The following is a 47,282-nucleotide window of genomic DNA, read 5'->3' on the forward strand; positions in this document are numbered from 1 at the left end:
ACGCCGGCCGGTCCTTCACACCCGATGCCGGCAAAACGCATGCTCATCAACCCGAAGGCGACAATGAACCTATGAGCCAGACACCGGGTGCTCAGGATCCAACCAGCCGCTGATCGCGGCGAGCCTCACCCTGACACTGAGGTGGAACCTAGCGGGCCGGCCCCACCCCGGCGCCGCGTGCCGGCTTCAGCGGCCAGCCGATGGAATGTCCTCGTGCGGCCGCCCCGCAGCCCGCGTGACGTGGCGACGTGGGTCAGTCGACGAGCGCCTCGGCGTAGGCACGGGTACGCCGGGCGGCGGCCCCCTCCTCGCGCTCCAGCGCCTCGGTGAGCAACGAGACCAGGGCCTCGAGCTGCACGTCGGAGCTGGCGCCGATCTCCTCGTCGGAGCCATCGAGCGCCCGCGCCGCGAGCCCGGCCTTGGAGTCGATCAGCTCGGCGATGCGGGTGTCGATGGTGTGCGCGGCGATGACGCGCCACGCGGTGACCGGGAGCTCCTGGCCGATGCGGTGGATGCGGTCGATCGCCTGGGTCTGCTCGGCGTCGGTCCACGACAGCTCGGCCAGCACCAGGTTGGAGGCCACCTGGAGGTTGAGACCCACGCCGGCGGCCATGAGCGAGCAGACGACGATCGAGACCTCCGGGTCGTTGACGAAGGCGTCGATCGCGGCCTCTCGGGCCTTGGGCGTCTGGTCGCCGCGGATGGAGGTGTACTTCAGGCCGCGCTCGGCGAAGAGGGCTTCGGCGGTGTCCATGACATCGACGTGCTTGGCGAAGAAGACGACCTTGCCGACGTTGCGCGCCAGCTGGGCGGCGTAGTCCGCGGCGAGCCCGGCCTTGGCCTGGCCGATGCGGCGGACCATGGAGAAGACGTTCTCCCCGTCCTTCTTGTTGGAGGAGTCCTCCAGCTCCCAGCCCGCGACCCGGCGGACCAGCTCGTGGTCGATGCCGTCGACGACGCGTCCGGAGACCCGGGTCTCCAGGGCCGTGTGGTACCTCGCGACCATCCGGCGGGCCAGCTCGGTCTCGGCGGCGCGGATGGAGCGGCCGACCGCGTCGTCGAGCTCGACCGGCAGGTCGGCCACGCGACGCGCCGGGATGTCGGCGGCGACGTCGACCTTGCGGCGCCGCACGATGCCCTGCTGGACGACGGCGTTGCGGGCGGCGGCGTAGAAGGAGGGGCCGTCGGCCGGGGTCAGCCCGGTCTCCTCCAGAGCCTCCATCAGCGGGCCGAGCGGCATGGTGTCGTCGATCCAGCCCAGGAACTGCCAGATCGCGCGGAAGTCCTCGATGTCGTTGATCAGCGGCGTGCCGGTCAGCGCCATCATCAGCGGTCGGGCGTAGCGGGCGCGGATGCGGTCGGCGAGGTGCAGGACGTGCTGGGAGCGCTGGGAGGTCTTGTTCTTGATGAAGTGCGCCTCGTCGACGACCATCCCCTTGAACCCGAAGTCGCCCAGCCAGCCCACGTGCCGGTCGAGGATCTCGTAGTTCACGACGACGATGTCGGCCCAGCCGTCGACGTCCCAGCCGTCGCCGTGGATGACCGTCGCGGTGCGCTGCGGCGTCCAGGTGCCGACCTCGCGAGCCCAGCTGGTCTTCACGACGTTGGGCACGACGACGAGCAGGGGGTAGGCGTCGGCGGCCTGCGCGGCCAGCAGCGCCTGGGCGGTCTTGCCGAGGCCGGGCTCGTCGGCCAGGAGGAAGGTGCGGTGGCCCTGGGCGGCGGCCTCGACCACCTGCGACTGGTGCTTCATCAGCTCGCGCCCGCCCGGGGCGACCAGCGAGCCGGGCTCGGGCAGCGGCATGCACGCAGCGTTGCCGCCGTACTCGAAGGAGCGGAAGAGCGGGCCGAGCAGCTCCCAGCCGGCGAGCCGGCGGGGGCGGGCCTTGAGGGCGGCGCCGGAGAAGTCGGGGGTGAGGAAGGGGTTGGCGAGGCGGCGGGAGACCACGCTCTGCGGGACGATCCGCTTCTCGACCGTGCCCTCGCCGTCGACCTCCTCCTCGGGCTCGGGCTCCTCGACCTCGAGGCCGGCCCGGCGCTGCATGTCGCGGCGCAGGTCCTCAGCGGCCTCGCCGATCTCGGCGTCCTCGGCCAGCAGGTGCAGCAGGGTCGTGTCGCGGGTGGCGGTCTTGGCGAGGATGGTGGCGATGCCGTCGAGGCGCTTGAGCTGCTCGGCGCGCTGGGAGTCCGAGACCTCGGTGTCGGCCTTGATCCGGGCCCGCTCCTCGCGGACGAGCAGGGCCACGACCTGGAACTTCGTGCGCGCGCTCGGCGGCACGGCGCCCCGCTGGGCCGAGCCCTCGACCTCGCGCACGGCGCGGGCCAGCACGGGGATGATCCCCTCGTTGTCGAGGTCGCGCACCCGTCGCTGGGGTCGCTGACCGTTGGTACGACGCTGGGCTCGTCGAGCCACTCGCTCCTCCTCCGTGGGCCCGGATGGCGAGGTGCGGCCGGGCTGGGTTCGGCTGTCCGGGACCGATCGCAGGTCCTCGGCGGGGCCGGTGTCCGCACCGGGTGTCCTCTCGCTGCCTCTGGTGCGCTGCTGGGCGCTGCCGGGAGCGGGGTGCCACGGTGGGGCGGACTCCTCGATCGTCTCACACGACCCGCGGCGCCGCGGCATCCCCCACGACTCGCGTCACAGGCACCCGCGTCCGCTGCCACGTGAGCGGGAACACCTCGCGCGGTCCCCGGTCCCCGGTCCCCTGTCGCTCCACCCTGCTGGGTGTGATTGGGCACCGCGTCGGCGACGCAGGCTTGTCGATGTCGCCGATCGCCGAATCACCACATCCGGGTGGTGCTTCCACCCGTAGGGGTGATGGCCGGATGACAGCCGCGGCCGGGGGCCGGAATCCTCCCCGGTCGCGGCCCCTGGGAGCAGGGGTCCGAGACCGCCGCGCCCGGACGGGACGAGCGTGCGCCGGGGGGCTCCCACGCCCGGCCCGTGGGCGCGTCCGGGATCCCGGCGCCGTCGGGGCGCGACCGGGCCGATGACGACACAGGGGCGCCGGACCTCGTGGCCCGACGCCCCTGCGGAGGAGCTGGTGCGGCTCAGGAGCCGGTGCTGCCCGCCCCGTGCGCGACCGCCTCGAGCAGCGCGTTGTTGAACGACGGGATGTCGTCGGGGTTGCGGCTGGTGATCAGGTTGCCGTCGGTGACGACCGGCTCGTCGACCCAGGTGCCGCCGGCGTTGCGGATGTCGGTCTGCAGGCTGGGCCAGGAGGTGAGGGTGCGGCCGTCGAGCACGCCGGCCTCGACGAGGGTCCAGGGCGCGTGGCAGATCGCCGCGACGGGCTTGCCCGAGGCGACGAAGTCGCGGATGAAGGCCACCGCGGCCTCGTCCATCCGCAGCGCGTCGGGGTTGGCGACCCCGCCGGGCAGCACGAGGGCGGCGTAGTCGTCGATCGAGGCGCTGCCGACCTCCTTGTCCACGGGTCGGGTCTCGGCCTTGTCGAGGTGCTCGAAGAGCTGGACCTCACCGGACTCCGGGGAGAGCAGCACCGCCTCGTGGCCGGCGTCGGTCACCGCCTGCCAGGGCTCCACCAGCTCGGCCTTCTCGATGCCTTCGGACGCAGTCAGGAATGCGATCGTGGTCATCCCTCGACGGTAAAGGGGCACCCGGATCCCACCACCGCCCTCAGGGGTGGCCACCCGTCCGGGTACGCACGCGTCGGCTGGGCAGCGGGTACGTGGCGCGCATGGCACACGACGCGCTGCTGCTCATCGACCTGCAGTCCGACTGGTTCTCCGACGCCGAGCTCGACCGCTGTCGCGAGGACCTCGTCGCGACGTGCAACCGGCTGGTCGTGGCCGCGCACCGCAGCGGCGTACCGGTGCTGGAGGTGCGCACCGTCCACGAGCCCGACCGGAGCACCTGGACGCTGACGATGCTCGAGGACGACCAGGGTGTCACCGTCCGGGGCACGCCCGGGGCCGAGCGGGTCGCTGGCCTCGAGCCCGGACCGGCGACCGTGGTCGAGAAGACCCGCGACAGCGTCTTCTTCGGCACCACGCTCGAGCAGGTCCTGCGCGCCCAGGACGTACGCCGGGTCGTGCTGTGCGGGGTGAGCACCGAGTCCTGCATCGCCGCCTCGGCGCGCGACGCCTTCGCCCGGGACCTCGCGGTCGTGCTCGTCTCGGACGCGACGGCGTCGGTCAGCTGGGAGGAGCACGACCACACGCTGGTCATGCTGCACGACCAGCACCGCCAGGAGGTGCTGACCGCCGACGAGGTGGTGGCCCGGTGGGCGGGCGCGACGCAGGGACCGGGACGGTGACGGTCTACCTCGCCTGGTCGCCGGAGCCCTTCGACCCCGGTCTGTCGGGCGTGGTCGACGGGCCGTGGCGCGAGGTCCTGCGGGCCGAGGACCACCTGCTGCTGGTCGACAGCGACGACACGCTCTCGCGCGTCTACCACCACCTGAAGTGGTCCTTCGAGGGCTCGCCGCCGCTGTTGGTGACCGCCTGCGACGGCGCTCCGAAGCTCAAGGGGCTGCCCGCCGGCACGACCACCTGGGTGCGGGCGAGGGCCGGGGCAGCGGGCGACCGGGCCTGAACAGCTCGGTCCGCGGACGGGGAGGACCGGGCCGCGCTGCTGGACCCGGCCCTCGTCCGTGGGGGTCAGGGGCTGGAGATGCCCGCGACCAGCTCGCCGACCTGCTGGGCCGGGAGCGCCCGCGCCACGTCGGCCTGGCTGAGGATGCCCACCAGGTCGTGGCCGTCGATGACCGGCAGCCGGCGTACGTCGTGCTCGAGCATGGTGCGCAGCGCCTCCGCGACGTCGTCGTCGGCGCCGATCGTGACCGGCTTGCCGTCGGCGTAGTCCGCCACGGTCATCTGCGTGGTGTCGTGGCCCTGCGCGACGCAGCGCAGCACGATGTCGCGGTCGGTGATCATCCCGGCGAGCCGGTCGTCCTCGCCGCAGATCGGCAGGGCTCCGACGCCGAGGTCGCGCATCTTCTGCGCCGCCTGCGACACCGTCTCGTCGGTGCGCGCGCACTCGGCGCCCGCGGTCATGAGGTCTCGTGCGGTCGTCATGTCTCTCCTCCTCGTGGATGGGTGACGGGCCCACGACTGGTAACCGCTGCTCCGACGCTCATGCCGCTCCATCGGGTGACCTGCCGGAGCGACCCGGTCAGCCGCGGCGGCGACGCAGGAGGGGTCGGGTCGCCGGCCCCTCCAGCACCTCGCCGTCCGGGCCGAACCGGGACCCGTGGAGGGGGCAGTCGTAGCTGCCCTCCAGGTCGTTCCAGCGCAGCGGCCCGCCGAGGTGGGTGCACACGGGCGCCACGGCGCACTCCCCCGAGACGGCACGCTGCGGCGTGCGCGTGCGGGGGTCGACAGCGCGGACGAGCGCCTCCGCCCCGCCGCGGACCACACCGGCCTGGACCGCCGCCAGGGCCGGTGCGTCGCGCCACCGCCAGGGTCGGTCGTAGAGCGGGTCGGCCCAACCGACGGGCTCGCCGGTGAGGGTGCCGCGCAGGGCCAGCGCGGCCGCGATGCCGCTGCTGATGCCCCACTTGTTGAAGCCGGTGGCGAGGTGGACGTCCGGGGACGCCCCGCCGAGGCTGCCGACGAGCGGGAGGTGGTCGGTGGTGCTGTAGTCCTGCGCCGACCAGCGACCCAGCTCACGGGCGCCACTCCAGTGCTCGTCGACCCAGGCACGGACCGCGTCGGCCTGTCCCGGCTCCCGGCCGTCGCGGGCCGTGGGGTGGCCCGAGCCGCCGGCCAGCAGCACCGGGCGTCCACCGATCCTCGCGCCGCGAAAGCTGCGGGAGGGGCCGCTGGCGGCCAGCGCCATCTCGACCGGCTCCTCCCCCACCTCGAAGGCCAGGAGGTAGCTGCGCTGGGCGGTCACCCGCGCGAAGTGCAGGCGCCGGTCGACGGTCGGTGCGCCCGTCGCGAGCACCACGTGCCGGGCGCTCACCTCGGTCGCTGCTCCCCCGTCGGTCGGGTGCAGCTGGACGCGCACCCGGTCCTTGCGCTGGCGCACGCGTCGCATCCGCCAGCCAGCGACCAGGTGCCCGCCGGCGGCGGTGTACGCCGCTGCCAGGCCGGTCACGAGGTCGACCGGGTCCAGCTGCAGCTGGTCGCGCAGCACGACGGCCCGGTCCGCTGGGACCGGCAGGTCCGGGTCCTCGACCAGCTCCACGGGCAGGCCCAGGTCGAGGGCGACCCGGTGCTCCCGCTCGACCGCCTCCACCCCGTCGGGGCCCTCGCCCCAGGTGAGCGCGGGCCGCTCCTGGAGCGCGAGCCCGAGGTCACCGGCCCGCCGGCGCAGCCACTCCTGTGCGGCGAGCGTGCTGCCGACGTACGCCTGGACCGACTCCCAGCGCGCGGAGCGGGCCGCGCTGGAGAGCAGCGTGCCCTGGAGCGCGGAGACCTTGCCCGTGGTGCGACCCGACGTGACCGCGCCCGTGTGCCGGGCCTCGACGACCAGCACCGAGAGCCCGGCTTCGGCCAGCAGCAGCGCGGTCGTCAGGCCGGTGAGTCCGGCCCCGACCACGACGACGTCGTGGTGCGCCGCGGTGAGGAGGTCCGCGCCGTGGCCCGGGCCGGAACCCGCCCCGGCACCACCACGCTGCTTCCACCAGATGCTCTCCGCCATGTCTTCTTCCCGTCCGCTGCGTGCGTGCTCGTGAGGTTCCTGGGCGCGTGTGCGCGGCTGGGTGGTGCCCCGCGCGGAGCCCGGCAGCCCCACCCCCTCGGCCGGTCCAGGGTCGGCGAGGTCACCCGAGCGAGTGCGCTTGACCGCCGTGGGGCGGGGAACCCCGTGGAGCATGAGCACCAACCGACGCGTCATCGACACCACGCCCGAACGGGTCTGGGACGTCCTCACCGACGGCTGGCTCTACCCGCTGTGGGTGGTCGGCGCCTCCCGGATGCGCGAGGTCGACCCCGGCTGGCCCGCCAGCGGGACCCGGCTGCACCACTCGGTCGGCACCTGGCCGCTGCTGCTCGACGACACCACGGAGTCCGTGGAGTGCCGGAGCGGGTCGCTGCTGCGCCTGCACGCCCGTGCCTGGCCCGCGGGCGAGGCGGAGGTCGAGATCACACTGGAGCCCGAGGGCGCCGGTACCCTGGTCACGATCCGCGAGGACGCGCGCACCGGTCCGGGCAAGCTCGTGCCCTCCCCGCTGCGCCAGCCGCCGCTGACCTGGCGCAACACCGAGACGTTGCGCCGGTTGGCCTTCGTGGCCGAGCGCCGCGCGGGCTGAGGCCCGTCCCGCGAGCACCCCTGTCGGGGGTCAGGGGGGTCGCGGCCGCCGCGCAGGGGGTGTTGCGGCGGCCGCGACCGTTCGTGGGGGCCGGAGTCAGTCCGGCCGGCGCGCGGCCTCCTCGGCGTCCTTGACCACCTGGGCCGCGACGTCGGCCAGCCGCTCGTTGCGCGTGCTGGAGTAGCGCTGCAGCACCGCGAACGCCCCGGCGGTCGTGAGCCGGTGCCGCTCCATCAGCACCCCCTGGGCGACACCGATCTGGTGCCGGGTCCCGAGCGCGCTCTCCAGGCCGGTGATCACCTTGGCGGCGTCCAGGGCGGCGGCCGCATGCGTGGCGTAGAGCAGCGCGACGTCGTAAGCCGGTCCCGACCAGGCTCCCGCCTCGGCGCCGAGCAGCGTGATCACCGCCTGGGTGCGGTCGCCGGAGACCATGGGCAGGGCGAGCACCGAGGCGACCCCCTGCTGCACGGCCAGGTCGCGCCACTGCGTCCACCGCCGCTCCTCGCCGAGGTCGAGACCGACCACCGGCTCGGCCGAGGCGAAGGCGTCGATCGTGGGGCCGTCGCCACCGCTGAGCTGGTGCTCCTCGAGCCGCTCGGCCACGGGGGAGGTGGCGCCCGCGGGGACCAGGCGGCCGCGCCGACCGCGGACGGTGAGGGTGGCGTGCTCGCACCCGTCGACGACCTCGACCGCGAGCGCGCAGATGCGGCTGGCGGTCTGGGACTCGTCGCGCTCGGCGGCGAGGTCGTGGGAGACCTGGGCGAGCAGGGACGCGAGATCCTCGCGCGACATTCGGGACCACCTAGGAGAAAGGCTCTGCAGCTGCGCCCGTCTTCTCCAGGCAGGGCGCATCATGCCCTGCCGCACCGAACGTGCGCACATCACGACACGCCTCGGACCGTGTCGGGACGGAACCCGTCGCCCCACCCGGTCGTCCGGCCCGATCGCCGGGCCGATCGTCGGGCCGATCGTCGGGGCGGGGCGTGCCGGTGTCGACGGCACCTCGCTCCGCCTGCAGGTGCTGCGGTGGGCCGGTAGGAGTGGATCCGTAGGAGTGGATCCGTGCGACGTGGGTACCAGCAGTCCACCCCCACCAGAGGAGGCCAGCACCATGCCCCGCAGCACCACCCCCCCTGCCCCGGCGACCCGGGTCGCCGCCACCCCTGCCGGCACCGTCGGCGCCGGCCCCACCGAGCCCCCGACCGCAGGACCAGGCACCGTCCTGGTCTCGCTGCCCGAGTGGCAGAGCCCTCTTTCCGTGGGGCTCGTCGCCCTGCTCTCCGACCAGCCCGGCGTGCACCTGGTGCCGAGCGCCACCATCGGCAGCGCCCCGCAGCGCGGCGTGCTGCTGCACGACGCGGGCGCCCCGCCTGCGTCGTACGCCGCCGCGGTGACCGCCGCCCGCGCCGCCGGCTGGACCTGCCTGGCGCTCGCGTGGCCCGAGGAGCAGCGTCGCCTGCTCAAGACCCCCGCCGCCGGTCCCGACCCCGACGGCTGGCTGCCCAAGAGCGCCGACGGGCCGATGCTGGCCGCGGCCATCCGGCACGCGTTCCGCAAGCCCGCGCCCGAGGTGAGCGGCCCCGGCACGGGCGCCCGCGGGTCCGCGGCCCAGAGCCTGAGCCAGCGCGAGCGGCAGATGCTCGTGCTCATCGCCGCCGGGCTGAGCAACGACGAGATCGCGGCGCGCTGCTACCTCAGCATCAACTCGGTCAAGACCTTCGTGCGTGCGGCCTACCGCAAGATCGGCGTCGAGCGTCGCGTCGACGCCGCCATGTGGGTGGCCGAGCACCTGGAGACCAGCGAAGTCCCCGCGCTGCCGGACGACGAGGTCGCGATCGATCCCGGCAGCCGGCTGGCCGCGGTCTGACCGCTCGCCCACCCGACCTCCCACCACCGGGTCGCGGCCCGGCTGACCGACCGCCCCCCCTCGGCAGCCGGGCCGTCCCGTGCCCGGACCAGGTGACGGCTCCTAGCGGGCCATCTCCTCGGGGATGCCGACCACCTCGACGATGCGGGCAGCCACCTGCCGCAGCGGCAGGTTGTGGTCGTTGGAGAGCCGGCGCAGCACCTCGAAGGCCTGGTCGGTGCGCAGAGCGTAGCGGGCCATGAGGATGCCCTGCGCGACCCCGATCTGGTGCCGGGAGTCCACGGCGGTCCGCAGGCCCTCGACCAGCTTGGCCTGGCTCAGCGCCGAGGCCGCGAGGCTCGCGTAGACCTCGGCGACGTTGACGGCGTCGTCGTCGAAGGCGTGCGGGTCCGCGGCGTACAGGTTGATCGCCCCGATCTCCTCCCGCTCGGTGTGCAGGCGGATGGAGAGCACGGACCGGAAGCCGATCTCGACGGCCCGCGGCGACCAGCGCGACCAGCGGCTGTCCGCCGCGAGGTCGTGGCTGCGGAAGCTGCCCGCTCCCTCGGCCGACTCCAGGCAGGGTCCTTCGTCGAGGTCGTACTGCGCGTGGTCGGCCTGCGACACCTGCTCCGAGGTCGAGGCCGCCGTGCCGAGGACCCCCCGTCGCCCACGCAGCGTCAGTCCGCACCCGTCGGCCTTGGGGATGACCTCGAGCGCCCGCTGGACGACCAGGTCGGTGGTCAGCCCGGCGTTGCCGTCGGGCAGCAGGTGCTGGGAGACCTCCGCCAGCCAGGCGGCGAGACCGGTGTCGGCGGCTGGGGCCTCCAGGTGCGCGGCGGCGTCGTCAGGGGTGGCGAGGGAGTCGGTGGTCATCGTGCGGCACCTCCGGCCGAGTCGGGGGATGGCGTGCGCCGGGACCCTCGGAGCTCGTCGGCGGCCGCGGACGGCTCCCCGTCGCGGGCGAGCCGCGACGGGGCCAAGCGTTCGATGATCCGGGCTGGGACAGCCTCCACCAGACATATCACCCTTTCGGTCACCCTCTCACCTAGCCGGGAGCCACGTCGACGCCTACGGTGGAGGGATCTAGGGAGCTGCAGAACAGCCGGTTCCCTGCGCAGCCACCTTTTCAGCGTGGCACCACCCAGGAGCCGCCCCATGGCGATCCATCTCCCGCCCTCTCCGGTTCTGCCCGTCGCGGCAGACGACGAGCACACCCCCGACCCCACCCGCCCGTTCCTGCCCGTGCCCGGCGACGCCGAGCCCGCGACGCGCCCCGCGCGGGCCGGCCACCCGGGCGACGACGCCCGACGACGTACGACGACCGCGCTCGTCGCGTTCGCCCACGGGCTCCCGGCCGACCGGCCGGCCCGTCAGCTGGTGCTCACCAGCGTCGTGCGGCTCAACACCGGCGTGGCCGAGGCCGTCGCCGCGCGCTACCGCCGTCGTGGTGTCGACGGCGACGACCTGACCCAGGCCGCCTACGAGGGCCTGGTCAAGGCCGTGAGGCGCTTCGACCCGACCAAGGCCGAGGACCTGCTGAGCTTCGCCGTGCCCACGATCCGCGGGGAGGTGCAGCGGCACTTCCGCGACCGCTCGTGGTCGGTGCGTCCGCCCCGGGCACTGCAGGAGCTCGAGGCCCGCGCCCGCAAGGAGTCCGACCGGCTCCTGCAGCTGCTCGGGCGCGAGCCCACCCTCGAGGAGCTCGCCGAGGCCCTGGCCGTCACGGTGGCCGAGTGCGCCCAGGCGCTCAACGTGCACCACGCGTGGAGCGCCCTCTCCCTCGACAAGCCGCTCGACGGCGGCGACGGCAAGACCGGCCCGACCCTGGTCGGCCGGTTGAGCGAGGACGCCGGGTTCGACCGGATCGACGACCTGCTCTCCCTGCGCCCGGCGCTGGCCAGCCTCGGCGAGCGGGACCGGCTCGTGGTGCAGCTGCGCTTCGTCGAGGAGCTCACCCAGGGCCAGATCGCCGAGCGGCTCGGGGTCACGCAGACCCACGTGTCACGGCTGCTGCACCGGATCCTGCGGCGCCTGCGCGACCAGCTGGACGGACCCGCACTGCGGGGACGGACCGGCCCCGGACACGCCGCCTGAGACGCCGAGCGGGCAGGACTGTCGCGAAGACCTGCCCGCTCGTCACCAGGGCAGTCGGGTCGGGCGGGCAGGACCGTGCGAGGACCTGCCCGCTCGACCGTCCGGCAGGAGCGCCGGCGCGGCATCACCCTCCGAGGTGGGTGCCGCGACCGGCCCAGCGGGAACCCTCCCGGCATGCCTGAGCACCCGCACGATGACGTACCCGCTCCCGAGCACACGCGCCCCGACGGCGTCAGCGACGCCACCGTCGAGGCGATCGGGCGGCTGAGCAAGGCCCTGGACCTCTGCGAGGAGTCCCGGGGTCACCTCTACGCCTTCCACCGCCGCACCGGCGACACCGAGCGCTGCTTGCGCGAGGCCGTGGACCTCTTCCGCGAGGCCGGCCACAACGAGCTGGCGCAGCGCCTGGACGACGAGCTGGTCGGCCGCAACGTCATCGCCGGCCGGTGGACCTTCCAGATCGTCGAGGACTACGACGACCACTACTACTCGGCCTTCACCGGGCTCGAGCGCGAGGTGCGCGAGCAGCTCGTGCAGGGTCGCCGCCACGTGCACGAGGCGGAGATGAAGGAGTCCCACCGCACCCAGGGCCGCCGCCACCACGAGGCCCGCCCCGACCTGGCCCCCAGCCCGGAAGGAGCGTCGTCGTGAACGACCGCACCAAGGCGATCGTCGCCATCGTCGTCGGGTTCTTCGTGATCGGCCTGGCGATCATGCTCGTCGTCGGGCTCGTCTCCGGCGACGACGTGGACCGCGAGGAGAATCCCGTCATCGGTGGCCTCGCTGCCGGTTCCGCGCCTGCCGCCCTGCTCTGACCTTCCCCGCCGCAACCGTCATCTCCTCGGGCCGACGCATCGTTCCGGGCAGCTCGTACGGGACGATGCGCCGGTCCGGCGTCCGGCGGTTGCTCAGCGCAGGAGCACCAGGACCCCGCCGAGGCAGGGGCGGACCTCGTCGACGGTGAGCCCGTGGGCTGCGGCAGCGTCGGCGACGGCGCCGGTCGCCTGCTCGCCGGTGCCGAGCTGGAGCACCAGCGCCCCGCCGGGCAGCAGCACCCGGGCAGCGGTGCGCACGCAGGCCACCGCGAGGTCGGTGCCGTCGGGGCCGCCGTCGATGGCGCCCGGCGGGTCCTCGGGGAAGCGGTCGACCCCGGCCGACGGCACCCACGGCGGGTCGGCGATCACCAGCGCGTAGCGGGTCGGCTCCTCGGCCACCTGCTCGATCGTGGCCGTCCGGGCGTGCACCTGCTGGCCGATGCCGTTGCGTGCGGCGTTGTCGGCGGCGTACGCCGTCGCGACGGGCTCGCGGTCGACGCAGACGAGCTCGCGGCGGGTGCCGGCGACGGCCAGCAGGCCGATGTGCCCGGCCCCGCTGCACAGCTCCAGCACCGGTCCCGGGGGCAGGGTCGTCAGCAGACGGGCCGCCCAGCGGGACTGCTCGGCGGTCCAGGGCCGCGGCTCGAGGATGCGCGGGTCCCACGCGATCTCGAGCCGGCCGACGAAGGCGGTGCGCCGGTCACCGGGATCGACGTCGAGGAGGTCGTGGCTGCCCCCTGCCGGATTCGGGACGGAGGGGAGGACGGTCTGGTCAGCGGTCGCGGTGGGGGCCGAGGTCTGCATCTGCCCAGTCCATCCCGGGTGCCGTCGCCGCGACTTCGATCATGCGGGTGAGTCCGATGTCGAGCAGACGTGAGCCGCGCCCCACCGGGGGTCTGGACCAGGCTGCGCCCGCGCCGCGATCCGCCCCTCCCGGGCTCGCGCCGCCCTAGCCTGCCGACATGACCCGTGCGCGTGCACGGCGGCTCGGCGCCGGCTCCCTCCTCCGCTCCACACACCGCTCCACGACCCGCACCACGACTCGCACCGCGCGACTGTCCTCCGCACGCCCACTGGCAGCACTCGCCCTGCTCGCGCTCCTCGCCACCCCGGCCCTGGCCGGCTGCGGGTCCGGCGGCGACAGCGGCGGGGGCGGGGCGCAGGCCCCGGCCGCCGACGTGGAGCAGCCCGGCGAGACCTGGACGGTGCTCATCTACTCGATGGCCGACACCGACCTCGAGCCCTTCATGGTCACCGACATCAACGAGGCCGGCGAGGTCGGCTCGACCGACGAGCTGAAGGTGCGCGCCTTCGTCGACCGCAACGTCGGGTACGGCGAGGAGCCGCTGCTCGACCAGGGCGACTGGGTGGGCGGGCGGGTGCTGGACCTCACCGAGCCGGGCCGCACCGAGCTGGTGGTCGACCTGGGTGACGTGAACTCCGCCGACCCCGCGACGCTGGCCGACTTCATCGCCCAGGGCATCGCGGACCACCCCGCCGACAAGTACGCCCTGATCATCTCCGACCACGGTGCCGGGTGGCCGGGCATCGGACCCGACGAGGGCTCCGACTACGACGTGCTGGACCTCATCGACATCGGCGACGGGATCAGCGCCGGCCTCGAGGAGGCCGGCGTGGACAAGCTGGACCTGCTCGGCTTCGACGCCTGCCTCATGGCCAGCTACGAGGTCGCCAGCGCGATGGCGCCCGTGGCCCGGCGGATGGTCGCCTCCCAGGAGCTCGAGCCCGGCCACGGCTGGGACTACCGCAGCCTCTCGGTGCTGGCCGAGGACCCGACCACCGACACCGAGACCTTCGGTTCGGCCATCCTCGACGGCTTCGAGCAGCAGGCGATCGAGTCCGGCACGGAGGCCGACATCACCCTCTCGATGATCGACCTGACCCGGATGCCGGCGCTCGACGAGGCGGTCGAGGCCTTCAGCGACGAGCTCGGCCAGACCCCGGAGGTCGCGCCGGCCGTGGGCCGTGCGGAGAGCACGGTGCTGGCCTTCGGCAAGAGCCCCGACCCGATGCAGGACAGCAACCACTCCGACCTCGGCCTGCTGGTCGAGGCCATCGGCGCGGACGCCGAGGAGGTCTCGGCCCCGGCCGAGGCGATCACCACCGCCCTCGACGACGTGGTCGTCGACGCGGTGAACGGACCCGCGACCGCGGCCGCGACCGGGTTGTCGGTCTACCTCCCGCCCTCGGCGGACCTCGCCGACCCGGCGTACCAGGAGGTGGCCGAGGCGGACCCCTGGGAGGAGCTGCTCCTGGAGTACTACGAGGCCGGGGACGCGATCCCCGAGGACGAGCTGCCGGAGTTCGACGTCGCCGGCAGCGGACCCACGCTGAACTTCGCCGAGGACGGCACGCTGGAGCTGAAGGCGAGCTTCGCCGACGCCGCGCTCGGCAACCTCACCGACGCCACCATCTCCTACGGGCTGGTCAACGGCGACGGGTCGATCACCTACCTCGGCGAGGAGATCGCCGACGTCGACCCCGACACCGCCGAGGTCTACGGCACCTACGACCTGACGGTGCTGGTCCTCGACGACCAGGTCGACACCGCCTACGGCTACCTCGCCCTGGACCTCAGCGACGACCTGGCCTACGGCTACCTCGACATCCCGCTGACCTACTACCCCTCCTACGACCCGGAGACGCCGCAGGAGGCCCTGCTCTCCGCGGTGCTCGACGTGGAGGGCGGCGGCTTCGTCAGCGAGACGCTCTACGGCTACGACCCCGACAGCCAGGGGTACGGCGAGCTCCCGCCCGACCCCGAGGGCATCATCGTGCCCGACGTGCTGACCTACACCGCCGACGGCGAGGGGATCTGGGAGCCGACGACCGACGTCGGGCTCTACGCCGACATCCCGAACCTGCTCTACGACTTCGAGCCGCTGGAGTCCGGCACCGAGATCTGGGTCGAGCTGACCGCCACCGACTACGGCGGGAACTCCGCGACCACCGGCACGCAGGTCACCGTGCCTTAGCCGGGCTCGCTCCCGGAGGGCGGAGCCACCGGAAAGGTCGGTGCGGCGAGCGTGCCGGGTCCGTGAGGATCACGCGCATGGCCTCCCGCACCGCGAACTTCTGCATCGACTCCGCCGACCCGCTGGCCCAGGTGAGGTGGTGGGCCCAGGTGCTGGAGGACTTCCGCCTCCCCGACGTCGAGCTCGGTCCGGACGACGACGAGTGCTGGCTGGTCGGCCCCGGGGGCCGGGAGATCATCTTCATCCGGGTGCCGGAGCCCAAGACGGTCAAGAACCGCATGCACATGTGCCTGCGCCCCACCGACCGGTCCCGCGACAAGGAGGTCGAGCGCGTCCTCGGCCTCGGCGCCTCGCTCGTCGACGACCTGCGCAAGGGTGACAAGGGCTGGGCCGTGCTCGCCGACCCCGAGGGCAACGAGTTCTGCGTGCTCACGCCTGCCGCGCCCGCGGACTGAGCCGACTACCGACACCCTCCTGGCCTGGTGACCAGGTGCAACCCACCAGCTACCCGCTGACCGGCGCACGACGCGGCATCAGCGGATGCTCGTCACAAGGCGTACCGAAGTCGTCGGGACCGCCGCGCCGAGCGCGTGGCCAGGCGGGCGGGCGTGCGGGCGGGCGTCAGTTGAGCACTTCGGTCCGTTCTTTGACGACGTCCTGGGCGATGACCCCCCGCGCACCTGATCGCGGCATGACCGGGCTGCGGCAAAGATTGTCCACAGGCTGCTTGTCGGCGTACGGGGTTTCGAGACGGCGCTGGCGCGCCTCCTCAACCGCCGAACCCACGGCGCTGGCGCGCCTCCTCAACCGCCGAACCCGGACCGGCCCTGGAGAAGCGGGGTCAGTAGTCCTCGAGCGGCCGTTCGGAGCCGCTGCGCCGGGGGCGCGGGACGGCGCGGGGGCCGGCGTCGCGGCGTACGAGCTTGTGCGAGCCGTCGCACCACGGCGCGCTGCCGGTGGCGCCGCAGCGGCAGACCGCGACGACCGGCCGCTCGGAGTGGTGCTTGACGCCGTCCTCGTCCTCGACGGTGACCGGGCCCGGCAGCAGGATCGGGCCGTCGGCGCACAGCATGACCTCGCGCTCGTCGGTCGCTCGTCCGGTCCGGCTGCTCATGCGACCGCCGACTCCTGCTCGGCACCGACGTGGGCGAGCACGGCGGTGGCGGTGGCCTGCTCGGCGAGCAGGCAGACCGCGCCGCCCCACAGCACGTCGGGAAGCGTGTCGGGGTCGTGCGCGACCAGCGAGCCGAGCATCCGGCGCACGGCCAGCTGCTCGTGCACCGCGTCGGCCACCATGTGCTCGCGGTAGTAGTCGACCATCTCCTCCGGCGCACCCACGCGCTCCAGCCCGCGCGCGACCCGGCGCGACGGCACCGCGCTGGTCACCTCGAAGGCCGCCAGGTGACCCAGCGCCGCCGGCACCAGCCGCCGGTGCAGCCCCAGCATCGACATCAGGTTGACCTGCTCCAGCACCTCGGGCAGCGCCTGGTCGACGTACGCCGCGTAGCCGCCGTCGAGGCCGCACGCCTCCACCCCCCGCCGCCACATGCGGGCGTGCAGGCGCGTGGGGTCGCCGTTGCCGTACTCGTCGGCGGCGATCGCCACCAGGTGCGCCTTGGTCTCGTCGTCGAGCCGGGGCAGGGTCCACATCGAGGGGTCCTGCTCGCGCACGTGGTAGATCGAGCGCTGCCGCAGCACCGCCAGCGCCTGGTCGAGGTCGGCCTCGCGCTGCAGGAACGAGGCGATCGACCCACCGCCTGTGTCGGTCTCGCAGAGGTCGAAGAAGACGGGGGCGAGCTCCTCGCCCGCCTCGCACCGCTGCTGCGCGGGCGTGACCACCGCACGGGCGCGGCGGCGCCAGCGCGCCTCGAGGTCGTGCTCGAGGTGGGCCCGACACACGAGCAGCGCGGGATCCCACTCCAGGGCGTCGTCGACGCCCTCGAAGCCCCGGTGGTGCAGCTCGTAGAGGATCCACAGCGAGAGCGCCTCGTCCGCGGCGGAGTCCGGCTCCAGGCAGCGCGTCACGCCGCGGCCGCCCAGGGCGGCGACGAGGGCCTCGGACAGCTCCCCGCGTGGCGTCGGCAGCGGCGGGGCGCCCCTCACGAGGCGTCCTCCCAGGCGTGCCACTCCCCGCGGCAGTCGGTGAAACCGGCGGGGCGCGCGGACGTGGTGGCATCGGGAGTGGTGCGAGGTGCAGGCGCGATCAGCCGCGCGACGGCGATGCGGGGCGAGCTGTCACGCCGGTGACGCCCGGCGGTCGTGCGGAGGGAGGTGCGCTCGAGTGCGTGCTCGAGGCGGTCCAGCAGGCGGGTCATGCTCGACGAGGTGCCCCGGTTCGCTCGGGGCAGTCCCACCCCGAGGGATGACCGGCACCCGGCTGTGGCAGCTCCACCCCGATGAGTGAGGCCGCCCGCGACTGGACACCCGTCCGGGCGAGTCTGGTCCGCCCGCCACTGGGCACCGTCCGTCTGGCACCGGCAGCCCGCCGGAGAACTCACGCAGCCGATCCCGCGGGCAGCCGGTGCCGATGCGTGCCGGGGCGTCCTTCCCTCACGAGGTCTCGAGGCTCGTCGCCGGCGCACCTCGCACCTCGACCACCGACGGGTGCGCCGTCAGAGGACCGGGCGACCGCCGGTGACGGCGACCCGGGCACCGGAGACGTAGCTGGCCTCGTCGGAGGCGAGCAGGACGTACACCGGCGCCAGCTCGACGGGCTCCCCGGCCCGGCCAAGCGGGGTGTTCGCCCCGAACTCCGCGACCATCTCGGCCGGCATCGTCGAGGGGATCAGCGGCGTCCACACCGGTCCGGGCGCCACGCTGTTGACCCGGATCCCGCGCTCGCCCCACAGCTGGGCCAGGCTCGCGCAGAGGTTGGCGATCGCGGCCTTCGTGGCGGCGTACGGCGCCAGGGTGGGGTTGGGGCTGTCGGAGTTCACCGACGAGCTGCCGATCACCGAGGCCCCCGGGCGCAGGTGCGGCTCGGCGGCCTTGCAGAGGTGGAACATCGCCGAGAGGTTCGTGCCGATCGTGCGGTCCCACTCCTCGTCCGGCACGTCCTGGAGGGACTCGCGCGTCATCTGGTACGCCGCGTTGACCACCAGCACGTCCAGGGCGCCGAGCTCCTCGACGCAGCGGCGCACCAGCTCGCGGCAGTGCGCGGGGTCGGACACGTCGCCGGGGGCCAGCACGACGCGGCGACCGGCCGCCTCGACGTACCGCGCGACGTCCTCGGCGTCCTCGTGCTCGTCGAGGTAGGAGACGAGCACGTCGGCGCCCTCGCGGGCGTAGGCGATCGCGACCGCGCGGCCGATGCCGCTGTCACCGCCGGTGATGAGGGCGACCTTGCCGGCCAGCCGGTCGTGGCCGCGGTAGGACGACTCGCCGCAGTCGGGCCGGGGGTCCATGCGCGACTGGAGCCCCGGCGGGTCCTGGGTCTGCGGCGGGCGCAGCGCCTCCTCGCTCATGACTGGACCCCGGAGCCGTCAGCAGCCGTGGCGGCGGCACCGAGGGCGTCGAGCCGCTCCTGCATGCTCGCCGCCACCTTGTCGCCGAGGATCTTCAGCCCCGGCGGGAGCAGCGGCTCGGCGAGCTTGGCCGCGCCGTGGGCGCGGAACTCGGCGCGGTAGGTCACCCGGGTCCCGCCCTCGGGCAGCCGCTCGAAGGTGATGGTGTCGTGCAGGTCCATCGACTTCCCGGCGTCGCCGCGGAGCTCGAAGCGCTCCAGCGGCTCCACGGCGGTGACGACGTAGTCGACCTCGCTCTGCGAACCGAGGAAGGAGGACACGTTGTGGTATGTCGTGCCGACCCCGCCGTCACCCGAGGTCCGCTCGGTGCTCACGGTCGGCGGGTCCCACTCCTCCGTGGTGCGGAAGTCGGTGAGGTAGTCCCACACCGTGTGGATGTCGGTCGTGGTGGTGAGCGTGCGCTCGACGTGGGCCATGGGCACGGTTCCTCTCTCGCGACGTGACCCTGGGCGGGCCGGTGTGCTCAGACCGGTGCCCGGGTGACGGCCTCCCAGCCCTCACCCACCCGGCGGACCAGCCCGAGCGCCTCGAACGCCTCGAACCAGCCGCGCGCCGGCCACTCACCCCAGCGGCCGTGGAAGGTCCGGGCGTTGCGCAGCAGGGCGCCGAGGTGCTCGACCGGCGGGTCACTGACCGGGTGGTGCTGGTGGTAGGCCCGGGCGTCGCCGGTCCATCCCAGACCGAGCCCCCGGGCCACCACGGTGCGCCCCAGGTCGGTGTCCTCGCAGCCGTAGCCGACGTACTCCTCGTGGTAGCCGCCGAGCTCGCGCCACGCGGACGCGGAGACGGCGTACGACAGGGACCAGAAGAGGTCCGGGTCGCCGCCCGCGGAGCGCTCACCGGCGGCGGGAGCGGGGCGCGCCGGGTGGGGCGCGTCGAGCGCGACCATCGCCTCCGCGTCGAGCGGCAGGACCCCGGCGGGCAGGTAGGTGACCGGCCCCGACCAGACGGTGCGGGGGTCGGCGCGGACGGCGTCGGCGTACCCCGTGACCAGGTGGGGTCCGGCGAGGCAGTCGACGTCGAGCCCGACGAGCACGTCGCAGCCCTCGGCGGCGGCCCGGGCCATGCCGGTGTTGCGGGCCCGCGCCAGCGGGAGGCCACGTCCGTCGCTGTCGACGGTGACGACCAGCGTCGGCAACGGCTCCTCGGCGACCACCCGGGCCAGGTCGGGGTCGTCCATGGCGACCACCAGGTGCAGGTCGGGAGGACGTGCGCCGGCGGCGAGCGAGCGCCGCTGCCGACGCAGGTGCTCGTGCCGACCGTGGGCCGTCGTCACCACGGCGACCCGGGGCGCGCCGCTCATCCGACGTCCCGCAACAGGCCCGCGAACCGGCCGGCCGCGCCACCGTCGACCCAGCGGCTCCAGCCCGCGCCGTCCCGGCCGGCGGTGCGCTCGAGCAGGTCGGGCCAGCCCTCCTCGGGCAGTGCGGGCAGCACCGTGACCGGCCAGTCGCCCGCGGCGAGCGCGGCCGCGGAGGTCAGCTGCTCCTCGTGTGGCCTGGCCTGGGGCACCACCACGGCGGGGCGGCGGGCGGCTGCGACCTCGGCGAGGGCGTTCTGCCCGGCGTGGGTGACCACCACCGCGGAGCGCTCGAGCAGGCCGGCCACGTCGTCGTGCCAGCGCCCGGGGCCGGCGACCTCCCAGCTCCACGTCGGGGTGGAGACGCGGGCGCGGGACAGGAGGTCCTCGAGGGCCTCGGGGGCGAGGTCGTGGCCACCGGCACCGCCGAGGAACGTGACGGTCCGGGCGTGCGGTGACCGCTGTGCGACGGGGTGCCGCGAGAGCGCGCCGACCGCGTGGACGCGCTCGTGGACCTCCGTGGGCAGGCCCGGCAGCATCGCGACGGTCGCCTCCTCCGGCCAGGCGCCGACCAGGACGTCGGAGACGTCGAGCGCCAACCGGTGCGCGGCGTCGTCGCGCCGGCCGGGCAGCACGACCCCGACGACGGGGACGCCGTGCAGGCGCACCAGGAGGGTCACCTCGACCGAGACGTCCACGACCACCGCGCGCGGCCGGGCCGCGTCCAACCACGTGGAGAGCTGGTGGGAGCGCCGCGCGAGGCCCGGGTGGTGCGGCGGCACCCAGTGCAGCCTCCCCCTTGCGGTCGGGTCCCCCGCTGTCGACGGCGGGTCGTCGGGCGCGAGGTGCACCCAGTCCCCCGCCCAGCCGTCGGGACGCGGCAACGACGACAGCCCGGTCACGGGTTCCTCCAGCTCCCGGGCGACAGCGAGGGCACGGTGCAGGTGGCCACGGCCGTGGTGGTGCACGTACCAACCCAGGCCGCCGGTCCGGCTCACGCGGCGCGCTCCTGGGGCACCAGCCCGGCGTAGACCGCCTCGTACTCGCGGACCATCCGCTCGGCCGACAGCGACCGCTCGGCGTGGGCGCGCACCTCGCCGCGGTCGCAGCGGGACGCGACCTCGATCGCGCCGGCCAGCGCCGCCACGTCGTCGGCGGGCGCCAGCGCCCCGGTGCCCGGCACGACGACCTCGCGCAGCGCACCCCGGTCGAAGGCCGCGACCGGTGTGCCGCAGGCCATCGCCTCGGCCGCGACGAGGCCGTAGGGCTCCTCCCACACCGGCGTCACCAGCGCCACGCTGGCCCGGGCGAGCAGGCCGGCCAGCGAAGCGTGGTCGAGGTGCCCGAGCAGCCGGGCGTCCGGACCCAGCCGGGGGGCCAGCTCCTCGGCGACGTACGTCGCATCCTGCACCGGTCCGGCCAGCACGATCTCCCGTCCGGCGGCCCGCGCAGCTTCGACGGCCAGGTGCGGCGCCTTCTCCGGCACCAACCGGCCGGTCCAGACGACCGGGCCGCCCCCCGGGCCCGGTCGCCAGGCGTGCACGTCGACACCGTTGAGCACCGGCGTCGCCGTGAGGGTGCCCGACCAGGCGTCGGCCGTCGCGCGGCTGACCGCGGTCCACGACGAGGCTCCGGGGGCCACCGCTGCCGCGGACTCGATCCACGGCAGCGGCGGCGTGTGGAGGGTGGTCAGGACGGGGACCGGGACGGCACCCGCCATGGCCACCGGCAGGTGGTGGAGGCTGTGGTTGTGCACGACGTCGAAGCGCTCGGCACCGTCGCGGGCCAGCCCCAGCATCAGGTCGAGGTACGCGTGGTGCTCGCTCATCCATTCCAGCGACGGGGCGTTGACGTCCCGCATCGACATGGGTGTCGGCACGAACGGGTCCGGCCGCAGGTGCCGGACCGGCAGGTGCGGGTCGCAGCCGGCCGCGAAGAGCGTCACGTCGTGACCACGCGCGGCGAGCAACCGGGCCAGCTGGTGGGTCAACGACTCCAGTCCGCCGGCGAAGGGCTCCCGCACGGGGTAGCGGCTGGAGGCGACGAGGCAGACGCGCACCGGCCTCAGCCGGCCTGTCGGGCGGCGATCGCGGCGGCGTACACCTCGTCGTGGACGTCGGCGACGAGCGAGCGCTGGGCCCGGCGCTCGTCGATGGTCGCCCCCAGCACCGGGCGCTCCAGGACGGCCGTGCGCACGGCGTCGGCGAGGGAGCCGGGGTCCAGCCCGTCCTCGTCGTGGCCGTAGGTGAGCACCGGGCCCTGCTCGGCGAAGTACCCGCACGTGGGCGCCACGACCGTGGTCCCGAGGTCCCGGCAGGCCTCCAACCAGCCGGAGTGCGTGCCGAAGCGGTAGGGCAGCACCGAGACGTCCAGCGAGCCGAGGTAGGCGAAGAAGGCGTCGTCGCCGAGGAAGTCGTGGACGCGCAGGTCGATCCGGCCCGCGGCGGACTCGGCCCGCAGCAGGGCGGCGAGGTCGGCGTCGTGGTGCGCACCGTCGGCGTCGAGCAGCTCGCGGTGCCCGTTGACCTGCAGCACGGCGCCCGGCAGCTCCGCGACCGTGCGGGCGAGCACCGGCAGCACCGCGGCGGGGTCCATCGACGCGCGCAGGCTCTTCACGTGCAGGCCGACGCGCACGTCCCCGACCCGGCGACGGGCCCGGCAGTCCTGGGCCACGGCCATCGTGCGGAACGGCACGACGTGCGGGTGCGGCACCACGGTCGCCTCCCGACCCCACCGCCGGCGGACCTCGGCAGCCGCACCCGGGGTGAGCGTCAGCAAGGCGTCGGCGGCCGGGACGAGCACGTCGAGCTGCGCGTCGTGGGTCGAGCGGTCCTCGTGGTGGGGGTTGCGCAGGTCGTGGACGGTCAGCACGAGCGGTATGCCGCGGCCGTGAAGGGTCCGCACGACCTCGCGCAGCGTCTCGGGCTCGCACCCGTCGAAGCCGAAGTGCACGTGCATGAGGTCGATGTCGGCCTCGCGGACCCACGCCGGGTCCAGCATCACCGGCGGCCACCACGCCGCGCCGGCGTACCGGTTCGCGCCCGGCGGCTCGGGGTCGGGCAGGCGGTGTGGGGCCGGGCCGACCTCCCGCGAGAGGTGGCGGACGTAGACGTGGCCGGCGGGCACCGAGGCGATCCGGAGCGGCTCGGCAGCGGTGCGGCGGGGCGCCGGGACGCGGAGCCCCGCGGGCGGGTCGGTGGGGTGCGCGGGGGTCGCGGCGGGGGTGGGCGTCGACACGCAGTGGAGGTGCCCCGGGCCCGGACCCGCAGCCCTCGCCTCTTGGGGTGGTGGTCGAGGATGGCGCCCGTGACCACATCGAGCACCGACCGGTCCCCCGTCCCGACCCTGGCCGACACCCTCGCCCTCGAGCACGGCCCGGCGTGGCGCAACCGCTTCGCGCTGGCCCCGCTGACCAACACCCAGAGCAACCCCGACGGCACGCTCACCAACGACGAGCACGAGTGGCTGGCCGCGCGCGGGCGCGGCGGCTTCGGCCTGGTGATGACCGCGGCGGCGTACGCCGCCCCGGCCGGCCAGGCGTGGGGCGGCCAGCTGGGCATCGCCTCCGAGGCGCACCTGCCCGGTCTGGCCCGGCTCGCCGAGGCGCTGCGGGCCAGCGGCGCGACGTCCTCGGTGCAGCTGCACCACGGCGGCCAGCGGGCCGACGCCGCGCTGCACGGCGGGCCCAACCAGTGCCCCTGGGACGCCCCGGAGAAGGACGCGGTCGCGATGACGACCGACGACGTGCACCGGATGGTCGAGGACTTCGTGGCCGCGGCCGTGCTCGCCGAGCGCGCCGGCTTCGACGGGGTCCAGCTGCACGGCGCCCACGGCTACCTGCTGGGCCAGTTCCTCGACGGCCGGCACAACCACCGCGCCGACGGGTACGGCGGGTCGCTGGCCGACCGGCAACGAGCCCTCACCGAGGTGCTCGAGGGCGTGCGCGCGGCGACCGGGCCCGACTTCCAGCTGGGGCTGCGGCTGACCCCCGAGGGCTTCGGCATCCCGCTCGAGGAGGGCGTCGAGACCACGCGGACCCTCCTGGCCTCGGGGCTGCTGGACCACCTCGACCTGTCCCTGTGGGACGTGCGGATGCGCCCGCGCGGCGGTGCCGACGGCCTGTTGATCGAGCACTTCACCGACCTGCCGCGCGGCGCGACCCGGCTCGGAGTGGCCGGCGGCGTGGTCTCCACCGAGGACGCCCAGTGGTGCCTGGAGCAGGGCGCGGACTTCGTGACCGTCGGGGTCGGCGCGATCCTGCACCACGACTTCGCGACCCGTGCCCTGGCCGACCCGGCCTTCCGGGTCCGCGAGCGTCCGGTCACCCGCGACGAGCTGCGCGCGGAGTCGGTGGGCGAGCGGTTCCTGGACTACCTCGCCGCGGGCTGGGACGACCTGGTCGCCTGAGCCACGGTCACGGCCGCTCCGACGCACAGGACCGGCTCCCCGAGGGCTGGGGGGCAACCCCCGGGGAGACGGACCGGTGCGTCGGAGCGGGACGCCCGGCCTGCGTGTCGGGTCAGCGTGCGACCGAGGTGCGCACGAGCTTCCCGCAGTCGTAGCCGTCGCCGGAGATCTGGCGCCACTCCCCGCGCTGGAGCTGGACGACGGTGGAGCAGGTGAAGGACTGCTTGCCGCCGACGTTCATCTCCGAGTGCAGTCCGCCGGCGGTCCACTTCTGCACCCCGCGCAACGACTCGACCAGGCTCTCGCGGGTCAGCGTGCCGCCGAGGGCCACGGCCTGCTCGACGAAGAGCCGGGTCGCCGACCACGCGAACAGGCCGAAGGTCGTCGGCGAGGCACCGGGCTTCACCCGCTGCAGCCACTGGGTGTAGAGCGCGACCTGCTGGTTGTCGCCCGTGAAGGCCGGGTGCGGGACCGGGGCCAGCGCACCGTCGACGTTGGCGCCGCCCTGCGCGGCGAGCTCGGGTCCGTACTGGGTCTGGGTCACCACGAACTGGTCGGGCTTGTACCCCTGCTGGGCCATCGCGTCGGCCAGCCGGACCGCCTGCTGGGTGGCGCCGGTGAAGGAGACGAACGTGATGCCCTCGTCCTTGAGCTCCTGCACGAAGGGCGCGTAGTTGAACTCCGAGGACTCGATGCCCTTGTAGATCTTGACGCCGAAGCCGGCCGACTCCGCCGCGTCGGCGAAGCTGCGCGCGAGCGCCGGGGACCCGCCGAGGTTGAGGTAGAGGAAGGCCGCGGACTGGGTCGCCTGCTTGTCCTGCTCGGCGTAGAACTGGTAGGCCGCGTCAGTGATCACACCGGGCTCCAGGGCCTGCGCGGCGAAGCAGGTCGCGCAGTCGTAGCGCTCGTTGGTGAGGATGCTGACCCGCAGGTCGGGCAGGCCGCACTCCTCGGTGGTCCGCGCACCGCCCGAGTCGAAGATCGAGACCGACCCGACCGCGGCAAGGACTCGGCGCAGGCCCGGAGGTAGGCGGCCTGGTCGGCAGCGGAGTCGGTCTTGCTGTCCAGCTCCAGCATGGTCAGCCTGCGCCCGCAGATGTCGGACTGGCTGTTGAAGAACGCGAGGTACGCCGCGGTGCCGAGCCGCGCGGACTCGAAGAGTCCCGGCACCGGGCCGCTGACGTCGGAGGAGTTGGCCAGGACGATCTCGTCGTCGGTGATCCCGGTCTGGTTCTCGAAGCCGTCGCACGAGCCGGCCCGGGCCCCGCCCGTCGCGTCGCCCTCCCCTGCCGCGCCCGTGGGTACGCCCGCGGAGCCACCGGCGCCGGTGCTGCCTGCGCCACCCGTCGTACCTCCCGCGGTGGAGGTGGTGCCACCGGCGCCGCTGCCCGACGTGCCGCCGAGACCACCCGGGTCGGAGCCGGGGACGAGCGGGTCGCCGCCGGCGGCTGCGCGACCACCGGCCACGCCGCCCTGCGCGGAGAGCATCTGCTCGGGGGCGATCCGGGAGCCGCACGCCGAGGTGAGCGCGGCGAGGGCGAGCGCGAGGGACAGCACGACGTAGCGCACCAGGGCCTCCGGGAGCACGAAGGGGACGGGGGATGACCGTCTGTGACGGTGCTCACCCGACGAGCGACGAGCGCACGGGTCACGCCGGGCACGGCAGGACGGGCCCGGCGGGAATGACCGGGCCCGGCGGGCCCGCCGGCTCAGCGGTGGCCCGGGGCCAGCAGGCGCTCCGGCTCGGCAGCCAGGGTCCGCAGCGCCGCGACCACGTCGGCGACCTCGAGGCGGGACGGCTCCCGGTCGACCCGCCGCGGGAGGGGCACGACCGTCCCGGCGAGCCGGCCCACGGTCGCGGCGTCGGTCCGGTGGCCGAGCTGGACGAGGTAGGTCGTCTCCGTCGCCGAGAACTCCAGCCGGTCCACCGCGGCGAAGCGCAGCCCTCCGTCGCGGTCGCGCACCACCAGCACCTGGCCGGCGTCCAGCGGTGCCGCCCCGTCGAGGCGGGCGTGGTCGACCCGCACGTGGGTGGCACGGTCCAGATGGTGGGTCCCGGCGGGGACGTCGACGATCTGCATGCCTGCTCCTGGGTTGCGGCGCCGGGGCAGCGGGGTGGTGCGTCCCGGTCGGACCTCCCCACCTTCGGCCGGAGCGTCGCCGCGTCCAAGGTGTGTGGACGGATCTTCACACGATCTTCGCAACCGTTTTCCGGTCCTTTTCCGCAGTTGCGCGTCACTCTTTCCACGCATTTCGTTCTCTGCGGCCGGGCGGTAGGACCAAGGTCCCCGACCGGGCCTTCTCGGTGAAGATCACGTGAACCCACCCCGGCGCCACCGCGATGCCGCCACCCTGGGTCCGTGACCAGGACACCGTGGGGGGACGCGCTGCCCCGTCTGCGCACCCCGGTCGTGCTGGTCCCACTCGCCTTCGTGGCGATCGTCCTGGCGAGCACGAGCGCCGTGGCGTTGAGACCGCCCGGGTCCGCGCTGTCCTCGTGGTGGCCGGCGGCCGGGCTCGGGACGGCGCTCCTGGTCTTCAGCCCGGTACGCCGGTGGGCACCGCTGTTCGTGGGGCTGGTCCTGACCACGGCGCTCTCCAACTTCCTCGGGGGACGCACGGTCGCGGTCTCCGGGCTCTTCGGGGTGGCCAACGCCCTGGAGGCCCTCACGGCTGCTGTGGTGCTGGGCGCCCACCGCGGCCGTCCGGTGCTCCGCGGCGGAGCCGACTTCCTGCGCCTGGTCCTGGCCGCCCTCGCGGGTGCCGTCGTCATCGCCGTGATCGGCAGCATGACCGTGGCGGTCTTCATGGGCGGCTCGCTGACCGACTCCGCGTGGCACCTGGTGGCCGTCCACCTGACCTCGCAGCTGCTCATCCTGCCGCTGGTGCTCTCCCTGGCCGGCGACGAGCGTGCCCGCTTCGGGGCGTTCGACCGCCCCCCGCTGGTGCGTGCGGCAGCCGCCGCGGCGACCCTCGCCGTGTTCGCGGTCGCCTTCATGGCAGGCGACACCGTGGCCGCCAGCGCCTTCGTGCCGCTGCCCGCCATGGTCCTGGCCTCCCTGCTGCTCCCGCGGCGCGAGGTCGCGGCGCTCATGCTCGCGGTCGGCTTCGTCACCACCGCCGCGACGGCCCAGGGGCGCGGGCCGCTGGCCCTGCAGGCCGCACTGACCGACGGCCCCGCCAGCACCCTGGCCCAGCTGTACCTCGCCATCCTGTTCCTGGTGACGATCCCGCTGGTGGTCCTCGTCGAGCAGCGGACCTCGGCGCTGACCACCGCGGAGTCGGTGCTCTCCTCGACCACCGAGAGCGCGATCATTGGCACCGACCGCGACTGCGCCATCCAGTTCTTCAACGTCGGTGCGGAGCGGATGCTCGGCTGGTCGGCGAGCGAGGTCGTCGGCCTCCACCCCGCCGAGGTCTACCTCGAGGACGGGGGGCCCAGCACGTGCGGCGCCCTCATGGGCGTAGCCGGCCCCGACCCCGACCTGCTCGTCGCACCCGTCATCAGCGCCGGCGCGATGAAGGCCGACCGCACCTGGCGCCGCAAGGACGGCTCCACCCTGGTGGTCTCGGTCAACGTCACCGAGGTCCGCTCCCCCGCCGGCGAGCTCGAGGGCTACCTCGCCGTCGCCGCCGACGTCACCGACCGGCTCGAGGTCAAGCAGCGGCTGCGCGACGCCCTGGCCCGGGAGCAGGCCTCCGTGGCCGAGCTGGAACGGGTCAGCCGGATGGAGAACGACTTCGTCTCCGCGGTCAGCCACGAGCTGCGCACCCCGCTCACGACCATCCTCGGCAACACCCAGCTGCTGGCCGCGCACATCCCCGGCCCCCTCACCGAGGACCAGGAGCGGGTCGTGGACCGGCTGCACCGCAGCGGGCGCCGGCTGCTGATGCTGGTGGAGGACCTGCTGACGTTGACGGCGGTGGAGTCGCGCGCGGCCACCCGCCACGTCGCGGTGCGGACCGGCGACGTGGTGGAGCTCGTGGTCCACCAGGCCGTCGACCTCGCGGAGGGACGCGACCTCGACGTGACCTACGACGACCGGGCCGCGGACGCCGCCGTGCTCGGAGACGTCGACGAGCTCGAGCGGGCCCTGTTCAACCTGGTCAGCAACGCCGTCAAGTTCACGCCCGAGGGCGGGGCCGTGCGTGTCACCTCGCGCCACGACGGGGACTGCCTGGTCTGGTCGGTCTCCGACACCGGGCTCGGCGTGAGCGAGAGCGACCGGGATCATCTCTTCGAACGCTTCTTCCGAGCACGTACCGTCACCGACATGGCCATCCCGGGCACCGGCCTCGGGCTGCCGATCGTGGAGCTGATCGCGCAGGCGCACGGCGGGTCGGTGCGGTACGTCCCCCACGAGGGCGCGGGCTCGACGTTCGAGATCCGCCTCCCGGTCGCGCCCGTCCCGGCCCAGGCCCCGGCGGAGCCGTCGGGCGAGGCACCGGACGACGTACGCCGTGACGGCGTCCGGCTCGGGGAGCAGGCATGACGACGACCACCCCCCTCGAGCCGACCTCGGTCCGCGTGCTGGTCGTCGACGACGACCAGCTCCTCGGGGACGCCCTCTCCTCGGCGCTGGAGTCGCTGGGCCACCGGGTGCGGCTGGCTCGCACCGCAGCCACCGGGCGGGAGCTGGCTCGCGAGACCGACCCCGACGTGGTCGTGGTGGACCTCGGCCTCCCTGACGCCGACGGTCTGGAGCTGCTCGGCGAGATCCGCGACCAGTCCGCGGTGCCCGTGCTGGTGCTGACCGGCTCCACGGACCCCGCGCGGCGGGTCGAGGCGCTGGACGCCGGCGCCGACGACTTCCTGGGCAAGCCGTTCCGGCTGGCCGAGCTCGAGGCCCGGCTGCGGGCCCTGGCCCGCCGGCCCGAGCTGCGCTCCTCGAGCGTCACCGTGCACGGAGCCGTGACCGTCGACCGGGTGGCGCGGACCGTCACCGTCGAGGGCCGCCCGGTCCACCTGACCCCCATCGAGTGGCGGCTGCTGGACGCCCTGGTGGCACGCGCCGGCCTCGTGGTCAGCCACCGCGCGCTCATCGACGCCGGCTGGTCGGACCGCCACGGCGCGGAGACCGTCGAGTCGCTGCGCGTCCACATCCGCTCCTTGCGCAGCAAGCTCGCCGACGCCGAGGGCAGCACCCCGCTGCGGACCGAGGCGGGCGTGGGCTACCGCTGGCAGGTCCCCCACACGCCTGTCGCGACCACCCTCGCCGCCCCGAGCGGGTCCGCCGCCTCCGCGGCCGGTCCCGCCCCGCACGCCGCGACCGCCGTCGGAGGCGGCGCCCGGCGCACCGAGGCCGAGCGGGCCGCCCACGACCTGCACAACGCCCTCACCGCGCTCGAGGTCGCCACGTTCATGGTCGGTGCCGAGGGCGCCCAGGCCGGGGTCTCCGCGGCGGCCCGGGAGTCGGCGCTGCAGCGGCTGCCCGCCCTCACCGTCCGCATCCGCGAGCTCGCCGACCGCCTGGTCACGACGACGACGACCGCAGAGCCCGACCCGGGCCCGACCCACTCCCCGCAGGAGGACACCGGATGACCACCGTGCTCATCGTCGAGGACGACCCCGACATCCGTGACCTGGTCACCACGCTGCTCAGCACCGCCGTGGACGAGGTGCTGAGTGCGGGCGACGGCGAGGAGGCGCTGGCGCTCGCCGAGCGCCGCGACATCGACGTCGTGGTCCTCGACCTCGCCCTGCCCGGGGACCGCAACGGGCTCGACGTCCTGGCCGAGCTGCGGGCCGGCGGCCACCCGGCCCGGACCATGCTGCTGACGGCGTACGCCGGAGCGGAGGACCGGGCCACCGCGCTGCGCGCGGGCGCCGACGTCTTCGTGCCCAAGCCGTTCAAGATCATGGAGCTGGTCGCCCAGGTGCTGGAGCTGGCCCAGCGCCCGGCGCACGCGCCGCCCGCGGCACCGACCACTGAGCCCGCCTGAGCCCCTGGGCCGACCGCGCCCCGCCGGGGAACAATTGAACGGTCATCTACCTTGAGGTGAGTGACAGCCGCACGGCCACCCCAGGAGCACCGATGACCATCCAGCTCACCCCCGAGATCGACGTCCGCCGAGCGGAGGACCGGTTCTCCTCGCAGTTCGGGTGGCTGGACTCCAAGCACTCCTTCTCCTTCGGCCGCCACCACGACCCGCGCAACACCCACCACGGGCTGCTGCTGGTCAACAACGACGACGTCGTGGACCCCGGCACCGGCTTCGACACCCACCCGCACCGGGACATGGAGATCGTGACCTGGGTGCTGCGCGGCTCGCTGGTCCACCAGGACTCCCAGGGCCACAACGGCGTCATCTACCCCGGCCTGGCCCAGCGGATGAGCGCCGGCACCGGCATCCTGCACTCGGAGAAGAACGACGCCTGGCGCCTCCAGGGCGAGCGGCACGAGGACCGGGTGCACTTCGTGCAGATGTGGGTCGTGCCCGACGAGCCCGGGATCGACCCCGGCTACGAGCAGCTCGAGGTCGCCGACGAGCTGCTCTCGGGCGGCCTGGTCCCGGTCGCCTCCGGCATGGCCAAGCACCGTGACGTCTCCGCGATCCGCATCCGCAACCGGTACGCCGCGCTGCACGTCGCCCGGCTCCAGCCGGGACAGAGCGTGGAGCTGCCGGACGCGCCGTACCTCCACCTGTTCGTGCCGGTCGGCTCGGTCGTCCTCGAGGGCGCCGGTCCGCTCGCCACCGGCGACGCGGTGCGGTTCACGGCGACCGGCGGCCAGCGGGTCACCGCGACCGAGGCGGCCGAGGTGCTGGTCTGGGAGATGCACGCGGGCATCGCCGCCTGACCTCCGACGGCGACGCCGAGGTCCGGGCTCAGTGCCCGGAGAGCTGCCCGGTGAGCCGGTCGTGCATGTGGGTGCTGTGCTCGTCGAGCCCGCGGATCTCCACGCTCTTGCCCTTGCGCTCGTACTTGGTGACGATCGCGTCGAGCGAGGCGACCGTCGAGGCGTCCCACACGTGGGATGCGGAGAGGTCGATGACCACGCGCTCGGGGTCCTCGGCGTACTCGAACTGGGTGTAGAGGTCGTTGGACGAGGCGAAGAAGAGCTCGCCGGTCACGGTGTAGCGGGCGTGGACCTCGCCGTCGGCGTCCTCGACCAGCTCGCGGTGGGTGGTGGCGAGGTGGGCGACCCGGCGGGCGAAGAGGGTCATGGCGACCAGCACGCCGACGGCCACGCCGATGGCGAGGTTGTGGGTGGCCACGACGACCACGACGGTCGAGACCATGACCGTGGTCTCCGACCTGGGCATCCGGCGCAGCGTGGCGGGGGCGACCGAGTGCCAGTCGAAGGTGCCGACCGCGACCATGATCATCACGGCGACCAGGGCGGCCATCGGGATGCGGGCCACGACGTCGCCGAAGCCGACGACGAGCACCAGGAGCAGGACACCGGCGGAGAAGGTCGAGATCCTCGTGCGGGCTCCGGAGACCTTCACGTTGATCATCGTCTGGCCGATCATCGCGCAGCCGCCCATGCCGCCGAAGAATCCGGTGATGATGTTGGCGCCGCCCTGGCCCCACGCCTCGCGGGTCTTGTCGGAGTGGGTGTCGGTGATGTCGTCGACGAGCTTGGCGGTGAGCAGCGACTCCAGGAGGCCCACCAGCGCCATCGCCAGGGCGTAGGGGGCGATGATCTGCAGCGTCTCGAGCGTGAGCGGCACGTCGGGCAGCAGCAGGAACGGCAGGGTGTCGGGCAGGTCGCCCTCGTCACCGACGTCGGGCAGCTCCCAGCCGGCGAGCAGCGCCGCACCGGTGAGCACGACGATCGCGACGAGCGGGCCCGGAACGGCGGTGGTGATGCGCGGCAGCCAGACCATGACCAGGATGCCGACGGCGACCATCGGGTAGACCAGGAACGGCACGTCGACGAGGTAGGGCAGCTGGGCCAGGAAGATCAGGATGGCCAGGGCGTTGACGAAGCCGACCATGACCGAGCGCGGGATGAAGCGCATCATCCTGGCCACCCCCGCCAGGCCCAGGGCGACCTGGATGAGGCCGCCGAGGACGACGGTGGCGAGCAGGTACTCCAGGCCGTGGTCCCGCATCACCGGGGCGATCACCAACGCGACGGCGCCGGTCGCGGCCGAGATCATCGCGGGGCGACCACCCAGGAAGGCGATCGAGACCGCCATCGTGAACGAGGCGAAGAGCCCGACGCGCGGGTCGACGCCGGCGATGATCGAGAACGAGATCGCCTCGGGGATGAGGGCCAGCGCGACGACGAGGCCGGCGACGACCTCACGGCGCAGCACCGCGGGGCGCCGCAGCGCACCGCGGACGGTGTGGTCCTCCGACGGCGTGGCGGGCGGCGTGGCGGGCGGGACGGGGGCGCCCGAGGGCGCAGGAACGGGCGTGGTGCTCAGGACGGTCTCCAGGTGACGGCCCGGCACGGCACGCGCGGTGCGGCGTCGCACGGCGCGGCGGCCGGGAAGCGGGAACGGCGTCCGCCGAGGGACGCGGGCCAGCGCGGATGCCTGGCCGAGGGCTCGTGGTGGTGCCGTGTGCTGAGCCTGCACTCTGTGGAGCTGAGGGGATTCGAACCCCTGGCCTTCTCATTGCGAACGAGACGCGCTACCAACTGCGCCACAGCCCCAGATGTGTTGCTTCCACGCCTCACGGCGCGGAGGCTCACGTTAGCACCGGCCTCAGCGGCCGGACGAATCGACCCCGCAGGTCAGACCCCTCCTCGCGGAGGGGTCGCGCAGGTCAGGAACCGACGGCGCGACCGGGGGCCTCGCCCTCGGCGCGGCGGGCTCGCTCCTCGGCGTCGCGGACCAGCGCGGAGTCGGCGTCGCTGCGGCCCGAGGTCCACACGCCGGTGGCGTCGAGGTCGATGGTGCGCACCGAGCGGCGCTCCGCCGCGGGCTTGGAGACGTACGTCGGCAGCGTGACCGGCACCGGCTCCCAGAGCCCCGCGGCCGCTGCCGGGGCGCGCGGCGTGGGCACGTCGACGGGCTCCTGGTGCCCCTCGGCGGCGGGCGCGGGCAGGACGCCCGAGACGGCCTCCTCTGCCAGGGGCGCGGACACGACGGCCACCTCCTGGGTCTCCTCGCCGGTGGCGCCGGCCGCGAAGGCCGGTGCGGCCTCGGGCAGGACGGTGGCGGGGATGCGGGCCAGCGGTCCGGAGATCCCGCGCTCGCGGCGGACCATGAGGCGGCAGGCGACCAGCCAGGCCACGAGCAGGGAGACGGGGAGCAGCAGCACCGGCCAGGCCAGCAGCCGGGCGGCGACCAGGCCGCCGGTGAGGGCCAGGAGCAGCAGGAGGACCGAGAGCACCCGCCGGCGCCGTCGGGCGGCGCGGCGGGCCGCCTCTCGGCGTACGGGCGCGGGGACAGGAGGGACCTCGGCGGCGGCAGCGGTGGCGTCGACCGTGGGAGCGGCCGAGGCCTTCGTCGTCACCACCGGGGCGGAGGGGACCCGCCCGGGGGTGACGACGAGACGGGAGGAGGAGCGGCTGACCGGCTCACGACGGGCGAGCACGCGCATCGTGTGGGAGAACCGGTCGACCGAGCGGCTGCGCACCACCTCGTCGTGGTGCCGCAAGGCCTGGGGGACGAGGTAGACGGCCCAGGCGACGGCGAGTGCCACGAAGATGAGGGGGCTGAGGTCCACGCACGGAAGGCTAGGGGCGATAGCGCAGGGTGGGGCGGATGTCTACCCGTGTGTCGCAAATTGCTGGTGTGACTGGTGTGGCTGAGGCGCCGTCGGGATCCCCGGAGACCCCCGGCGCCGCGTCGACCGGTGGGGACGGGTCCTGCGGCGGCGGCCGGGGCGGACTGTCGTCCGGTCCGTGCCGCCCCGGCAGGAGCGGCTCAGCCCTCGAGGACCCGGGCGACCAGTCCGCGCGGCCCGGTCTCCTCGACGGTCACGGCGTAGAGCCGGTGGTCGCGCCACTCGCCGTCGATGTGGAGGTACTTGGGGGCGTAGCCGATCTCGCGGATGCCCAGCTTCTCCACGACCCGCAGCGAGTTGCTGTTCTCGGGACGGATGGCGATCTCGACCCGGTGCAGCTTGACGGTCCAGAAGAGGTGGTCGAGGACGAGCGCGACCGCCAGTGGCACGATCCCGCGCCCGGCGTGCCGCTGGTCGATCCAGTAGCCGACCGAGGCGAAGCGCGCGGACCCGCCGACGATGTTGTTGACCGTGACCTGGCCGGCGAACTCGCCGTCGACCTCGATGACGAAGGGGTACGTCGAGCCCTGCCGCGCCTGGTGTCGAAGTCGTCGCACGAGGGCGGTGAAGGTGGTGGCGCGCTCCGTGGAGCCCGGCGGGACGGTCGCGTCCCACGGCACCAGCCAGGTGGCGTTGCGCTGCCGGGTCTCCCGCCACGCCTTGGCGTCGGTGAGGCGCAGCGGCCGCAGCAGCACGTCGGGACGCGAGGGGTCGGCCAGCCGCACCGGCCACGAGCCGCGGGGCGCGCGCGGCGGGCTGGTCAGTGGTCGCTCCCGACGACCTGCTCCACCGCGTGGCGCAGCACCGGCTGGAGCACGGCGAGCCCGTCCTTGACCCCGCCGCGCGAGCCCGGGAGGTTCACGACCAGGCAGTGTCCGGCGACGCCGGCCAGCCCGCGGGACAGCACGGCGGTCGGGACGCCCTTGGCGGCGCCGTGGGCGCGGATCGCCTCGGCGAGGCCGGGGACCTCACGGTCCAGCAGCGGGCGGGTCGCCTCGGGGGTGCGGTCGGTGGGTGTGAGCCCGGTGCCGCCGGTGGTGAGCACGACCCGGGCGCCGGCGGCGACCGCTGAAGCGATCGCCTCGCCGACGGGGTCGCCGTCCGGGACGACCGCGGGGGCCTCGACCGCGAAGCCCCAGCCGCGGAGCGCCTCGACGATCAGGGGGCCGGTCTCGTCGGCGTACACCCCGGCCGCGGCGCGGTTGGAGGCCACGACGACGGCGGCGGGCAGCACCTCGCGTGCCGGCTGCGCTTCACTCACGAGCGGGTCCACTCCCCCGAGCGGCCGCCGGACTTGGTCTCGACCCGCACGTCGGTGATGACCGCGGCCTTGTCGACGGCCTTGACCATGTCGACGACGGTGAGCGCGGCGACCGACACCGCGGTCAGGGCCTCCATCTCGACGCCGGTGCGGTCGGTGGTGCGCACGGTGGCGCTGATCTCGACGGCGTCGTCGGCGACCTCGAGGTCGACCACGACGCCCGAGATCGCGAGCGGGTGGCACAGCGGCACGAGGTCAGGAGTGCGCTTGGCGCCCATGATGCCGGCGAGCCTTGCGACCGCGAGCGCGTCGCCCTTGGGCACGCCCTCGCCGCGCAGCAGCGCCACGACCTGCGGGCTCACCAGCACCCGGCCCGACGCCGTGGCCGAGCGGGCGGTGACCGCCTTCTCCGAGACGTCGACCATGCGGGCGGCGCCGTGCTCGTCGACGTGCGTGAGGCGATCGGACTCGGCCATCTCAGTGCCCTCCCTCGAGGCCGGAGTCCATCGGCAGCACGCTCACGACCGCGCCCGCCTCGAGCGCGGTGACGTCCTCGGGCACGACGACCAGCGCGTCGGCGTCGGCCAGGCCGCCCACGAGGTGCGATCCGGGGCCGCCGACCGGGCTGACCGTGCCGTCGGCGGGGTCGAAGTGCGCGCGCAGCAGCTGGCGGCGGCCGGGCGGGGAGGTGACGGCGTGGGTGAGCCGCGCGCTGACCGCGGGCCGCGACCACGGGGTCAGGCCCATCATCTTGCGCAGCGCCGGCAGCACGAACAGCTCGAAGGAGAGGTACGCCGAGACAGGGTTGCCCGGGAGCGTGAAGATCGGCACCCGGTCCTCACCGACGTGGCCGAAGCCCTGCGGCTTGCCGGGCTGCATCGCCACCGGCCCGAACCAGACCGTGCCCAGCGGACGCAGCGCCGCCTTGACGACGTCGTAGTCGCCCATCGAGACGCCGCCGGAGGTGACGACGACGTCGGCGCGGACCAGCTGCTCCTCCAGCGCCGCGAGGAACGCCTCGGGCTGGTCGGGAACGATCCCGACCCGGTAGGCGACCGCGCCGGCGCGGCGGGCCGCGGCGGCCAGGAGGTAGGAGTTCCCGTCGTGGATCGAGTCGTGGCCCAGCGGCTGGCCCGGCTCGCGCAACTCGGAGCCGGTGGAGAGCACCACGACCCGGGGGCGGTGCCGCACGGCGACCCGGGCGTGGCCGAGCGAGGCGAGCAGGCCGAGCTGGCGCGGGCCGAGGACGGTGCCGGCCTCGATCACCAGGTCGCCCTCGGTGACGTCCTCACCGGCGGCGCGGACGTGCTGGCGCAGCTCGGGGGCCCGGTCGATCCGGACGTGCTCGGCGCCGGCGTCGGTCCACTCGTAGGGCACGACGGCGTCGCAGCCCTCGGGCACCGGCGCGCCGGTCATGATCTTCGCGGCGGTGCCCTCGGGGAGCACGCGCAGGTCGGCCGCACCGGCCCCGATCGCGCCGACGACGGGAAGGTGCACCGGCGACTCGGGCGTCGCGGTGACCACGTCGGCCAGCCGGACGGCGTACCCGTCCATCGCGGAGTTGTCGAAGGCCGGCAGCGAGTGCGGCGCGGTCACCGGCTCGGCGGCGGCCAGGCCGAGGGCGTCCATCAGCGGCTGCGCGGCCGCGGGGAGCGGCTCGACGGCGTCGAGGATCCGCTCGAGGTGCTGCTCGACGGTGATCGGCGCGGGAGCCGCGTGGTCGGCCACGTGCTCAGGCGCCCGTCGCGCCGGTGAGGACGGAGCCGGCGTCGACCCGGGTGCCCTTGCCGCCCTCGACGGTCACGTCGCCGACCACCTGCACGCCGTGGCCGAAGGTGACGTCACCGGCGACCTTCAACGAGGTGGCGGCCCTGAGCGAGGGGGCGCCCTCGGGGAAGCGCTTGTCGAACTCGGTCACCAGCTTGAACACCGCGTCGTCGAGATCGACGAAGGGCACCTGGTCGGCAGCCTGGTCGAGGACGAAGTCGCGGCCGATGTCGTAGACGTCCGAGCGCAGGACGAGCAGGTCGTTGGTGGTCTTCACCGGCACGAACCGGTCGCGACCGACCTCGATGAGGGTGGCGCCCTCGAAGACCTCGATCGCCGCACCCATGGCGGTCTCGACCTGGATGACCTCGGGGCTGCTCTTGTCGCCCGGGTCGACGTTCTTGGTGTTGCGGATCAGCGGCAGCCCGAGGATGTTGCCGCGCTGGTCCATCACCTCGCGCAGCGCGCGGAGGTCGACCCACAGGTTGTTGGTCGAGCAGAAGCGGTGGCGGTCGAGGTCGGCCAGCGCCGCCTTGTCCTCCTCCAGGGTCTGCGCGGTCTCGCGCAGCACCAGCCGGCCATCGGACTTCCGGCGGGCGAAGTGGCCGCCCTTGCGGTCCGAGGCCGTGCGTCGCACCGCCTCGATCGCGAAAGGGGCTCCGGACTGGGCGAACCAGCCGGCCAGCCGCGGGTCGGGGACCGCGCCGAGGTTGTCGGAGTTGGAGACGAAGACGCGCTCGTAGCCGGCGTCGAGCAGCTGGTCGAGCAGCCCGGTGCCGACCAGCGCGGTGTAGATGTCACCGTGGCCCGGCGGGCACCACTCGAGGTCGGGGTCCTTGGGCCAGCTGACCGGGGTGAGGTCCGTGGCCAGGAGCTTGGGCTCCTTGTTCTGCAGGAACTCCAGCGGCAGTCCCGACACCGGGAGCGCGTCGTAGCGCGCGACCGCGGCCATGGTGTCCTCGGAGGTGCGGAAGCTGTTCATGAAGATCAGCGGCAGCGGGGCACCGTGCTCGGAGCGCAGGTGCAGCACCTGGCGGCAGATGATGTCGAGGAAGCTCATCCCCTTGCGCACGCACAGCAGGGACTTGGCGCGGTCCATGCCCATCGAGGTGCCGAGCCCGCCGTTGAGCTTGATCACCGCCGTCGTGCGGATGGCCGCGGCGGCGGCCTCTGGGTCGACCTCGACGTCGGCCAGCGACTCCATGTCGATCGGCTCGATGCTCGCCTCGGGGATCATCCCGGTCTCACCGTGCTCGAGGAGCCGGTAGTAGTGGGCGAACGTCTCGATCGCCACCTCGTCGACGCCCTCGGCGACCATCTTCTCGCGAGCGGCCTTCAAGCCAGGTGAACCCATGGCCACGATCGTAGGGTCGGGCCGTGCCCTCCGCGCAAACCCCTCCGGAACCCGGTCGTCCGCCGCACCCGGCCGACCCGGTCGCCGCGAGCAAGACGGCCCTCCGCGACCGGGTGGTCACCGCCCGTCGCCGCCGGCCGCTGCTCGAGCGTCGGCAGGTCGCCGAGGACCTGGCCGCGGTGCTGCTGGGCACGCCCGAGCTGCGCCGGGCCGCCACCGTGGCGGCGTACGTCGGGGTCGGCGGCGAGCCCGCGACCGGCCCGCTGCTGGCCGGACTGCGTGCGGCCGAGCGGCGGGTGCTGCTGCCCGTGCTGCTGCCCGACCTCGACCTGGACTGGGCCGTGCACACGAGCGACGCCGACCTGGCCCCCGCCCCGCGCGGGCTGCTCGAGCCGCAGGGCCCGCGGCTGGGCCCCGACGCCGTCGCCACCGCCGACGTCGTGCTCGTCCCCGGCCTGGCCGTCTCCCCCGCCGGGCTGCGGCTGGGCCGCGGCGGCGGCTCCTACGACCGGGCGCTGCTCCGGGTCCCGGTCGGTACGCCGACCTGGGTGCTGCTGCACGACGACGAGGTCGGCCTCGACGTCCCCGGCGCCCCCCACGACCGGCACGTCACCGGCGCAGCCACCCCCACCCGGGTCGTCCGCTTCTGACCGGGACCGCCGAACCGTCAGCTCCGAACCCTCGAGCCGGCGGCGGTCTCAGGGAGCCGGCAGGAGGGTGAGCTCGTCCTCGGCGGCCGCGGCGACGGCCTCGGGGGTGAAGGGGAACGGCAGGGACTCCCCGCGCACCAGCAGGTCGGTCTGGTCGGTGTAGTGCTCGGAGGCGGGGTGCCCTGAGACGCCGGTGAGCGCGACCCAGCGCGAGTCGTCCCAGTCCGCCAGCGACAGCACCATCCGCATCGACGGGCCGGTCGTGACCTCGAAGCCCAGCACCGGGTCCCAGGAGGTGGTGTCGACCGAGCCCGGCCCACCGCCGACCGGCCACGGGTCGGGCTCGACGACCCGCCGCGCCAGACCCACCGCCGCGCCGTCGCCGAGCAGCCCGGGCGAGGTGAGCCGCAGCAGGTGCTGGTGGCCCCAGGTCCACCGCTCGGCGTCCTGGGCCTGGCGGCGCACCAGCTCGTCGCGCGCCTCGAGCATCGCGGCCCTGAGCACGTCGTCGCGCCGCTCGACCCGGTCGGTCGCGGTGTCGTCCCACCAGGGGTCGTCCGGCTCCTCGAGCAGCCCGCCCACCACCTGGATCCAGCGGGGTCCCCCGTCGGGCCAGGTGCTCGGCGGGAGCTCGTCGTGGAAGGTCGCGGCCAGCAGCTCGCGCCAGGTCGCGTTGAGGTACGCCGCGGCGGCCGAGCCCGGGCCGTCGGCCGGCTGGTCGAGGTCCCAGCCGCGCAGCAGCTGCTGCCCGTCGTCGGCGTACCCCTCGTCGAGGTCGATGCGCAGGAGTGCCGGGACGAGCACGGGTGCCAGCGTCGAGACCTCGTCGCGCTGCACCTCCTCCACGCTCGCCACCGACTGCTCGCCGGCGACCAGCAGGTCGCGGAGCCGGGAGGCGCGCTGGCCGGGGTCGAAGCCCTGGCCGAGGAGGTAGGGGTAGTCCTGGTCGACGGGGACCTGGTTGGCCGCGACCGCCACGCCGTCGAGCGGGTCGGTGGTGAACGGCAGGGCGGTGGCCGGCAGGACCTCGCCCGTCCAGTCGTCCTCGGGGCGCCAGCCGGCGGCGGGCAGGGTGCCGTCGCGGCCGGACTTGCGCACGGGCACGGCCCCCGCGACCTGGACGCCGACCGTGCCGGCGCGGTCGGCGAGCACGACGTCGAGGGCGGGTACGGCGAGGGCGGCCGTCGCGCGGCGCGCCCCCTCCACGTCGTCGGCGAGCGCGAGCCCGAGCAGGCCGTCGAGGGAGGGCGCCGGCCGCAGGCCGACCCACTGCACCGCGACCGCCAGCTCCTCGTCGAGGTCCGCACCCCGGCCGACGGTGGCGGCCTCCCCCGCGGCGGAGGTGTCGGGATCGACGTCGGAGAGCAGCGGCCCGTGCCGGGTGCTGCGCACCTCGAGCCGGACGTCCTCGGCCCCGGCGACCTCGATGGTCTCGGTGCGGGTGCGCACCGGGCGCCAGCGACCACCGACCAGCACCTCGTCGCCGCCGGCGCCCTCGCGCAACCGCTCGACCACGAGGTCGGTGGTGTCGGGTCCGGCGGCGGCCGCGCCCCAGGCGACCTCGGCGTTGTGGCCCTGCACCACCCCGGGGACGCCGGGCAGGGAGAAGCCGGCGACGTCGTAGGGGCAGGCGGGTCCGACCTCGCGGCAGTGCAGCCCCACCTGCATCCAGGGACCGGGGACCTCGGTGGCGAGGTGGGGGTCGGCGGCCAGCAGCGGGGCGCCGGTGGAGGTGCGCTCCCCGGAGACGACCACGGCGTTGCTGCCGGCGCCGGGACCGCGCCCGGCCCACGTCGGGAGGGCGTCGAGGGCAGCTCCGGCCGCGGCGAGAGCGGCCGCTCCGGGAGGACCCGGCGCGGGACGCAGCGGGTTGCGGGTCGTGGTCTCGGTGGCGTCGGGCTCGAAGCGAGCGTCCACGACGGCCCCTCCCGGGACCACGGGCACCACGTCGTCGGGCGGGGTCGGCCACAGCGTCGCCGCGCGCGTCGAGCCGACCGCGTCGGCGGTCAGGACCCGGGCGACCTCGTCCTCGGCCGCGGCCGCGCCCCCGAGGTCCCAGCCCCAGGCCTTGAGCCAGGTCAGGGTGTCGACCGCCGACCAGTCGGCCGGGGCCAGGTCGGCACCGTCGAGGTCGAGCAGGGTGTACTCCACGGCCAGCTGCGAGGGCGCCGACTGCGCGAGGTAGGCGTTCACGCCGTCGGCGTACGCCTCCAGGAACGCGCGGGCGTCGGGGCTGAGCAGCGCCAGCTCGCGCTCGGCGACCCGGCGCAGGCCGAGGGTGCGGGCAGCGCGGTCGCCGGGCAGCGCGCCCTCGCCGACCAGCGCGGCGAGGGTGCCGGACGCGCTGCGGCGGCGCACGTCCATCTGGAAGAACCGCTCCTGCGCGGTGACGTAGCCCTGGGCCAGCGCGAGGTCGGTGCTCGTGTCGGCGTACACGTGCGGCACGCCGGCGCCGTCGCGCAGCACCGTCACCGACCCCGACAGCCCGGGGACCTCGACCTCCCCGGAGACCTGGGGCAGCGGCCGCCGCACCAGCGCGGTGGCGAACAGGCCCGTCACCACCAGCGCCAGGACCAGGCCGACGGCGACGTACGTCGTCACGCGCAGCCCGTCAGGCAGCCCGCGGAACGCGCGCCACCAGCGCAGGGGGACGGCCGCGCGCGTGTCCTCGCTCATGGTGCGGGCCATTCTGCCGTGCCGTACCATTGGCACTCGCCAGGGCAGAGTGCCAGCCGACCTCGGCCCACACCTCCCGGCCACCCGCCTGCACCGAAGGGGACCCGATGCCGACCTACCAGTACGCCTGCACCGAGTGCGACCACGCCTTCGAGCAGGTCCAGAGCTTCTCCGACGCCTCCCTGACCGTGTGCCCGCAGTGCCAGGGCCGGCTGCGCAAGGTCTACAACGCCGTCGGCGTCGTCTTCAAGGGCTCCGGCTTCTACCGCACCGACAGCCGCTCCAGCTCGAGCAGCTCCACGGCCGGCAGCTCCGGCTCGACGGACGCCGGCTCGTCGGACTCCGGCTCGTCGAGCTCCGGCAGCTCCGGCTCGGGCGAGAAGGCGACCGCCGCTGCGTCGTCCTCCAGCAGCACCAGCTCGTCGAGCAGCTCGAGCACCAGCGGCGCCGCCGCCTCCTGACCCCCGCTGGTCGAGGTGCGAGGAGCGCCAGCGACGAGCCTCGAGACCCCGCGGCCAGCGACCGGTCTCGTGGCTCGCTGCGCTCGCACCTCGACCACCGGCGTCGGAGACCGCGCCTGTGGAGAGCCGGGCGCACCGGTCGCCCGATCGGCCTAGCGTCCGGGTCATGCCCCTCGACGCACCCGAGACCCATCCGGGCTCCGCCCCCTCCGATGTACGCCGCCGCCTGGCCCTCGCCCGGCGGCGGGTGCGCCGTGCCGTGCTGGGGCGACGCCGGCTGCTGGCCGCGGTGTGCGCCGCCCTCGCGGTGGTCGCGGGCGTGCGGGCCGTGGCCGCCCCTCCCCCGGAGGTGGTCGCGGTGACGGTGGCGGCGCGCGACCTGCCGGCCGGGGCCGTGCTGGCGTCGACCGACCTGACCACCGTCGAGCTGCCCTCGGAGGCGCGGCCGGACGGCCTGCTCACCGACCCGACGGGCCGCACGCTCGCCGGGCCGGTCACTCAGGGGGAAGCGCTGACCGAGGTACGCGTCGTGGGCGCGCCGATGGCCCGGGAGGCGCTGGCCGGCACCGACCGGCTCGCGCTGCCGGTGCGGCTGCCCGACGCCGGGACGGTCGGGCTGCTCCGGCTGGGCGACCGCATCGACCTGGTCGCCACCGACCCGCAGGGCGCGACGTCGGAGGTGGTGGCCCAGGGGGTGCCGGTCCTCGCGCTGCCCGGCCCCGACTCCTCCACCGGTGCGGCCGGACCGGCTGGTCCGGCGGGTGGGCGGCTGGTCGTCCTGGGCGTGGCCGCGGCCGAGCTGCCGCGCGTGTCCACCGCCGCCGCGGCGACCTTCCTGACCTACGCCTGGTCCCGCTAGCCTGCGGCCGGACGCGGCCACTCGGGCCGCCGCACAGAGAGGGCGCCACACATGAGCGGCTTCAAGAACTTCCTGCTCCGCGGGAACCTCGTCGACCTCGCGGTCGCGGTCATCATCGGCACCGCCTTCGGCCTGGTCGTCACCACCTTCACCAACTGGCTGACCGCCCAGCTGCCCTCGTCGGTCGACGACATCTTCAGCAACGAGGCGAACTCCTTCGGCGCCTTCATGAACGCGGTGATCTCGTTCGTGATCCTCGCCGCGGTCGTCTACTTCCTCATCGTCATGCCCTACACCAAGGCCAAGGAGAAGTACTTCCCCTCGGCCCCTCCGGGCACCCCCGAGGACACTCTGCTGCTCCGCGAGATCCGCGACGCCCTGCGCGCCGGCCAGGCCGGCCCCACCGCCTGACCGTCTCGACGCACGGGACGTCATACGGGCAGGACGGCCTGCTCCTCGGCTCGTATGACGTCCCACCGTCCCCGGCGCGGGACGTCATACGGGCAGGACGGTCCCTGACGCGGGGCGCATGACGTCCGCGGGTGGCGGGTCGGTGGGTCTTCCTCAGCCGCCGTGGTGCGGCGGCACCTGCTCGATGAGCCAGGTGTCACCGTCCCGGGGACCACGCGAACCTCCGGTGTCGCGCTCGTCCGAGGTCGTCTCCGGCAGGCTCTCGCCGAAGACCTCGGCCCGCCGCCGGGCCCGCTCCCACTCCGACGTACGCCGCTGGGCAGGGGCGTCCGCCTCGTCGCAACCACCGGGGCCGTCCGTGCCCCCGGGGCCCTCGCCGCTCACGTGCAGAGCCCGGCCGCGGCCAGCGCCTCGTCGGAGGCGGTCGGCACGCCGGGTCCGTCGCCCGAGCCGGACCCGCTCCCCTGGGAGCCGGTGTCCGACCCGCCGGCGGAAGGCTCCTCCGAGCCCGAGGCGCCCGGGACGCTGCCGGCGGTGATCACGTCGGTGGCCAGGCGCCGACTGAGCGGCTCGTCGTTCTTGAGCTTGTTCCAGACGTCGTCGGCGTCCTCGGTCCACACCAGCCGGTTGGGGTCGTTGGGGTCGACCTCGATCGGGATGGTCAGGAACTGCACCTGGTCCAGCCCGATGCCCCGGAACTCGTAGCCGAGCTTGGCGATCTTCCACAGGTCTCCGAGGCCCTCGTCGAGGGTGAGGGACTCGGTCGCGGCCTGGAGGAAGTTGAGCAGCCGGTCCGGCCGGGCGAGCGTGCCGGAGGACAGCACCGTGTTGACCATGGAGGCGATGAACGCCTGCTGGCGCTTCATCCGGCCGACGTCGGAGCCGCCGGAGAGCGCGTAGCGCTGCCGGACGTAGTTGAGCGCCTGGATGCCCTCGAGCTTGCGGGTGCCGGCCTCGAGGTACATGCCGTGCTCGCGGTCGTCGATGGTCTCGGGGATGCAGACCTCGACCCCGCCGACGGCGTCGACCATGTCCTGGAACCCGGTGAAGTCGACGACGACGAAGTGGTCGAGGCGGATGCCGGTCAGCGACTCGAACTGCTGGATCGTGCAGGCCGGACCGCCGACCTGGTAGGCGACGTTCCACATCTGGTAGTCCGCTGCCGGGATGATCTCGCCGTCCTCGTTCTTGCACTGCGGCCGGTTGACCATGGCGTCGCGCGGGATGCTCACGCCGTACGCCCGCTCGCGGTCGGCGGAGAAGTGCAGCAGCAGCGTGGTGTCCGAGCGCTCGCCGTCGCCGGTCAGCCCGTCGATGTTGTTCTCGCCCTCGCGGGTGTCCGAGCCCATGACCAGGACGTTGAGCGGCTCCTGCGGACCGGCGACCTCGACCTTCTCCGGCCGCTCACCCACGAGGCTGTCCTCGATGTCGAGGACCGTCAGGTTGCCGCTGAGGCTGCGGTAGAGGTAGGTCACCGACAGCCCGGTCACCAGGCCGAGCACCACCAGCGTCGCGACCAGCACCTTGGCCACGGTGTGACGACGACGTCGCCGCGCGCGTCGCTTGCCCCGCGTGGTCACCCGGGGAGCCGGGGTCGCGACCTCGCCCTCGGGGGGCGGGACGGGCGTGCTCACGTGGTCGTTCTCCTGCGGGTGCGGGCTGTGGGGTGGCGGCCCCCGGACACGTCGTACGACGCGGCGGGTGGCCACCCGGTCGGCCACCCGGTCGGGGGCCGGCGCGGCGCTGCGCCTGCTCGACGGTACGAGGCTCCCCCAAGTGGATGATTGTGCGTCTGTGCACCCTTGGGATCCAAGTCCGGGGTCGCCGTGAGGGTCTGACAAGATGGCCCGCGCCGCCCCAGTAGCTCAGTGGATAGAGCAGCCGCCTCCTAAGCGAAAGGTCGCAAGTTCGACTCTTGCCTGGGGCACCCAGCAGTCCTCGCGACCGCCGGTGGACGCCGAGCTCGACTTCCTGCCTCACGCCCAACCGTGCTCCCCACCGCCGGCGCTGGGCTGCCCGAGTCGTCCGGAAGGACGGGCAGCTTGCCGGAGGTCCACCCGACAGCGTGGCGCTCAGGCAGGACCGAGGTCGTCGAGGATGACGAGCCCTCCGCCCTGCTCGCCGACGGCCAGCCGCCGGGTCTCGGACTCGGCCCCGTCGTAGACCAGGTCGACCGTGACGACCCCGTCCTCGACCGAGGTGCCCTCGACCGACACGGACTCGACGGTCTCCCAGAAGCCGGTGTACCCGCCGTACCCGCCCGCGTCCGAGCGCGCCTCCCCGCCGAGGTAGCCCCACGCGGTGCGCGTGTCGTCGGGGAGGAGGCCGTAGTACTCGGAGACCAGCGCCTCGGCCTCGCCGGACCCCGCCTCGGCCTCGGCCGCCGGCGCGGTCGTCGCAGCCTCCTCGCTCGGCTCGGCGTCCTCTGCCTCCTGCGAGGGCTCCTCCAACGGCTCCTCGGACGGCTCCGACGTCCCGCTGGGCCGGGGGTCCTGGGGCGCGGTGCTGCTGGGCCCGTCCGGCGCGGCGGCGGGCTCCTCGTCCTCGCCCGGCAGCAGCGCGACCGCGACCGCACCCCCGAGCAGCAGGAGCAGCAGGGCGACGACGAGCACCGGCGTACGCCGCCTCGACCGCTCCGCACTCGGGGCGGCCGGCGGCGCCGCCACGACCGGTGTCGACTCCGTTCCGGGCGTCGGCTCGGGGTCCACCGGCGCGGACGGGACGGACGCCGCAGCGGCCAGGGGTGCGGTCGCGGTCACCGGTGTCTCCAGCATCTGCGTCGGGTGCTCGTCGGCGAGCCGGGCCAGCTCGGCCGCGGCCTCGGCCATGGTGCAGCGCGCCCCGGGGTCCGGGTCGAGCATCCGGGCGAGCACCGGGGTCAGCGGGCCAGCCTGCTCGGGCCGCGGCACCGACGCGGAGGCGATGGCGGCCAGGGTCGCGATCGGGTTGCCGCGGTCCTCGACGGGCAGCCGGCCCTCGACGGCCGCGTACAACGTGGCGCCCAGCGCCCACACGTCCGCGGCGGGCGTCGGCTCCTCCCCGCGCGCGAGCTCGGGGGAGAAGTAGAGCGGCGTCCCGATGAGCAGGCCCGAGCGGGTCAGCGCGGCGTCGCCCTCGGTGCGGGCGATCCCGAAGTCGCTGATCTTCGCCGTGTCCCCGTCGACCAGCACGTTGCTGGGCTTGACGTCGCGGTGCACCGTCCCGCGCGCGTGGGCCGCTGCGAGCCCGCCCGCGACCTGGGCGCCGATCGCCGCGACCCGCCGCGGCTCGAGGCGCCCCTCCCGCTCGACCAGCTGCGAGAGCGTGCTGCCGTCCACGTGCTCCATCACCAGCCAGGACCTGCCCTGCTCGTCCTCGACGGCGTCGAAGACCGAGACGACGTTCGGGTGGTTCAGCGCCGCCGAGGAGCGGGCCTCGCGCAGGGCGCGCGCCAGGTCCGGTGCGGACTCCCCCGGCAGCAGCCCGACCTGCTTGACCGCCACCTCCCGGCCGAGCACCTCGTCGGTGCACAGCCAGACCGTGCCCATGCCGCCACGCCCGATCGCCCGCTCGACGCGGTAGCGGCCGGCGATCACCTCTGGTGCCTCCATGCCCCCACTACTACCCACGTGGCAGTCAGCCAGCCGTCACCCGCGCGTGGGGTGCGAGTGCCGACACCTGCCGTCGTACGTCGTCAACGCGGCCGCTCCCCGATCCCTGCCCGCCCTCGGCACCCTTCCGTCCACGCTCGCGGGCACATCCTGGGACGGTGTGTTTGGGCGCGGCGCCGGAGGGCCACCATGGCCCCAGGCCGTCGGGAGGCCGACATGCTCCAACAGGAAGAGGTACGACCGTCGCATCGCCGAGCACTGCCTGCAGGTCTCCAGCGGTTTCCGGCTCACCGACGATCAGGTCGAGACCGGGCTGGACCGCTCGCGTCCAGGCTGCACGGATGAGGCGCAGCCAGAAGGCGGCCG

The 47,282-nt window shown here is 74.4% G+C and carries 48 protein-coding genes and 2 tRNA genes; 19 read left to right on the forward strand and 31 right to left on the reverse strand.

The window, feature by feature from the left end; all coding sequences use genetic code 11:
- Positions 1-253: 253 nt before the first annotated feature.
- Both Q1V71_RS12895 and Q1V71_RS12900 read right to left on the reverse strand, forming a co-directional pair.
- Positions 254-2,413: a DEAD/DEAH box helicase gene (locus Q1V71_RS12895; RefSeq protein ID WP_300644224.1), complete on the reverse strand. Its 2,160-nt coding sequence runs from the start codon at positions 2,411-2,413 to the stop codon at positions 254-256.
- A 635-nt stretch (positions 2,414-3,048) separates the two neighbouring features.
- A complete protein-coding gene (locus Q1V71_RS12900) occupies positions 3,049-3,594 on the reverse strand; it encodes a type 1 glutamine amidotransferase domain-containing protein (RefSeq protein ID WP_300644225.1) in 546 nt (181 codons plus the stop codon).
- A gap of 101 nt (positions 3,595-3,695) precedes the next feature.
- Here Q1V71_RS12900 and Q1V71_RS12905 point away from each other — a divergent pair, with 101 nt between their 5' ends.
- The gene (locus tag Q1V71_RS12905; RefSeq protein WP_300644226.1) at positions 3,696-4,274 is read left to right on the forward strand and encodes a cysteine hydrolase family protein; all 579 of its coding nucleotides are present in this window, start codon (positions 3,696-3,698) and stop codon (positions 4,272-4,274) included.
- Positions 4,271-4,552, forward strand: a complete 282-nt coding sequence (locus Q1V71_RS12910; protein ID WP_300644227.1) for a hypothetical protein — start codon at positions 4,271-4,273, stop codon at positions 4,550-4,552. The genes Q1V71_RS12905 and Q1V71_RS12910 overlap by 4 nt, the downstream gene beginning before the upstream one ends.
- Positions 4,553-4,617: 65 nt before the next feature.
- Here the strand turns inward: Q1V71_RS12910 and Q1V71_RS12915 are convergent, their stop codons facing one another.
- Both Q1V71_RS12915 and Q1V71_RS12920 read right to left on the reverse strand, forming a co-directional pair.
- The gene (locus Q1V71_RS12915; RefSeq protein ID WP_300644228.1) at positions 4,618-5,034 is read right to left on the reverse strand and encodes a CBS domain-containing protein; all 417 of its coding nucleotides are present in this window, start codon (positions 5,032-5,034) and stop codon (positions 4,618-4,620) included.
- Between the two features lie 97 nt (positions 5,035-5,131).
- Positions 5,132-6,604 carry an FAD-dependent oxidoreductase gene (locus tag Q1V71_RS12920; RefSeq protein WP_300644229.1) on the reverse strand — a complete coding sequence of 491 codons (1,473 nt, stop codon included), beginning with the start codon at positions 6,602-6,604 and terminating at the stop codon, positions 5,132-5,134.
- A gap of 172 nt (positions 6,605-6,776) precedes the next feature.
- Between Q1V71_RS12920 and Q1V71_RS12925 the strand changes: the two genes are divergently transcribed.
- Positions 6,777-7,214: an SRPBCC family protein gene (locus Q1V71_RS12925; protein WP_300644230.1), complete on the forward strand. Its 438-nt coding sequence runs from the start codon at positions 6,777-6,779 to the stop codon at positions 7,212-7,214.
- Between the two features lie 96 nt (positions 7,215-7,310).
- Here Q1V71_RS12925 and Q1V71_RS12930 read toward each other — a convergent pair whose 3' ends face one another.
- Entirely contained in the window at positions 7,311-8,006 is a 696-nt protein-coding gene (locus Q1V71_RS12930) for a GAF and ANTAR domain-containing protein (RefSeq protein ID WP_300644231.1), read from the reverse strand.
- Between the two features lie 319 nt (positions 8,007-8,325).
- Here Q1V71_RS12930 and Q1V71_RS12935 point away from each other — a divergent pair, with 319 nt between their 5' ends.
- Entirely contained in the window at positions 8,326-9,081 is a 756-nt protein-coding gene (locus Q1V71_RS12935; RefSeq protein ID WP_300644232.1) for a LuxR C-terminal-related transcriptional regulator, read from the forward strand.
- A 102-nt stretch (positions 9,082-9,183) separates the two neighbouring features.
- Here Q1V71_RS12935 and Q1V71_RS12940 read toward each other — a convergent pair whose 3' ends face one another.
- Entirely contained in the window at positions 9,184-9,936 is a 753-nt protein-coding gene (locus tag Q1V71_RS12940) for a GAF and ANTAR domain-containing protein (protein ID WP_300644233.1), read from the reverse strand.
- Positions 9,937-10,218: 282 nt separating this feature from the next.
- Between Q1V71_RS12940 and Q1V71_RS12945 the strand changes: the two genes are divergently transcribed.
- The 3 genes from Q1V71_RS12945 to Q1V71_RS12955 all read left to right on the forward strand — a co-directional run bounded on the left by Q1V71_RS12945 (position 10,219) and on the right by Q1V71_RS12955 (position 11,972).
- Positions 10,219-11,157, forward strand: a complete 939-nt coding sequence (locus Q1V71_RS12945) for a sigma-70 family RNA polymerase sigma factor (RefSeq protein WP_300644234.1) — start codon at positions 10,219-10,221, stop codon at positions 11,155-11,157.
- A 174-nt stretch (positions 11,158-11,331) separates the two neighbouring features.
- Positions 11,332-11,808 (forward strand): hypothetical protein, encoded by a 477-nt coding sequence (locus Q1V71_RS12950; RefSeq protein ID WP_300644235.1) that lies wholly within the window; start codon positions 11,332-11,334, stop codon positions 11,806-11,808.
- Positions 11,805-11,972, forward strand: a complete 168-nt coding sequence (locus Q1V71_RS12955) for a hypothetical protein (protein WP_300644236.1) — start codon at positions 11,805-11,807, stop codon at positions 11,970-11,972. The genes Q1V71_RS12950 and Q1V71_RS12955 overlap by 4 nt, the downstream gene beginning before the upstream one ends.
- A 93-nt stretch (positions 11,973-12,065) precedes the next feature.
- On the opposite strand, the gene Q1V71_RS12960 is transcribed toward Q1V71_RS12955, so the two are convergent.
- The gene (locus tag Q1V71_RS12960; protein WP_300644237.1) at positions 12,066-12,776 is read right to left on the reverse strand and encodes a methyltransferase; all 711 of its coding nucleotides are present in this window, start codon (positions 12,774-12,776) and stop codon (positions 12,066-12,068) included.
- A gap of 158 nt (positions 12,777-12,934) precedes the next feature.
- Between Q1V71_RS12960 and Q1V71_RS12965 the strand changes: the two genes are divergently transcribed.
- Positions 12,935-14,968 (forward strand): clostripain-related cysteine peptidase, encoded by a 2,034-nt coding sequence (locus Q1V71_RS12965; RefSeq protein ID WP_300644238.1) that lies wholly within the window; start codon positions 12,935-12,937, stop codon positions 14,966-14,968.
- Positions 14,969-15,045: 77 nt separating this feature from the next.
- Complete coding sequence (locus Q1V71_RS12970) at positions 15,046-15,423, forward strand: VOC family protein (protein ID WP_300644239.1); 378 nt, start codon at positions 15,046-15,048, stop codon at positions 15,421-15,423.
- Positions 15,424-15,809: 386 nt separating this feature from the next.
- Here Q1V71_RS12970 and Q1V71_RS12975 read toward each other — a convergent pair whose 3' ends face one another.
- The 9 genes from Q1V71_RS12975 to Q1V71_RS13015 all read right to left on the reverse strand — a co-directional run bounded on the left by Q1V71_RS12975 (position 15,810) and on the right by Q1V71_RS13015 (position 23,029).
- A complete protein-coding gene (locus Q1V71_RS12975) occupies positions 15,810-16,082 on the reverse strand; it encodes a CDGSH iron-sulfur domain-containing protein (protein WP_300644240.1) in 273 nt (90 codons plus the stop codon).
- Positions 16,079-17,071, reverse strand: a complete 993-nt coding sequence (locus Q1V71_RS12980) for an iron-containing redox enzyme family protein (protein WP_300644241.1) — start codon at positions 17,069-17,071, stop codon at positions 16,079-16,081. The genes Q1V71_RS12975 and Q1V71_RS12980 overlap by 4 nt, the downstream gene beginning before the upstream one ends.
- Positions 17,068-17,283: a hypothetical protein gene (locus Q1V71_RS12985; protein ID WP_300644242.1), complete on the reverse strand. Its 216-nt coding sequence runs from the start codon at positions 17,281-17,283 to the stop codon at positions 17,068-17,070. Before Q1V71_RS12985 ends, Q1V71_RS12980 begins: the two co-directional genes overlap by 4 nt.
- Before the next feature lie 297 nt (positions 17,284-17,580).
- Positions 17,581-18,432, reverse strand: a complete 852-nt coding sequence (locus Q1V71_RS12990; RefSeq protein WP_300644243.1) for an SDR family oxidoreductase — start codon at positions 18,430-18,432, stop codon at positions 17,581-17,583.
- Entirely contained in the window at positions 18,429-18,908 is a 480-nt protein-coding gene (locus tag Q1V71_RS12995) for an SRPBCC family protein (protein WP_300644244.1), read from the reverse strand. Before Q1V71_RS12995 ends, Q1V71_RS12990 begins: the two co-directional genes overlap by 4 nt.
- A gap of 47 nt (positions 18,909-18,955) precedes the next feature.
- The gene (locus Q1V71_RS13000; RefSeq protein WP_300644245.1) at positions 18,956-19,795 is read right to left on the reverse strand and encodes a glycosyltransferase family 2 protein; all 840 of its coding nucleotides are present in this window, start codon (positions 19,793-19,795) and stop codon (positions 18,956-18,958) included.
- Positions 19,792-20,790 carry a glycosyltransferase gene (locus Q1V71_RS13005; RefSeq protein WP_300644246.1) on the reverse strand — a complete coding sequence of 333 codons (999 nt, stop codon included), beginning with the start codon at positions 20,788-20,790 and terminating at the stop codon, positions 19,792-19,794. The genes Q1V71_RS13000 and Q1V71_RS13005 overlap by 4 nt, the downstream gene beginning before the upstream one ends.
- Complete coding sequence (locus tag Q1V71_RS13010) at positions 20,787-21,851, reverse strand: glycosyltransferase (protein ID WP_300644247.1); 1,065 nt, start codon at positions 21,849-21,851, stop codon at positions 20,787-20,789. Before Q1V71_RS13010 ends, Q1V71_RS13005 begins: the two co-directional genes overlap by 4 nt.
- Before the next feature lie 5 nt (positions 21,852-21,856).
- Positions 21,857-23,029, reverse strand: a complete 1,173-nt coding sequence (locus Q1V71_RS13015) for a glycosyltransferase family 1 protein (RefSeq protein WP_300644248.1) — start codon at positions 23,027-23,029, stop codon at positions 21,857-21,859.
- A gap of 69 nt (positions 23,030-23,098) precedes the next feature.
- Here Q1V71_RS13015 and Q1V71_RS13020 point away from each other — a divergent pair, with 69 nt between their 5' ends.
- On the forward strand, positions 23,099-24,199 hold the full coding sequence (locus Q1V71_RS13020; protein WP_300644249.1) for an NADH:flavin oxidoreductase: 1,101 nt from the start codon (positions 23,099-23,101) through the stop codon (positions 24,197-24,199).
- A 112-nt stretch (positions 24,200-24,311) separates the two neighbouring features.
- Here the strand turns inward: Q1V71_RS13020 and Q1V71_RS13025 are convergent, their stop codons facing one another.
- The 3 genes from Q1V71_RS13025 to Q1V71_RS13030 all read right to left on the reverse strand — a co-directional run bounded on the left by Q1V71_RS13025 (position 24,312) and on the right by Q1V71_RS13030 (position 26,280).
- Positions 24,312-25,139: an ABC transporter substrate-binding protein gene (locus tag Q1V71_RS13025; protein WP_367280144.1), complete on the reverse strand. Its 828-nt coding sequence runs from the start codon at positions 25,137-25,139 to the stop codon at positions 24,312-24,314.
- Positions 25,052-25,786, reverse strand: coding sequence for a hypothetical protein (locus Q1V71_RS20065; RefSeq protein WP_367280146.1), 735 nt, complete (start codon positions 25,784-25,786; stop codon positions 25,052-25,054). Before Q1V71_RS20065 ends, Q1V71_RS13025 begins: the two co-directional genes overlap by 88 nt.
- 122 nt (positions 25,787-25,908) lie before the next feature.
- Positions 25,909-26,280: a hypothetical protein gene (locus tag Q1V71_RS13030; RefSeq protein WP_300644251.1), complete on the reverse strand. Its 372-nt coding sequence runs from the start codon at positions 26,278-26,280 to the stop codon at positions 25,909-25,911.
- 279 nt (positions 26,281-26,559) lie between these two features.
- Here Q1V71_RS13030 and Q1V71_RS13035 point away from each other — a divergent pair, with 279 nt between their 5' ends.
- The 4 genes from Q1V71_RS13035 to Q1V71_RS13050 all read left to right on the forward strand — a co-directional run bounded on the left by Q1V71_RS13035 (position 26,560) and on the right by Q1V71_RS13050 (position 30,999).
- Positions 26,560-28,692 (forward strand): ATP-binding protein, encoded by a 2,133-nt coding sequence (locus tag Q1V71_RS13035; protein WP_300644252.1) that lies wholly within the window; start codon positions 26,560-26,562, stop codon positions 28,690-28,692.
- Positions 28,689-29,741, forward strand: coding sequence for a response regulator transcription factor (locus Q1V71_RS13040; RefSeq protein ID WP_300644253.1), 1,053 nt, complete (start codon positions 28,689-28,691; stop codon positions 29,739-29,741). The genes Q1V71_RS13035 and Q1V71_RS13040 overlap by 4 nt, the downstream gene beginning before the upstream one ends.
- A complete protein-coding gene (locus Q1V71_RS13045; RefSeq protein ID WP_300644254.1) occupies positions 29,738-30,142 on the forward strand; it encodes a response regulator transcription factor in 405 nt (134 codons plus the stop codon). Before Q1V71_RS13040 ends, Q1V71_RS13045 begins: the two co-directional genes overlap by 4 nt.
- Positions 30,143-30,234: 92 nt before the next feature.
- Positions 30,235-30,999 (forward strand): pirin-like bicupin family protein, encoded by a 765-nt coding sequence (locus tag Q1V71_RS13050; RefSeq protein WP_300644255.1) that lies wholly within the window; start codon positions 30,235-30,237, stop codon positions 30,997-30,999.
- A gap of 28 nt (positions 31,000-31,027) precedes the next feature.
- On the opposite strand, the gene Q1V71_RS13055 is transcribed toward Q1V71_RS13050, so the two are convergent.
- The 8 genes from Q1V71_RS13055 to Q1V71_RS13090 all read right to left on the reverse strand — a co-directional run bounded on the left by Q1V71_RS13055 (position 31,028) and on the right by Q1V71_RS13090 (position 38,269).
- Complete coding sequence (locus Q1V71_RS13055; RefSeq protein ID WP_367280145.1) at positions 31,028-32,482, reverse strand: SulP family inorganic anion transporter; 1,455 nt, start codon at positions 32,480-32,482, stop codon at positions 31,028-31,030.
- A gap of 253 nt (positions 32,483-32,735) precedes the next feature.
- A tRNA-Ala gene (locus Q1V71_RS13060) sits at positions 32,736-32,808 on the reverse strand.
- 113 nt (positions 32,809-32,921) lie between these two features.
- Positions 32,922-33,827, reverse strand: coding sequence for a hypothetical protein (locus tag Q1V71_RS13065; protein ID WP_300644257.1), 906 nt, complete (start codon positions 33,825-33,827; stop codon positions 32,922-32,924).
- 200 nt (positions 33,828-34,027) lie between these two features.
- On the reverse strand, positions 34,028-34,582 hold the full coding sequence (locus Q1V71_RS13070) for a GNAT family protein (RefSeq protein WP_300644258.1): 555 nt from the start codon (positions 34,580-34,582) through the stop codon (positions 34,028-34,030).
- A gap of 65 nt (positions 34,583-34,647) precedes the next feature.
- Entirely contained in the window at positions 34,648-35,148 is a 501-nt protein-coding gene (locus Q1V71_RS13075; RefSeq protein WP_300644259.1) for a MogA/MoaB family molybdenum cofactor biosynthesis protein, read from the reverse strand.
- Entirely contained in the window at positions 35,145-35,624 is a 480-nt protein-coding gene (gene moaC, locus Q1V71_RS13080; protein ID WP_300644260.1) for a cyclic pyranopterin monophosphate synthase MoaC, read from the reverse strand. Before moaC ends, Q1V71_RS13075 begins: the two co-directional genes overlap by 4 nt.
- A gap of 1 nt (position 35,625) precedes the next feature.
- Positions 35,626-36,876, reverse strand: coding sequence for a gephyrin-like molybdotransferase Glp (gene glp, locus Q1V71_RS13085; RefSeq protein WP_300644261.1), 1,251 nt, complete (start codon positions 36,874-36,876; stop codon positions 35,626-35,628).
- Positions 36,877-36,880: 4 nt separating this feature from the next.
- Complete coding sequence (locus Q1V71_RS13090; protein WP_300644262.1) at positions 36,881-38,269, reverse strand: UTP--glucose-1-phosphate uridylyltransferase; 1,389 nt, start codon at positions 38,267-38,269, stop codon at positions 36,881-36,883.
- A 23-nt stretch (positions 38,270-38,292) separates the two neighbouring features.
- On the opposite strand from Q1V71_RS13090, the gene Q1V71_RS13095 reads away from it, so the two are divergent.
- Positions 38,293-38,919 carry a 5-formyltetrahydrofolate cyclo-ligase gene (locus Q1V71_RS13095; protein ID WP_300644263.1) on the forward strand — a complete coding sequence of 209 codons (627 nt, stop codon included), beginning with the start codon at positions 38,293-38,295 and terminating at the stop codon, positions 38,917-38,919.
- Between the two features lie 48 nt (positions 38,920-38,967).
- Here Q1V71_RS13095 and Q1V71_RS13100 read toward each other — a convergent pair whose 3' ends face one another.
- Positions 38,968-41,595 carry a penicillin acylase family protein gene (locus Q1V71_RS13100; RefSeq protein WP_300644266.1) on the reverse strand — a complete coding sequence of 876 codons (2,628 nt, stop codon included), beginning with the start codon at positions 41,593-41,595 and terminating at the stop codon, positions 38,968-38,970.
- A 107-nt stretch (positions 41,596-41,702) separates the two neighbouring features.
- Between Q1V71_RS13100 and Q1V71_RS13105 the strand changes: the two genes are divergently transcribed.
- From Q1V71_RS13105 to Q1V71_RS13115, 3 genes are all read left to right on the forward strand, one after another.
- Positions 41,703-42,056 (forward strand): FmdB family zinc ribbon protein, encoded by a 354-nt coding sequence (locus Q1V71_RS13105; protein WP_300644267.1) that lies wholly within the window; start codon positions 41,703-41,705, stop codon positions 42,054-42,056.
- A 166-nt stretch (positions 42,057-42,222) separates the two neighbouring features.
- Positions 42,223-42,915, forward strand: coding sequence for an SAF domain-containing protein (locus Q1V71_RS13110; RefSeq protein WP_300644268.1), 693 nt, complete (start codon positions 42,223-42,225; stop codon positions 42,913-42,915).
- Positions 42,916-42,966: 51 nt separating this feature from the next.
- On the forward strand, positions 42,967-43,326 hold the full coding sequence (locus tag Q1V71_RS13115) for an MscL family protein (protein WP_300644270.1): 360 nt from the start codon (positions 42,967-42,969) through the stop codon (positions 43,324-43,326).
- Between the two features lie 153 nt (positions 43,327-43,479).
- Here Q1V71_RS13115 and Q1V71_RS13120 read toward each other — a convergent pair whose 3' ends face one another.
- On the reverse strand, positions 43,480-43,710 hold the full coding sequence (locus tag Q1V71_RS13120; protein WP_300644272.1) for a hypothetical protein: 231 nt from the start codon (positions 43,708-43,710) through the stop codon (positions 43,480-43,482).
- Positions 43,707-44,960, reverse strand: coding sequence for an LCP family protein (locus Q1V71_RS13125; RefSeq protein WP_300644273.1), 1,254 nt, complete (start codon positions 44,958-44,960; stop codon positions 43,707-43,709). Before Q1V71_RS13125 ends, Q1V71_RS13120 begins: the two co-directional genes overlap by 4 nt.
- Positions 44,961-45,180: 220 nt before the next feature.
- Between Q1V71_RS13125 and Q1V71_RS13130 the strand changes: the two genes are divergently transcribed.
- Positions 45,181-45,253 (forward strand) — tRNA-Arg (locus Q1V71_RS13130).
- A gap of 145 nt (positions 45,254-45,398) precedes the next feature.
- On the opposite strand, the gene Q1V71_RS13135 is transcribed toward Q1V71_RS13130, so the two are convergent.
- A complete protein-coding gene (locus tag Q1V71_RS13135; RefSeq protein WP_300644274.1) occupies positions 45,399-46,916 on the reverse strand; it encodes a serine/threonine-protein kinase in 1,518 nt (505 codons plus the stop codon).
- Positions 46,917-47,282: the final 366 nt, after the last annotated feature.

It is taken from the genome of Nocardioides sp. (assembly GCF_030149505.1).
Classification (GTDB): Bacteria; Actinomycetota; Actinomycetes; order Propionibacteriales; family Nocardioidaceae; genus Nocardioides.

Excerpts from the sequence above, each read along its gene's own strand:
- Q1V71_RS12900 (WP_300644225.1), bottom strand. The coding sequence starts at position 3,594 with ATGACCACGATCGCATTCCTGACTGCGTCCGAAGGCATCGAGAAGGCC.
- Q1V71_RS12905 (WP_300644226.1), top strand. The coding sequence starts at position 3,696 with ATGGCACACGACGCGCTGCTGCTCATCGACCTGCAGTCCGACTGGTTC.
- Q1V71_RS12915 (WP_300644228.1), bottom strand. The coding sequence starts at position 5,034 with ATGACGACCGCACGAGACCTCATGACCGCGGGCGCCGAGTGCGCGCGC.
- Q1V71_RS12920 (WP_300644229.1), bottom strand. The coding sequence starts at position 6,604 with ATGGCGGAGAGCATCTGGTGGAAGCAGCGTGGTGGTGCCGGGGCGGGT.
- Q1V71_RS12925 (WP_300644230.1), top strand. The coding sequence starts at position 6,777 with ATGAGCACCAACCGACGCGTCATCGACACCACGCCCGAACGGGTCTGG.
- Q1V71_RS12930 (WP_300644231.1), bottom strand. The coding sequence starts at position 8,006 with ATGTCGCGCGAGGATCTCGCGTCCCTGCTCGCCCAGGTCTCCCACGAC.
- Q1V71_RS12935 (WP_300644232.1), top strand. The coding sequence starts at position 8,326 with ATGCCCCGCAGCACCACCCCCCCTGCCCCGGCGACCCGGGTCGCCGCC.
- Q1V71_RS12940 (WP_300644233.1), bottom strand. The coding sequence starts at position 9,936 with ATGACCACCGACTCCCTCGCCACCCCTGACGACGCCGCCGCGCACCTG.
- Q1V71_RS12945 (WP_300644234.1), top strand. The coding sequence starts at position 10,219 with ATGGCGATCCATCTCCCGCCCTCTCCGGTTCTGCCCGTCGCGGCAGAC.
- Q1V71_RS12950 (WP_300644235.1), top strand. The coding sequence starts at position 11,332 with ATGCCTGAGCACCCGCACGATGACGTACCCGCTCCCGAGCACACGCGC.
- Q1V71_RS12960 (WP_300644237.1), bottom strand. The coding sequence starts at position 12,776 with ATGCAGACCTCGGCCCCCACCGCGACCGCTGACCAGACCGTCCTCCCC.
- Q1V71_RS12965 (WP_300644238.1), top strand. The coding sequence starts at position 12,935 with ATGACCCGTGCGCGTGCACGGCGGCTCGGCGCCGGCTCCCTCCTCCGC.
- Q1V71_RS12970 (WP_300644239.1), top strand. The coding sequence starts at position 15,046 with ATGGCCTCCCGCACCGCGAACTTCTGCATCGACTCCGCCGACCCGCTG.
- Q1V71_RS12975 (WP_300644240.1), bottom strand. The coding sequence starts at position 16,082 with ATGAGCAGCCGGACCGGACGAGCGACCGACGAGCGCGAGGTCATGCTG.
- Q1V71_RS12985 (WP_300644242.1), bottom strand. The coding sequence starts at position 17,283 with ATGACCCGCCTGCTGGACCGCCTCGAGCACGCACTCGAGCGCACCTCC.
- Q1V71_RS12990 (WP_300644243.1), bottom strand. The coding sequence starts at position 18,432 with ATGAGCGAGGAGGCGCTGCGCCCGCCGCAGACCCAGGACCCGCCGGGG.
- Q1V71_RS12995 (WP_300644244.1), bottom strand. The coding sequence starts at position 18,908 with ATGGCCCACGTCGAGCGCACGCTCACCACCACGACCGACATCCACACG.
- Q1V71_RS13000 (WP_300644245.1), bottom strand. The coding sequence starts at position 19,795 with ATGAGCGGCGCGCCCCGGGTCGCCGTGGTGACGACGGCCCACGGTCGG.
- Q1V71_RS13030 (WP_300644251.1), bottom strand. The coding sequence starts at position 26,280 with ATGCAGATCGTCGACGTCCCCGCCGGGACCCACCATCTGGACCGTGCC.
- Q1V71_RS13040 (WP_300644253.1), top strand. The coding sequence starts at position 28,689 with ATGACGACGACCACCCCCCTCGAGCCGACCTCGGTCCGCGTGCTGGTC.
- Q1V71_RS13045 (WP_300644254.1), top strand. The coding sequence starts at position 29,738 with ATGACCACCGTGCTCATCGTCGAGGACGACCCCGACATCCGTGACCTG.
- Q1V71_RS13050 (WP_300644255.1), top strand. The coding sequence starts at position 30,235 with ATGACCATCCAGCTCACCCCCGAGATCGACGTCCGCCGAGCGGAGGAC.
- moaC (WP_300644260.1), bottom strand. The coding sequence starts at position 35,624 with ATGGCCGAGTCCGATCGCCTCACGCACGTCGACGAGCACGGCGCCGCC.
- Q1V71_RS13090 (WP_300644262.1), bottom strand. The coding sequence starts at position 38,269 with ATGGGTTCACCTGGCTTGAAGGCCGCTCGCGAGAAGATGGTCGCCGAG.
- Q1V71_RS13100 (WP_300644266.1), bottom strand. The coding sequence starts at position 41,595 with ATGAGCGAGGACACGCGCGCGGCCGTCCCCCTGCGCTGGTGGCGCGCG.
- Q1V71_RS13105 (WP_300644267.1), top strand. The coding sequence starts at position 41,703 with ATGCCGACCTACCAGTACGCCTGCACCGAGTGCGACCACGCCTTCGAG.
- Q1V71_RS13110 (WP_300644268.1), top strand. The coding sequence starts at position 42,223 with ATGCCCCTCGACGCACCCGAGACCCATCCGGGCTCCGCCCCCTCCGAT.
- Q1V71_RS13115 (WP_300644270.1), top strand. The coding sequence starts at position 42,967 with ATGAGCGGCTTCAAGAACTTCCTGCTCCGCGGGAACCTCGTCGACCTC.
- Q1V71_RS13135 (WP_300644274.1), bottom strand. The coding sequence starts at position 46,916 with ATGGAGGCACCAGAGGTGATCGCCGGCCGCTACCGCGTCGAGCGGGCG.